This window comes from Budvicia aquatica DSM 5075 = ATCC 35567 (assembly GCF_000427805.1).
Classification (GTDB): Bacteria; Pseudomonadota; Gammaproteobacteria; order Enterobacterales; family Enterobacteriaceae; genus Budvicia; species Budvicia aquatica.
Genome location: NZ_ATYS01000033.1, coordinates 1 through 57,671 on the forward strand (window position 1 = coordinate 1; position 57,671 = coordinate 57,671).

52 protein-coding genes and 2 pseudogenes (1 of these 54 running past the window's edge) are annotated in these 57,671 nt (G+C 47.0%); 30 read left to right on the forward strand and 24 right to left on the reverse strand.

Annotated elements, in window-relative coordinates; all coding sequences use genetic code 11:
- The first annotated feature begins 121 nt into the window (after positions 1-121).
- Positions 122-451, forward strand: a complete 330-nt coding sequence (locus YWE_RS27325; RefSeq protein WP_051323343.1) for a TFIIB-type zinc ribbon-containing protein — start codon at positions 122-124, stop codon at positions 449-451.
- 52 nt (positions 452-503) lie between these two features.
- Here YWE_RS27325 and YWE_RS0113715 read toward each other — a convergent pair whose 3' ends face one another.
- Genes YWE_RS0113715 through acs form a run of 3 tightly spaced genes read right to left on the reverse strand, consistent with a single transcriptional unit; the run spans position 504 to position 4,480 of the window.
- Positions 504-2,159, reverse strand: coding sequence for a cation acetate symporter (locus YWE_RS0113715; RefSeq protein ID WP_029095058.1), 1,656 nt, complete (start codon positions 2,157-2,159; stop codon positions 504-506).
- Entirely contained in the window at positions 2,156-2,467 is a 312-nt protein-coding gene (locus YWE_RS0113720; RefSeq protein ID WP_029095059.1) for a DUF485 domain-containing protein, read from the reverse strand. The genes YWE_RS0113715 and YWE_RS0113720 overlap by 4 nt, the downstream gene beginning before the upstream one ends.
- A 54-nt stretch (positions 2,468-2,521) precedes the next feature.
- The gene (gene acs, locus YWE_RS0113725) at positions 2,522-4,480 is read right to left on the reverse strand and encodes an acetate--CoA ligase (protein ID WP_029095060.1); all 1,959 of its coding nucleotides are present in this window, start codon (positions 4,478-4,480) and stop codon (positions 2,522-2,524) included.
- A 938-nt stretch (positions 4,481-5,418) separates the two neighbouring features.
- Here acs and gltP point away from each other — a divergent pair.
- The 3 genes from gltP (at position 5,419) to YWE_RS0113740 (ending at position 8,919) form a co-directional block, all read left to right on the forward strand.
- The gene (gene gltP / locus YWE_RS0113730) at positions 5,419-6,720 is read left to right on the forward strand and encodes a glutamate/aspartate:proton symporter GltP (protein WP_029095061.1); all 1,302 of its coding nucleotides are present in this window, start codon (positions 5,419-5,421) and stop codon (positions 6,718-6,720) included.
- A 155-nt stretch (positions 6,721-6,875) separates the two neighbouring features.
- Entirely contained in the window at positions 6,876-7,484 is a 609-nt protein-coding gene (locus YWE_RS0113735; protein WP_029095062.1) for a TetR family transcriptional regulator, read from the forward strand.
- Between the two features lie 91 nt (positions 7,485-7,575).
- Positions 7,576-8,919: an MATE family efflux transporter gene (locus YWE_RS0113740; protein ID WP_029095063.1), complete on the forward strand. Its 1,344-nt coding sequence runs from the start codon at positions 7,576-7,578 to the stop codon at positions 8,917-8,919.
- Positions 8,920-8,935: 16 nt separating this feature from the next.
- Here YWE_RS0113740 and YWE_RS0113745 read toward each other — a convergent pair whose 3' ends face one another.
- The 4 genes from YWE_RS0113745 to YWE_RS0113760 all read right to left on the reverse strand — a co-directional run bounded on the left by YWE_RS0113745 (position 8,936) and on the right by YWE_RS0113760 (position 12,964).
- Entirely contained in the window at positions 8,936-10,828 is a 1,893-nt protein-coding gene (locus YWE_RS0113745; protein WP_029095064.1) for a diguanylate cyclase domain-containing protein, read from the reverse strand.
- A gap of 87 nt (positions 10,829-10,915) precedes the next feature.
- The gene (locus tag YWE_RS0113750; RefSeq protein WP_029095065.1) at positions 10,916-11,239 is read right to left on the reverse strand and encodes an AzlD domain-containing protein; all 324 of its coding nucleotides are present in this window, start codon (positions 11,237-11,239) and stop codon (positions 10,916-10,918) included.
- The gene (locus tag YWE_RS0113755; RefSeq protein WP_029095066.1) at positions 11,236-11,952 is read right to left on the reverse strand and encodes an AzlC family ABC transporter permease; all 717 of its coding nucleotides are present in this window, start codon (positions 11,950-11,952) and stop codon (positions 11,236-11,238) included. The genes YWE_RS0113750 and YWE_RS0113755 overlap by 4 nt, the downstream gene beginning before the upstream one ends.
- Positions 11,953-12,094: 142 nt before the next feature.
- Positions 12,095-12,964, reverse strand: a complete 870-nt coding sequence (locus tag YWE_RS0113760) for an AraC family transcriptional regulator (protein WP_051323345.1) — start codon at positions 12,962-12,964, stop codon at positions 12,095-12,097.
- Positions 12,965-13,182: 218 nt separating this feature from the next.
- Here YWE_RS0113760 and YWE_RS0113765 point away from each other — a divergent pair, with 218 nt between their 5' ends.
- The 4 genes from YWE_RS0113765 (at position 13,183) to YWE_RS0113780 (ending at position 16,486) form a co-directional block, all read left to right on the forward strand.
- Positions 13,183-13,764: an NAD(P)H-dependent oxidoreductase gene (locus YWE_RS0113765; protein WP_029095068.1), complete on the forward strand. Its 582-nt coding sequence runs from the start codon at positions 13,183-13,185 to the stop codon at positions 13,762-13,764.
- 127 nt (positions 13,765-13,891) lie between these two features.
- Entirely contained in the window at positions 13,892-14,731 is an 840-nt protein-coding gene (locus tag YWE_RS0113770) for a helix-turn-helix transcriptional regulator (protein ID WP_029095069.1), read from the forward strand.
- 52 nt (positions 14,732-14,783) lie between these two features.
- Positions 14,784-15,422 carry a LysE family translocator gene (locus tag YWE_RS0113775; protein WP_029095070.1) on the forward strand — a complete coding sequence of 213 codons (639 nt, stop codon included), beginning with the start codon at positions 14,784-14,786 and terminating at the stop codon, positions 15,420-15,422.
- A 71-nt stretch (positions 15,423-15,493) separates the two neighbouring features.
- Positions 15,494-16,486, forward strand: a complete 993-nt coding sequence (locus tag YWE_RS0113780; protein WP_029095071.1) for an alcohol dehydrogenase catalytic domain-containing protein — start codon at positions 15,494-15,496, stop codon at positions 16,484-16,486.
- Positions 16,487-16,548: 62 nt separating this feature from the next.
- Here YWE_RS0113780 and ycaC read toward each other — a convergent pair whose 3' ends face one another.
- Both ycaC and YWE_RS0113790 read right to left on the reverse strand, forming a co-directional pair.
- Positions 16,549-17,169: an isochorismate family cysteine hydrolase YcaC gene (ycaC, locus tag YWE_RS0113785; RefSeq protein WP_029095072.1), complete on the reverse strand. Its 621-nt coding sequence runs from the start codon at positions 17,167-17,169 to the stop codon at positions 16,549-16,551.
- 83 nt (positions 17,170-17,252) lie between these two features.
- Positions 17,253-18,119, reverse strand: a complete 867-nt coding sequence (locus tag YWE_RS0113790; RefSeq protein ID WP_029095073.1) for a pirin family protein — start codon at positions 18,117-18,119, stop codon at positions 17,253-17,255.
- 120 nt (positions 18,120-18,239) lie between these two features.
- On the opposite strand from YWE_RS0113790, the gene YWE_RS0113795 reads away from it, so the two are divergent.
- The 8 genes from YWE_RS0113795 to YWE_RS0113830 all read left to right on the forward strand — a co-directional run bounded on the left by YWE_RS0113795 (position 18,240) and on the right by YWE_RS0113830 (position 27,174).
- A complete protein-coding gene (locus tag YWE_RS0113795) occupies positions 18,240-19,169 on the forward strand; it encodes a LysR substrate-binding domain-containing protein (RefSeq protein ID WP_029095074.1) in 930 nt (309 codons plus the stop codon).
- 17 nt (positions 19,170-19,186) lie between these two features.
- Positions 19,187-20,101 carry a ribonuclease Z gene (rnz, locus tag YWE_RS0113800; protein ID WP_029095075.1) on the forward strand — a complete coding sequence of 305 codons (915 nt, stop codon included), beginning with the start codon at positions 19,187-19,189 and terminating at the stop codon, positions 20,099-20,101.
- Between the two features lie 162 nt (positions 20,102-20,263).
- Positions 20,264-21,055 carry a DNA-binding transcriptional regulator KdgR gene (gene kdgR / locus YWE_RS0113805; RefSeq protein ID WP_029095076.1) on the forward strand — a complete coding sequence of 264 codons (792 nt, stop codon included), beginning with the start codon at positions 20,264-20,266 and terminating at the stop codon, positions 21,053-21,055.
- A 260-nt stretch (positions 21,056-21,315) separates the two neighbouring features.
- Positions 21,316-21,801, forward strand: coding sequence for a (2Fe-2S)-binding protein (locus YWE_RS0113810; protein ID WP_029095077.1), 486 nt, complete (start codon positions 21,316-21,318; stop codon positions 21,799-21,801).
- On the forward strand, positions 21,798-24,062 hold the full coding sequence (locus YWE_RS0113815; protein WP_029095078.1) for a xanthine dehydrogenase family protein molybdopterin-binding subunit: 2,265 nt from the start codon (positions 21,798-21,800) through the stop codon (positions 24,060-24,062). The genes YWE_RS0113810 and YWE_RS0113815 overlap by 4 nt, the downstream gene beginning before the upstream one ends.
- 114 nt (positions 24,063-24,176) lie before the next feature.
- Entirely contained in the window at positions 24,177-25,496 is a 1,320-nt protein-coding gene (locus tag YWE_RS0113820) for a c-type cytochrome (protein ID WP_029095079.1), read from the forward strand.
- Between the two features lie 94 nt (positions 25,497-25,590).
- Positions 25,591-26,184 (forward strand): nucleotidyltransferase family protein, encoded by a 594-nt coding sequence (locus tag YWE_RS0113825; protein ID WP_029095080.1) that lies wholly within the window; start codon positions 25,591-25,593, stop codon positions 26,182-26,184.
- Positions 26,185-26,217: 33 nt separating this feature from the next.
- Positions 26,218-27,174, forward strand: coding sequence for an XdhC family protein (locus YWE_RS0113830; RefSeq protein ID WP_029095081.1), 957 nt, complete (start codon positions 26,218-26,220; stop codon positions 27,172-27,174).
- A 69-nt stretch (positions 27,175-27,243) separates the two neighbouring features.
- Here the strand turns inward: YWE_RS0113830 and YWE_RS0113835 are convergent, their stop codons facing one another.
- From YWE_RS0113835 to dsrO, 3 genes are read right to left on the reverse strand one after another with little or no spacing between them, the layout of a single operon-like run.
- On the reverse strand, positions 27,244-30,339 hold the full coding sequence (locus tag YWE_RS0113835; RefSeq protein WP_029095082.1) for a tetrathionate reductase subunit A: 3,096 nt from the start codon (positions 30,337-30,339) through the stop codon (positions 27,244-27,246).
- On the reverse strand, positions 30,332-31,435 hold the full coding sequence (gene nrfD, locus YWE_RS0113840; protein WP_029095083.1) for an NrfD/PsrC family molybdoenzyme membrane anchor subunit: 1,104 nt from the start codon (positions 31,433-31,435) through the stop codon (positions 30,332-30,334). Before nrfD ends, YWE_RS0113835 begins: the two co-directional genes overlap by 8 nt.
- On the reverse strand, positions 31,432-32,196 hold the full coding sequence (gene dsrO / locus YWE_RS0113845; RefSeq protein ID WP_029095084.1) for a sulfate reduction electron transfer complex DsrMKJOP subunit DsrO: 765 nt from the start codon (positions 32,194-32,196) through the stop codon (positions 31,432-31,434). Before dsrO ends, nrfD begins: the two co-directional genes overlap by 4 nt.
- A 208-nt stretch (positions 32,197-32,404) precedes the next feature.
- Here dsrO and YWE_RS27330 point away from each other — a divergent pair, with 208 nt between their 5' ends.
- The 4 genes from YWE_RS27330 (at position 32,405) to YWE_RS0113865 (ending at position 36,810) form a co-directional block, all read left to right on the forward strand.
- Positions 32,405-34,228: a sensor histidine kinase gene (locus YWE_RS27330; protein WP_051323344.1), complete on the forward strand. Its 1,824-nt coding sequence runs from the start codon at positions 32,405-32,407 to the stop codon at positions 34,226-34,228.
- Positions 34,229-34,237: 9 nt separating this feature from the next.
- Positions 34,238-34,837 carry a response regulator transcription factor gene (locus tag YWE_RS0113855; RefSeq protein ID WP_029095085.1) on the forward strand — a complete coding sequence of 200 codons (600 nt, stop codon included), beginning with the start codon at positions 34,238-34,240 and terminating at the stop codon, positions 34,835-34,837.
- Between the two features lie 326 nt (positions 34,838-35,163).
- Complete coding sequence (locus YWE_RS27335) at positions 35,164-35,493, forward strand: FaeA/PapI family transcriptional regulator (RefSeq protein WP_036016087.1); 330 nt, start codon at positions 35,164-35,166, stop codon at positions 35,491-35,493.
- Between the two features lie 270 nt (positions 35,494-35,763).
- A complete protein-coding gene (locus YWE_RS0113865; protein ID WP_029095086.1) occupies positions 35,764-36,810 on the forward strand; it encodes a ParB/Srx family N-terminal domain-containing protein in 1,047 nt (348 codons plus the stop codon).
- A gap of 155 nt (positions 36,811-36,965) precedes the next feature.
- Here YWE_RS0113865 and YWE_RS0113870 read toward each other — a convergent pair.
- From YWE_RS0113870 to YWE_RS0113890, 5 genes and pseudogenes are all read right to left on the reverse strand, one after another.
- Positions 36,966-37,610, reverse strand: a pseudogene (locus YWE_RS0113870) (ABC transporter ATP-binding protein); the annotation flags it as partial.
- A 166-nt stretch (positions 37,611-37,776) separates the two neighbouring features.
- Positions 37,777-38,394 (reverse strand): annotated as a pseudogene (locus tag YWE_RS31740) (energy-coupling factor ABC transporter ATP-binding protein); the annotation flags it as partial.
- Between the two features lie 47 nt (positions 38,395-38,441).
- Positions 38,442-39,146: an energy-coupling factor transporter transmembrane component T gene (locus YWE_RS0113880; RefSeq protein WP_029095089.1), complete on the reverse strand. Its 705-nt coding sequence runs from the start codon at positions 39,144-39,146 to the stop codon at positions 38,442-38,444.
- Between the two features lies 1 nt (position 39,147).
- On the reverse strand, positions 39,148-39,726 hold the full coding sequence (locus tag YWE_RS0113885) for an ECF transporter S component (protein ID WP_029095090.1): 579 nt from the start codon (positions 39,724-39,726) through the stop codon (positions 39,148-39,150).
- Positions 39,727-39,767: 41 nt separating this feature from the next.
- Positions 39,768-40,196: a PPC domain-containing DNA-binding protein gene (locus tag YWE_RS0113890; RefSeq protein ID WP_029095091.1), complete on the reverse strand. Its 429-nt coding sequence runs from the start codon at positions 40,194-40,196 to the stop codon at positions 39,768-39,770.
- Between the two features lie 194 nt (positions 40,197-40,390).
- On the opposite strand from YWE_RS0113890, the gene YWE_RS31665 reads away from it, so the two are divergent.
- The 3 genes from YWE_RS31665 (at position 40,391) to YWE_RS0113905 (ending at position 45,268) form a co-directional block, all read left to right on the forward strand.
- The gene (locus YWE_RS31665) at positions 40,391-40,519 is read left to right on the forward strand and encodes a hypothetical protein (RefSeq protein WP_255324342.1); all 129 of its coding nucleotides are present in this window, start codon (positions 40,391-40,393) and stop codon (positions 40,517-40,519) included.
- A gap of 339 nt (positions 40,520-40,858) precedes the next feature.
- Positions 40,859-44,032 carry an autotransporter family protein gene (locus YWE_RS0113900; protein WP_029095092.1) on the forward strand — a complete coding sequence of 1,058 codons (3,174 nt, stop codon included), beginning with the start codon at positions 40,859-40,861 and terminating at the stop codon, positions 44,030-44,032.
- A 297-nt stretch (positions 44,033-44,329) separates the two neighbouring features.
- On the forward strand, positions 44,330-45,268 hold the full coding sequence (locus tag YWE_RS0113905) for a DUF6708 domain-containing protein (protein WP_029095093.1): 939 nt from the start codon (positions 44,330-44,332) through the stop codon (positions 45,266-45,268).
- On the opposite strand, the gene YWE_RS0113910 is transcribed toward YWE_RS0113905, so the two are convergent.
- Both YWE_RS0113910 and YWE_RS0113920 read right to left on the reverse strand, forming a co-directional pair.
- Positions 45,269-45,655, reverse strand: a complete 387-nt coding sequence (locus tag YWE_RS0113910; protein ID WP_029095094.1) for a hypothetical protein — start codon at positions 45,653-45,655, stop codon at positions 45,269-45,271.
- Positions 45,656-45,977: 322 nt separating this feature from the next.
- Positions 45,978-46,322 carry a DUF4156 domain-containing protein gene (locus YWE_RS0113920; RefSeq protein WP_029095095.1) on the reverse strand — a complete coding sequence of 115 codons (345 nt, stop codon included), beginning with the start codon at positions 46,320-46,322 and terminating at the stop codon, positions 45,978-45,980.
- A 311-nt stretch (positions 46,323-46,633) separates the two neighbouring features.
- Between YWE_RS0113920 and YWE_RS0113925 the strand changes: the two genes are divergently transcribed.
- Together YWE_RS0113925 and tehB are read left to right on the forward strand one after the other, a co-directional pair.
- Positions 46,634-47,170: a hypothetical protein gene (locus YWE_RS0113925; protein ID WP_127526396.1), complete on the forward strand. Its 537-nt coding sequence runs from the start codon at positions 46,634-46,636 to the stop codon at positions 47,168-47,170.
- Between the two features lie 164 nt (positions 47,171-47,334).
- Positions 47,335-48,198 (forward strand): SAM-dependent methyltransferase TehB, encoded by an 864-nt coding sequence (gene tehB / locus YWE_RS0113930; protein ID WP_029095097.1) that lies wholly within the window; start codon positions 47,335-47,337, stop codon positions 48,196-48,198.
- Between the two features lie 55 nt (positions 48,199-48,253).
- Here the strand turns inward: tehB and YWE_RS0113935 are convergent, their stop codons facing one another.
- The 4 genes from YWE_RS0113935 to YWE_RS0113950 form a co-directional block, all read right to left on the reverse strand.
- Complete coding sequence (locus YWE_RS0113935; RefSeq protein ID WP_029095098.1) at positions 48,254-50,071, reverse strand: toxin-antitoxin system YwqK family antitoxin; 1,818 nt, start codon at positions 50,069-50,071, stop codon at positions 48,254-48,256.
- 145 nt (positions 50,072-50,216) lie between these two features.
- Entirely contained in the window at positions 50,217-50,369 is a 153-nt protein-coding gene (locus YWE_RS29640; protein WP_071605875.1) for a DUF2474 domain-containing protein, read from the reverse strand.
- Between the two features lie 42 nt (positions 50,370-50,411).
- Positions 50,412-51,419: a cytochrome d ubiquinol oxidase subunit II gene (gene cydB, locus YWE_RS0113945; protein ID WP_029095099.1), complete on the reverse strand. Its 1,008-nt coding sequence runs from the start codon at positions 51,417-51,419 to the stop codon at positions 50,412-50,414.
- A 1-nt stretch (position 51,420) separates the two neighbouring features.
- Complete coding sequence (locus YWE_RS0113950; RefSeq protein ID WP_029095100.1) at positions 51,421-52,845, reverse strand: cytochrome ubiquinol oxidase subunit I; 1,425 nt, start codon at positions 52,843-52,845, stop codon at positions 51,421-51,423.
- Positions 52,846-53,129: 284 nt separating this feature from the next.
- Here YWE_RS0113950 and YWE_RS0113955 point away from each other — a divergent pair, with 284 nt between their 5' ends.
- The 3 genes from YWE_RS0113955 (at position 53,130) to YWE_RS0113965 (ending at position 56,239) form a co-directional block, all read left to right on the forward strand.
- On the forward strand, positions 53,130-54,539 hold the full coding sequence (locus YWE_RS0113955; RefSeq protein ID WP_029095101.1) for an aminotransferase-like domain-containing protein: 1,410 nt from the start codon (positions 53,130-53,132) through the stop codon (positions 54,537-54,539).
- A 957-nt stretch (positions 54,540-55,496) separates the two neighbouring features.
- Positions 55,497-55,781, forward strand: a complete 285-nt coding sequence (locus YWE_RS0113960; protein ID WP_029095102.1) for a transposase-like zinc-binding domain-containing protein — start codon at positions 55,497-55,499, stop codon at positions 55,779-55,781.
- Positions 55,782-55,906: 125 nt separating this feature from the next.
- Complete coding sequence (locus YWE_RS0113965; protein WP_029095103.1) at positions 55,907-56,239, forward strand: hypothetical protein; 333 nt, start codon at positions 55,907-55,909, stop codon at positions 56,237-56,239.
- Positions 56,240-56,256: 17 nt separating this feature from the next.
- On the opposite strand, the gene YWE_RS0113970 is transcribed toward YWE_RS0113965, so the two are convergent.
- Entirely contained in the window at positions 56,257-56,805 is a 549-nt protein-coding gene (locus YWE_RS0113970; protein WP_029095104.1) for a MarR family winged helix-turn-helix transcriptional regulator, read from the reverse strand.
- Positions 56,806-56,918: 113 nt separating this feature from the next.
- On the opposite strand from YWE_RS0113970, the gene YWE_RS0113975 reads away from it, so the two are divergent.
- Both YWE_RS0113975 and idi read left to right on the forward strand, forming a co-directional pair.
- The gene (locus YWE_RS0113975) at positions 56,919-57,152 is read left to right on the forward strand and encodes a thioredoxin domain-containing protein (RefSeq protein WP_029095105.1); all 234 of its coding nucleotides are present in this window, start codon (positions 56,919-56,921) and stop codon (positions 57,150-57,152) included.
- A 132-nt stretch (positions 57,153-57,284) separates the two neighbouring features.
- On the forward strand, positions 57,285-57,671 hold the 5' portion of the coding sequence (gene idi, locus YWE_RS0113980) for an isopentenyl-diphosphate Delta-isomerase (RefSeq protein WP_029095106.1). 159 nt of this gene lie beyond the right edge of the window; 387 of the gene's 546 nt are visible here — the first part of the coding sequence; it begins with the start codon at positions 57,285-57,287; its stop codon lies beyond the right edge, outside the window.

Consider the following 57,671-nt stretch of genomic DNA (forward strand, 5'->3'; position numbering starts at 1 on the left):
GGAACACATTTGAACGTCGCTTGCGACGGCCCGAAGGGCGGCGGGCAGGAAGCCCGGCGTAAACTGCCAGGCTTTAATTAAAAGTAATAACCCTCAGCGTAAGCTGGGGGTTTTTGCTTTTATGGAATATGGAAAAATACCCTACTCGAGTACCCACCGTTTAGATCTGAGTCCTCGAATTAATGCTATTTGGCTGGACAAGGGCGAATGGGAGTTACTTAAAAAGGAAGGTATTTCAGATAAGCTTAATTCGATCTTTACTGATGTATGGCAGCGTAGGATTCGTGAGTCTTTAGCCCATAATCAATTCGATACTTTATATAGTACCGAGTTTGGGCAAGAGGATTATGAAAAAGTTAAGTGCATCCGAGCGTGGTTACTACAACATCCCCATAAAGATAAATTAACCGCTTTTCTGTTGGCCGATAATCCATGGTCAGCGCTTAAATAGTTAAGTGATAAAAATTAAAGGCGCCATCGGCGCCTTTAACATCGGTGTTTAATCAATGAGATGTGCTTTCTGAAGCACCATAACCGGTTTGTGAACGAACAAATTGTGGATAGAAACGAATACGCTCCTGCTGGGCATTCAGTGATGTATCGGTGATGGAGAAGAACCAAGTACCAATAAATGCGGCTGCCATGGAGAACAGTGCCGGGTACTCATAAGGATAAATTGCTTTTTCATGCCCCAAGATTTGTACCCAGATGGTCGGGCCAAGAATCATTAGAGTAACGGCAGAAATTAATCCCAGCCAGCCGCCAATCATTGCACCTCGGGTAGTTAATTTTGGCCAGTACATCGACAGAATGATGATGGGGAAGTTACAGCTGGCTGCAATAGAGAACGCCAGCCCGACCATAAATGCAATATTCTGCTTCTCAAACAAGATTCCGAGTCCGATGGCCACAACGCCGAGTGCCACGGTGGTAATTTTAGACACTTTGAGCTCATTGCGTTCCGTGGCTTTTCCAGATTTTATGACGTTGGCATAAAGGTCATGAGAAACGGCTGATGCCCCTGCTAACGTTAGCCCGGAAACAACCGCCAGGATAGTTGCAAAAGCGACCGCCGAGATAAATCCGAGGAAGAAGCTGCCGCCTACGGCATCAGCAAGGTGAACCGCTGCCATATTGTTTCCGCCTAATAGAACGCCGCTGGCATCTTTAAACATTGGATTTGAACCGACCAATAAAATGGCGCCGAATCCAATAATAAAAGTCAGAATGTAGAAGTAACCGATAAAACCCGTTGCGTAGAATACGCTTTTACGCGCTTCTTTTGCGTCACTGACGGTAAAGAAACGCATTAAAATGTGCGGTAATCCGGCAGTACCAAACATCAGGGCTAACCCTAATGATAATGCTGATATTGGATCTGAAACTAATCCTCCGGGGCTCATGATAGCCAGTCCCTTAGGATGTACTTTTGTTGCCTGTAGAAACAATTCATTGAAATTAAAGTTAACGGACTTCATTACCATAATCGCCATGAAGCTGGCGCCGGAAAGCAGTAAGACGGCCTTAATGATTTGTACCCACGTTGTTGCCAACATGCCGCCAAATAGCACATATAACACCATCAGTATGCCAACCAGTATCACTGCAACGTGATAATTGAGACCAAAAAGTAGTTGAATAAGTTTACCTGCGCCGACCATCTGAGCAATAAGGTATAAGGCGACAACAACTAATGAGCCGCAGGCAGATAAGGTCCTGATAGGCTTTTGTTTCAGTCGGTATGAGGCGACGTCGGCAAAGGTATATTTGCCTAAATTGCGCAGCCGTTCTGCAATAAGAAATAGGATGATTGGCCAGCCGATTAAGAAGCCGATGGAGTAAATTAGCCCGTCATAACCGGAGGTATATACCAGTGCCGATATACCGAGGAAGGAGGCCGCAGACATAAAGTCACCGGCAATAGCCAGACCGTTTTGAAAGCCGGTGATTTTGCCGCCGGCGGTATAATAATCAGAACGTGAACGGGTTCGTTTAGAGGCCCAATAGGTGATATATAACGTTAAGCATACAAACAGCACAAACATGATGATAGCTTCAACGTTTAAAGGCTGACGCTTCACTTCTCCTCCGATAGCATCAGCATAGGCCAGAGGTGATAAAGCGAGCAGAGATAGTGCAGCTAAAGATCGGATCTTCATTTTTTCGCCTCATCTAATATTTGGGCATTCATTTCATCGAATTCCCCGTTCGCCCGATAAACGTAAATACCGGTTAAGACGAATGAGATAACGATCAGTCCAACGCCAATTGGAATTCCCCTGGTTATACTCGAACCTTCAGATATCGGTGTTCCCAACCACTGTGGCGCAAAGGCGATTAAAAAGATAAACGCAACATAAAGCGCCAACGTAATCGATGAAAGCAACCAAGCGAAGCGTTCACGTTTTTGTACAAGTTCTTTGAAATGCGGGTTGTTTTCAATCCGTTGATAAATGGGGTCATTCATCAGAGCGTCTCCTGTGAGATAACGATTGAATATGGCCGCACGAAGCGGCGCTGATTATGAGGCTACTTTCATTAACTCTTTTTCCTGCAGAAGTTTTTCAACAACGCTAGGGTCCGCCAGCGTAGAAATGTCACCCAAGTTGCCTGTATCTCCATCGGCTATTTTTCGCAATATCCGGCGCATTATTTTTCCAGAACGTGTTTTCGGTAGGGTTTGGGTCCAGTGCAATATGTCTGGTGTAGCAATCGGCCCAATTTCTTTTCGCACCCACTTAATCACTTCATCATAGAGTTCATCGCTAGGCTCTTCGCCATAGTTGAGTGTGATGTAGGCATAAATAGCCTGCCCTTTAATGTAGTGAGGGATCCCGACAACGGCGGCCTCTGCAATTTTCGGATGGGAAACGAGAGCCGATTCAATTTCAGCCGTTCCCAGACGGTGTCCTGAAACATTCAGCACATCATCAACGCGTCCGGTTATCCAGTAATAGCCATCTTCATCTCTACGGGCACCGTCACCGCTGAAGTAACTACCTTTAAATGAGGCAAAGTAGGTCTGTTCAAAGCGGTCGTGATCGCCGTATAGCGTACGGGCCTGAGCGGGCCATGAATCAGTAATAATTAAATTGCCTTCGCTTGGGCCGTCCAGCAGTTTTCCGTCGTTATCAACCAGAGCCGGTTTCACACCAAAAAAAGGTAAGGTGGCCGAGCCCGCTTTAAGTTCGGTGGCGCCCGGTAGCGGCGTTAACATAAATCCGCCGGTTTCAGTCTGCCACCATGTATCGACGATCGGACATTTACTATTACCGATAGTGTTGTAATACCATTCCCACGCTTCAGGGTTGATAGGTTCACCTACGCTTCCCATAATACGAAGTGACGTGCGCTGAGTACCTGTGATGGCCAGATCTCCCTGAGCCATTAAGGAACGGATTGCCGTTGGTGCGGTATAAAGAATATTAACGTTATATTTATCCACTATCTGAGACATACGATTAGCTGCCGGGTAGGTTAATAAGCCTTCAAATAGCAGGGTGGTAGCCCCGTTACATAGCGGTCCGTATAACGCATAGCTATGTCCGGTAACCCAACCCATATCGGCAGTACACCAATAAATTTCACCTTCGTGATAATCAAAAACGTATTTGAACGTCAGGGCGGCATAAACCAGATAGCCCCCAGTGGTATGTAGTACGCCTTTTGGCTTACCGGTTGAACCCGAGGTATATAGAATGAATAACGGATTTTCTGCGCTAAGCTCGACCGGCGGACAATCATCAGAAGCAGTATCATTCAGCTCATGCCACCATAAATCATGACCTGTTTTCCAGTCGATATTATTACCGGTTCGCTTAAATACGATGGTATGTTCAACGCTGTTAACATTGGGATTGGCTAATGCGTCATCGACATTTTTCTTCAGCGGAATAGTTTTTCCTGCCCGCACGCCTTCATCAGCGGTAATGACCAACCGGGAATTCGAATCGATAATTCGGCCAGAAATGGCATCAGGTGAAAAACCACCAAAAATAACCGAATGGATTAATCCAAGGCGGGTACAGGCCAGCATCGCAATAGCCGTTTCGGGCACCATTGGCATATAAATGGCGACCACATCCCCTTGCTTTAGGCCTAATGACCGCAAGACATTGGCAAATTTACACACTCGCTGATGAAGTTGGCGATAGGTAATCTTTTGCGACTGTGATCCATCATCGCTTTCCCAAATAATCGCCACCTGCTCACCTCTGGTGGCTAAATGGCGATCTAAGCAGTTAGCTGAAAGATTGAGGGTACCGTCTTCAAACCAACGGATATCAATATTCCCCGGGGCAAATGAGGTATTTTTAACCTTAGTATAAGGTTTTATCCAATCCACAATTTTCCCCTGTTCAGCCCAAAACTGGTCAGGATCCTGTACTGATTGCTGATACATTGAGTCATATTGTGATTTATTGATCAGAGCGTTTTCTGCTATGGCAGCAGGAACAGGATGCTTATGAACGGTGCTCATTATTGTCCCCTTTAAATTTGTTAATATTATGTAATCTAGTTGTTAGATATAGTTTGCGCACTTTTTATGTTTGTTTTTTGCGCGTATGATCACGCTTCACTAGAGAGGATTGTGGCAATATTTTGAAAAATCAGCACATTACAAGAACAAACGCTCTGTTATTTAGTTTTTGTTGGTGTTTTATTTTGGTCTGTTAATTTTCTATTACCAATATGAATAGATATTGGCCCCCGAACCTCCTGTTAAGCGATTTATTTGTGTCATTTGTTGTTGTTGGTATTCTCATCAATCTGAATATCAAACGATGAAATATTGTCTGTTATTGGCTATTTCTCTCTCGCTTTTAGCACTTAGATTATAAAAATCCTACCTAAGGACCAATACTGCCATTTATTGGTTTTCAGTCACCCCTGAGTACTGAACGCCCGTTATAAATTATTTGATTAATTTATAACGTCTATTTTCACTTAACTTGTTGTTATTCATTTGAATATATAACTCTGATTGATTATGGAATAACGATAAATCATGCAGTTTAATACCCGCTTATATCGAATTATCGCTGAATAGCTGAATAGCTGAATAGCTGAATAGCTGAATAGCTGAATAGCTGAATAGCTGAATAGCTGAATAGCTGAATAGCTGAATAGCTGACTGCTATTGGCGTAGGTAAAATTGTTATCTTGTACGTTTTTTACCAGTTAATTCGTCTGAATTTCAGTATTTATGTAAAGAAAAATGTAATTTTCATGGATAAGATGCTAAAAAGAGCACTTATTAATTTTCAAGGCTGTTTTGATTGCTGTAAAGGGAGCACAAATTATCTGGCGGAGTAGATTGAAAATATTGATTCCCGCATAAATAAAATAAAAAAACCTTGTTTAAGGTGAGCTGTGAATTAACCGGCTTTTTCATGAAGATTGAAGGATTTCGTATATATGAAAGGTTTTAAAATTAGTTTAGCTTGGCAAATTCTGATTGCCCTTGTATTAGGGATTATCGTCGGTTCAATGATGCACGGCGGAGCATCTACAGAGTGGTTAGTGACTAACTTCTTTAAACCTGCCGGTGACATTTTTATTCGTTTAATCAAAATGATTGTTGTACCGATTGTGGTGTCAACCTTAGTGGTTGGTATTGCTGGCATCGGTGATGCGAAGAAGTTAGGCCGCATCGGATTGAAAACCATTATTTATTTTGAAATTATCACCACCATAGCTATCGTTGTGGGCTTAGTGGCGGCTAATGTTTTTCAACCCGGTCACGGTATCGATATGTCACAGCTGAATGCTGTTGATATTTCGCAGTATAAAGCGACAACCGCAGAAGTGCAGAGCGGGGCTCATAGCCTGGTTATCACTATCATGTCGCTTATTCCAACCAACATCTTTAAAGCGCTGGCGGCCGGCGATATGCTGCCGATTATCTTCTTCTCGGTACTGTTTGGCTTAGGCTTATCTTCACTGCCAAAAGAGACGCGTGCTCCGCTGCTCAACGTATTCAGATCAATGTCTGAAACCATGTTTAAAGTTACCCACATGATTATGCGCTATGCGCCTGTCGGGGTATTCGCCTTAATCTCGGTTACAGTGGCTAACTTTGGTTTCTCCTCCCTGATCCCGCTGGTTAAGCTGGTTGTTCTGGTTTATGCCGCCATTATTTTCTTTGCCTTAGTGGTGCTTGGTACGGTAGCCCGGATTTGTGGGCTGCGTATTTGGATCTTAATCCGTATTCTAAAAGATGAACTGATTCTGGCTTATTCCACCGCCAGTTCTGAAACGGTGTTGCCAAGAATTATTGAAAAAATGGAAGCCTACGGTGCTCCGAAAGCGATCACCGGCTTTGTCGTTCCTACGGGCTATTCATTTAATCTCGATGGTTCTACGCTGTATCAGAGCATCGCCGCCATCTTTATTGCTCAGCTATATGGGATTGAACTCAGCCTGATGCAGGAAATCACTCTGGTGCTGACGCTTATGGTGACTTCTAAAGGTATTGCCGGCGTTCCGGGCGTTTCGTTCGTGGTGCTGTTGGCAACCTTAGGAAGCGTCGGTATCCCATTAGACGGCCTGATGTTTATCGCTGGGGTTGACCGTATCATGGATATGGCCCGTACCGCGTTGAACGTTGTGGGTAACGCACTGGCCGTTCTGGTTATTGCCAAATGGGAAAGACAGTTCGATAAAGCTAAAGCCGTTGCATATGAAGCGGAAATGCTTGGTAAAGTAAAAAGTATCTAACCCTCAATTAGATACTTGAATTAACTTGCTCGATCAAAAGGCCACCGAAAGGTGGCTTTTTGATCGGCTTAATAAAGTGAATAATCAAATATGGACACATGTTCAAGTTGAACGTATGATCAATATTCGATTGGGTAATGAAGTCAGGTTTAGTCATGTCTTATATGGCGAAGGATGAGCGGCGCGCGGCGATACTTAACGCGGCAATTAAAGTAGCGCTTAGCGATGGTTTTATGAATATTACTACCCGTAAAGTCAGCGCTGAGCTGGGCGCGGCGACAGGGATTATTCATCACCATTTTTCGTCTACCGCTGAGTTAAGACGCGAGGTGTTCCGCCAGTTTACCCTACGGGATCATCAAGACGTCTGTAACCGAATTATCGGCATGACATTACCGGAGCAACTGTTTCATTTGCTCGACTATTCCAATACGTCACCTGAAGATCCTGCGTACAAATTATGGAACGATGCATGGGCCGAGGCGGTTCGAGATAAGGCGCTGAGTCAAATATACAGTGACTCATTAGTGATGCTCCATAAGACCGTTGTTGATGTGATAGAGCAAGGATGCCACCAGGGCTATTTCCACCCGGATACCCGAACCGAGAGTATTGCGACTAAAGCCTGGCGGTTAATGTCCATCAGCTTTGGTGCTATGTCGATATCTGATATTAATCCGGCGCTCTTGTTGCCGGTATCTTCTGCTGAGCTACTGAGAAACAGTATTCGTAGTGAGCTCGGACAAAAGTCTATTACTGACTGAGCAGATAAACCTGTTCTTTGGCCCTCAGCACCATGCTGTGATGCCTTTCTTATTTGATATGTTTTTAACTGATTAGATTTAGGATGTTGTTATGCAGACCCGAAAAATAGGTCCGCTTTTTGCTCGTTATACGATACCGGCCCTGATTGCTATGTTGGTCAGTGGCACCTATCAAATTATCGATGGAATATTTGTTGGTCGCTACATTGGCAGCGACGGTCTGGCTGCGATAAATCTGGCATGGCCAATGGTCGGCGTTTTGCTGGCCGTTGGCCTAATGATTGGTATCGGTATTGGTAGCCATATATCCCTTAACCGCGGGGCGGGTGATGATGAAAAAGCGTCGGCATTTTTAGGCCAATTGCCTCTATTGCTGATTGTACCGGGGATTATATTAAGCGTTATTCTGCTATTTACCGGTTATTTATTGCTGGATTTCCAAGGTGCAACCGGTAACGTTTTGCACTATGGCTATGACTATCTGAAGGTTATTGCCTTTTCTGCCCCCTTTGTGTTGGGTAGCATTGCCGTTCCTTATATTATGCGCAACCTTAATGCTCCGCGTTTAGCCACAACGTTTATGGTGGTCGGGGCATTAATGAACATCTGTCTGGACTATCTGTTTATCGTTCATTTAAAGCTGGAGTTGGTCGGTGCCGGGCTGGCTACGGTGATTTCAGAAACGACCGCGATGGTGCTGGCGTTAATCTATATTTTTAATAAACGCAGCCCTATGCGTATACGGCGTCGTCACTTTGCGCCACGTTTAGACCTAAGCTGGAAAATTTGTAAAAACGGGGCATCTAGCCTGTTTATGTACCTGTATATCGGTTTCACCATTGTTGCTCATAATTTTATGTTTATGAAATACGGTAACTCGGTATCCGTTGCAGCTTATGCCATTGCCGGCTATCTACTGACTTTTTACTATCTGCTGGTGGAAGGCGTTGCTCATGGGATGCAGCCGATTGTTAGTCGGTTCTATGGGGAAAGAAATATTGATGCTACTAAAAAGGTACTCGGGCTAGCCATGTATTACGGCATTGGCGGCGGCGCGATTTATACTGCGTCGTTGCTGATTTTTCCGGCATTTTTTGCCGGTTTCTTCGTCGGTGACAATGAAGAATTACGCATCATTGCGGTTCATGCTATTCGGATCTACATGTTTGCGCTGTTTGTTAGCGGATTTTTTGTGATTACCGAAGCATTTCTTCAGGCAATTGGTGAAGGTCATAAGGCATTGATTATCACCATTTGTAATATGCTGATTCAACTGCCTTTCCTGTTTATTATGCCACTGTTTTTGGGCATTGACGGCGTTTGGCTGGCGATGCCGGTATCTAGCATTGTGTTGCTAATACCGGTCAGTATTCTTTTGGTCAAACAAATTAAGAAGATTAACCGGATTAAAAAACCGATTCCGCTTAACGCATAATCTCTAAAAATAGCGCTTAATCAGACTCAATGGTGAAGGTTCCTTTGCCTTTGAGTTTGCTCTTGTACATTGCCTGATCGGCACAGGTCAACATATGCTCCGCGGAAAGGCCCTGAATATTTCTTTCAATGCAAATACCAATACTGAAGCTTAATTTTACCGGAATATTACATAGCTGATGCAGGCTAGCCAGGGTATCGAACAGGCGCTGGCATATAAGCATAGCTGCATCTTTAGGGCGCTCTGAGCGACTAAACAGAATGGTAAACTCGTCCCCCGCCAGGCGAGCGGCGAAGTCACCGGGTTCGAAAGAATCTCTGATAACGTCGGCTACGGCTTTGAGTACTATATCGCCAAACCCATGGCCGTAGTTGTCATTGAGTATTTTAAATCCGTCTAAATCCAAAAAGAATAGGGTAAGCCATGGATGGTCCTGCCGGTTATTAAGCATATTGTTAAGCGTCTCCATAAACGCTCGCCTGTTGGGTAATCCGGTCAGAAGGTCATGAGAAGCCTCAAAAATCAGGGTTTCTTGCAGCTGTTTTAGTTCCGATATATCGAGTGAAAGAATATAGAATTCATTAATATTCTTATCTTTGTTAGGGATAAGCGTGGTTTGTACATGTTTAACCCCTTCCAGCGTCGGAATTGTATTTTCAAATGCCACTTTATAACCAGACATCACCTGGTCGAGGTATTTTTCGGCTTTTTTGAAGCTTGCCTCACCGATAACATCAGGCATATACATTCCTAACATTCGGCTAGCTGAAATACCAAACCAGTCTTCATAGGCTCGGTTACTAAAGGTGTAGTGTAAATCGTGATTAACACAGCTAACCAGCGCCGGAACGTTATCAGTAATCTCTTTTAACCGCTCTTTTTCAATATTGAGCAACGACTGGGTTTCGATTCTTTGTTCTACTTCATCATTAACCAGCTTCAGCATTCTTTCTAACTGATCGGTTCTTTCTTTAACTCTTATCTCCAGTTTGTCCGTCATTTGTTTGAGCTGATTTTCGATGGCAATCTTTTCATTGATATCAACAATGATTGAAATGAAATGGTTGGGTTTATTGTCAGGCGTTCTGGCTAAGGAGACTGTGAGCAGTGCCCAGACAACTCTGCCCTGTTTATTAAAATAGCGCTTTTCTATCGAGTAAGTATCAATATGGCCGGAAACCAGCTCATAGAGCTGGCTCAGATCGGAGTCGAGATCGTCAGGGTGGGTAATTTCCTGAAAGGTCAGGTTTATCAGCTCTTGCTCGGTATAACCTAACATCTCACATAGCTTAGGGTTCACCCTTAGCCATTTCCCCATTAAGGAAACGTTAGCCATTCCTACTGCGGCCTGATTAAAGGTCTGCGCAAAGATTAGTTCAGCACTCACCAGATTATCTTCGACTCGTTTGGTGTAAGTAATTTCTTCTAAACGATGAAAATAGAGTTCAACAATATGAGTAAAATCCCTCAGATTATGAATATCGTTTTCGTTAAATGTGCGAGGCTGTGAATCAACAACGCACAGTGTTCCTAAGGCGACACCTTGAAGGGAATAGAAAGGGCACCCGGCGTAAAATACAACGTCAGTGGGACCAGAACCGGTAGCCAAGTCACTAAAGCGTGGGTCCAGGCGTGAATCGGGCACAATAAATATGGTTTTCTCTAATATGGCATAGCTGCAGAGAGAGATATCTCTGGATGTTTCAGTAACGGACAATCCGAAACGAGATTTAAACCATTGGCGTTCGGCATCAATTAATGTCACTAACGCAACAGGGACTTTAAAAAACTCAGCGGCCAGCCGGGTTACTCTGTCCAGCCGCTCTGAAGGGGGAGAGTCTAATTCATTCAGTTCTTTCAGCAGTTTTAAACGCTGTTTTTCATTATCGGGTAATCGTGCTGGAAGCATAGGAATACTCTCACAAATAAGTTCAACGTCTAAAGTATAGACGAATACCCTACGTATTCTGTGAGAGAGGCTACCTTTAATACCTTATCAGAAGTGAATAAGTATGAGATCTTTTAACGTAATGAATATCAATAGGCTGAGTATGACTGACACTAGCGTGTTTCGAATAAATAGGGCCAGAAAAATGGAGAATATCGCGCCCAGCAAATAAGGATTTAATAGTGAATCTCTGATTCCGCTGTTATCTAAAAATATAATTGGCCCACAAATAGCCGTTAATATTGCAGGAATAGAGAAGCCTAAGAGTTTTTTAATCGTCGGGCTCAATTTAATTGGTAAATTAGGCTCAAGAAAGACGTAGCGGTTAAAAAACACCACCAGAGCGGCACTGAATATAATGAACCAGATCATTCTTTATCTCCGGTGATTAATGAGGTGATTAACCCGGCGAACATGGCGCTAACGCCTGAAATGATTAGCGAGCTTGGTACGTGATAGTAGCCCAATACAACCGATAGAATGAGTGCTGTTAGCACGCAAACAATGGTCGGAAGGTTTTTAATCATTGGTACAACAATAACAATAAAGGTCGCGGCAATGGAGAAGTCCAGCCCGTAGCTGCCTAAATTTTCAATTTGTGTCGCGGCTAATATGCCCGCCAGCGTTGACAGCAGCCAGAATATGTAAAAGAACAATCCTACGCCGAGTGCATACCAACGGTTAAATTCCGCCGCAGAATGTTTGCCAATTAAAGCAAAAAGCTCATCGGTGAGTAGAAAACCTAAAATTAGTCGCCACCTTAACGGCAGTGGCGCGATTCGCTCTCGTAGCGTCAGCCCATAAAGCAGGTGTTGGGAAGCAATAAAAAAAGCGGAGATTAGAATCGACATCACGCCGGCACCGGCCTTAATCATGCCCATCACCGCCAACTGCGTTGCTCCGGCAAAGATAATTCCGGACATGCCCAAACCTTCGGCGGGCGTAAGCCCGGTTTCAATGGCCATTGAACCGGCTAAAATTCCCCACGGAAGAACGGCGATACTGAGAGGCAATATGGCCACTCCACCTTTTAAAAAGCTTACCCACCATTCTGAATGGTCGGGTTCTGATACTAAATCACTCATTGTTGTTTCATTGGTCCGTTATACGTTGAGGTAATGCGCTATTACCGAAGCCCGGTGAGAAAGAAAAGGATCGGTATACAATCAGGCTACGCCAGTACCGGAGGATATTATTGTACGCAATTGCTCTGATAGCAAAACCTGGCTAGAGGGTTTTTATATATTGTTTCGGGGTTACGCCCATCGATTTTTTGAAATGGCGATGGAAATGGCTTTGATCGTGGAATCCGAGCATCATGGCAGTGTCCGATATGCTGTGACCATATTTCAGCAGCGACCGGCTTTTACGCAGCCTGGCCTGAATTTGATAGGCATGAGGTGGAAACCCGGTTGCCTTCTGAAACTGGCGCACTAGGTAGTAGGGGCTGAGAGAAACCAGCGATGACAGTTCAAGCAAGGATACGTTCTCTTCCGGATAGTCATCTAAAAATGATTTTACGATTAAAATCTGGCTTTGAACTTTTAATAGCGGTGAGGCCTCAACTCGGGTTTTTCCGTGTCTCATCATCAGGATAGTTAAGGCTGAAAATAGAATGCTTTCTTTTAACAGCTTATTCTCTGAGGTTTTTAATAGTGTAAACGCCAGCCGGAGCTGAACGGCTAAATAGGGGTCGTTGATCACAGCATTGGGAAAATAGGGGGCTGAACCTGAGGGCGTTTTTAGATCTCTTGAGAGCGACATTAACAGGCTTTCGGAAGGGTACATCGCCTGATAAGACCAGCCGTTTTCAGAAGCCGCGCTGCCGGTGTGAATATCATCAGCATTCACCAGCGTAATCCAACCGCTTGGCGCTACGTGTTCACCGCCGGTGCGGTAAAAACTTTGAGCCCCTTCATCAATCAAACCAATACAGAAGTTTTCGTGGCTGTGGCGCGAGAACGTTTGGTGATGATAGTTCGCCTGAAGCACTTCCAGACCGCCAAGATCCCCGATATGGGTATATGTTACATTCTCTCTGCTCACCGTTATAGCTTCCTCTATCGCCTCTTTAATGCTATGGCGGTCTGATACCATAACACTCATTTAGCCCTCAGTTTTGTACAAAATTGCTCTCAACGTTTTGTTCGCAGAGAATCTTGTTATTATTGATTTTTAGTCAACTATATTGTGTTTTTATTGCGATTTTATTCAGGGATAGAGTCTGTAAAATAAGCTTTATGATTTATGGCGGTCAGCGACGCTGGTGAGTTCTGGCTGATGACAATACTAAGTTAATTAAGTGAAGTGAAACAATGAGTAACATTCTGATTATTAACGCAATGAAAAAATTTGCTCACTCAAATGGTGAGCTGAACTTAACGTTACATCACGCCGCGGCGGATTTTTTGCGTCAGGCCGGGCACCAAGTGAAAGAGACTATTGTTGACCAGGGTTATGACATCGAAGAAGAAATCGAAAAATACATGTGGGCTGACACTGTCATTTACCAGCAGCCGGGCTGGTGGATGGGAACACCTTGGATCCTGAAAAAGTATATCGACGAAATTTTTACTGAAGGCCACGGCCGCCTGTACCAAAGCGATGGCCGCAGTCGTTCAGACGCGTCTAAGAAATATGGTTCAGGTGGTTTAATTCAGGGCAAAACCTACATGCTGTCGGTTACCTGGAATGCTCCTCAGGAAGCTTTCGACGATCCAGCGCAGTTTTTTGAAGGCGTTGGCGTTGATGGTGTTTACTTACCGTTCCACAAAGCCAATCAGTTTTTAGGTATGACGCCGTTACCCACGTTCCTGTGTACCGATGTGATGAAGCAGCCCGACGTTGAAAACAACATCAAACGCTTACATCAACATCTGGCAGAGGTTTTTGCCTGAATTTAGCTATAACTTGGAAAACGGTCATCTAATGATGGCCGTTTTTTCATATATAGCGTTAAGATGTACAGTATCAGGCTTACATCGTACTGACAGTCAGAGTAGCGAGAGAGATAAAGAGGGAGTGATGGCAGCACAGAGCGTCCGGTCTGTTGAGCAAGAATATTGGCGTCATAACGACCTGCCTCATATTGAGCTGCGTTCAACCCGACAAAGTCGGATCGGCTATAAGGCCCATTTGCATCAGGCGCTTTCTATTGGCGCAATTGAGCAGGGCACGACCTGCGTCAACTATGGTGGTGCAGAGCGCTTGGCTCATGCCGGTGAACTGGTGCTTATCGATCCTGAGGCGGTACACAGCTGTAATCCTGTCGACGGACATTCACGTAGCTACCATATGCTCTATCTGGATAATACATGGTGCCTGAACCGGTTATCGGCCCTGTTTGGTCAGCCACTGTCCGGTTTTTGCTGCGACCGCTTTGCCATTAAAGATCCGCTTTTGTTTACCCAGTACTTGAGTCTGGTCGAATTACTTCATTCCGGTCAGCTTAATCAGGCAGAGACATTATTAGACGGATTGACCGTCACGCTGTTCAGCCGTTACTGTTCTCCGGCGTCGTCAGATATTGACCAACGGGAAATCACTCATTATATCCGCCTGCGTTTACTGGAAAATCTGGTTACGCCACCGTCGTTAACCGATTTAGCCGAAGAATTACACCTGCGGCCAGAAACGCTGATTCGAATTTTCTACAAAGACGTAGGGATAACCCCAAAAGCGTTTATTAATAATGTGCGAATTGAGCGGGCGAAGCTATTGCTGCGGCAGGGGGAAAGTATTGTTGATGCTGCCCAGCAAACCGGGTTCAGTGACCAGAGCCATTTTCATAAACTGTTTGTATTAAACAATGCGGCAACGCCAAGGCAATATCAGCTAAGCAGATCAATTTCTGACAATAATTAGCCGACGGCTGTCGCTAAAGTCTTCTCAATGATTCCTTGCTGAGAAGATTAATATGTTGTCGATAGGATACTGGCTGCCTGAAGCCTTTCCGCTGTTAGTGCTGGCCCACGGTGTCGCTTTACTGAGCCCCGGCCCTGATTTTTTCCTCTTAACCGGCTATGCCGTTCGCTATCGTTTAAGGGGGAGCGCATTTATTTGTTTGGGTATTGCTGTCGGTAACGGGGTTTATATTGCAGTTGCCATTGCCGGTTGGAGTGGATTACGCACCAACACATGGCTATTCAATACGATCGCCATTATTGGTGCTGTATATTTGTTGTTTTTGGGCGTGATGCTATTGCGAAGCCGGCCGCGACCGCTGGATATTAAAGTAACCCGTGCTGACTGCGTTTCACCTTACCGGCAATTTATATTGGGGATAAGCTCCGCACTGCTGAATCCGAAAAATGCACTGTTTTATATGAGCCTGATGACCGTTATTCTTGGCAGCCAGGTAACGCTGGTTCAGCAGATTAGCAGTGGCATTTGGATGTTTTTGGCGGTATTGCTCTGGGATTTATTGGTGGCGTCAGCGATTAGCTTTCCTCCCGTTCAGCAACGGCTAAGCCACTGGGTTCACTGGATAGAACGGGGGGCGGGCAGTATTTTACTCGCGATGGGATTTTGGCTATTGGTTCAGGTTATTTTATAGCGCTGAAATAGAACTGATTAACCATAGATTTACCGGGTGTGAAAGCCTGAAAAACGATAAGGACAGTATCAATGCAAAAACAGACCCTATCATGGTGCTGGAACCAGCCGGGTGAGCCGGCCGGTTTGGTACAAACTCATGTCGACCTTGCTGAATTAGAAAACCATCAAGTTCTGGTTGCCAATAAAGTGATTGGTCTGAATCCGGTTGACTGGAAAGTGATTAAACACCCTCCTGATGCGTGGAAACCCGGTCATATTCCCGGTGTTGATGCTATGGGCGTGGTGGTAGCCGTAGGGGCCAGAGTCAATCATTTACGGATTGGGACTCGGGTCTGTTACCACACAAATTTACGTACTCAGGGCAGCTTTAGCCATCATACCATTGTGTCTGCTAAGGCGCTGATTCCGGTACCGGATAGCGTCAGTGACCAAGCGGCAGCGGCATTACCTTGCCCCGGTCTAACGGCTTGGCAGGCAATCAAGAAACTACCGGAAATTAAAGGTAAACGGATATTAGTCAGCGGTGCCGGTGGTTCAGTCGGAACTATCCTCACTCAGTTACTGATAGCTCAAGGCGCACAGGTTTATGCTACAGCCAGTGCGGTGAACCATGCGCGCTTAAGCCATTGGGGCGTAATTCAGTCATTCGACTATAAAGACAGTGATTGGCGTCAGCAGATCAAACAACAGCTAGGGACTCAGTCGCTCTATGCGGCTTTTGATATGGTCAGTGGCGAACATGCGGCAACCCTTGCGCCGTTACTGGGGTATTATGGCCACTTAGTCTGCGTTCAGGATCGGATCGCTAAATCCCCGGTTGCGTCGTTCAGCACCTGTATTTCTCTGCATGAAATTGCCCTGGGTGCTATACATCAACATGGCGACGATCGGCAGTGGGCTGAACTGGTTAACGCCGGGCAATTTTTGCTGGCCGAGATCGCCCGTGGCGCAATTATTTTACCTAAATTTGAACTGACTGAATTTGATCGACTTCCGGAGAGTCTGGCGGAGCTGAAACTGAATAATAAAGCAGTGAAGTATCTGGTCAGGATCGGAGAATAATCGCTATTGTTTAGGGGACCGCTATCCCGACAACGCCGGGATAGCGGTGTAAGAAGCGAGGATTACTTAGTTTGTGCACTGAAGCTCTGAATCAGATTTGCGTAAGCTGGTAGGTGTTTGCCCAGAATACCGCCAAATCCTTCAATATCATTACGCCAGTCGCGGTGTAGTTCACATCCCACGCCAAACCATGACATTAACTGCGCCCCAGCTTGTGACATGCGATCCCATGCGGCATCGCGGGTAATCGGATTAAAAGTGCCGGATGCATCAGTAACAACAAACACCTCGAAGCCTTCTTCCAGAGCAGAAAGTGCCGGGAAGGCCACGCATACTTCGGTAACCACACCGGCAATCAGCAACTGCTTTTTACCGGTGGCTTTGACTGCCTTAACAAAGTCGGCATTATCCCATGCGTTAATTTGTCCCGGGCGTGCAAAATAAGGCGCGTCGGGGAACATCGCTTTGAGCTCCGGTACCAGCGGGCCGTTGGGACCATTTTCAAAACTGGTTGTCAGAATGGTCGGTAAGTTAAAAAACTTTGCGATATCGGCCAGAGCCAAGACGTTATTTTTAAATTCATCCGGAGTGAAATCCCGCACCAATGAGAGCAGGCCCGCCTGATGGTCGACAAACAAAACAGCAACATCATCTTTGTTTAAACGGTTATAAGTAAAAGACATAGTAGAACTCCCAATCGATTGTTTAGGGTTGCGAACGGGGCATAAGCTGCCACCGTTCGCTGTCAGTAAAAGGATAGGCTGAATTAACTTATCTGCCCCATTTCTCCGCGATTAAATTGTTCAATAGCCTGATGAATTTCATCGCGAGTATTCATTACAAAAGGCCCTTGTCCGACTACCGGCTCATCAATAGGCTCACCGCTTAATACTAAAAGAGTTGAGTCATTGTTAGATTCCAGACGTATTTCGCCGCCATGGGTATCAAAGCTGATTAAATCGGCTTCGCGGGCAACCTGCGCGTTGTTAACTAGCACCGTGCCTGAAAGTACAACCAACATCGCATTGTGACCGTCAGGTAAATTAAGCACCGCTTCGTTACCGGCTTTTAAGCTCATGTCCCAAACGTTAATATCGGTAAAGGTTTTAGCTGGCCCCTGATTCTGGTCAAATTGACCGGCAATCACCCGCAGGGTTCCTGCATCATCAGGCAGATTAACTACCGGAATCTGCTTATTGAGTATCGACTGATAACCCGCGGGTGCTGATTTATCTTTAGCCGGCAGATTGACCCATAGCTGGACCATGTGCAGCGTTCCGCCTGCTTTAGCAAAGGCTTCAGAGTGGAACTCCTGATGAACGATGCCCGCTCCGGCCGTCATCCATTGCACGTCGCCGGGGCCAATAACGCCGCCAGCTCCGGTTGAGTCCCGGTGCTCGACTTCGCCTTTATAAACCAGCGTAACGGTTTCAAATCCTTTATGAGGGTGCTGACCAACGCCTCTGCGGCCTTTCGTTGGTGTAAAATCTGCCGGGCCTGCATAGTCTAATAATAGGAACGGACTGATATTTTTCGCGCCCAGACTCTGGTAAGAAAACAGTGAACGAACGGGAAAACCATCACCGACCCAGTGTTGTCTTGGGGCACTGTATACGCCTGAAATTTTTCTCATGATGTTATTCCTCCAAATCTTTGCTGCCTCAGTGCAGCGGATGGAACAAGTATAGATATGTGATAATCCATCCGGTAGACTGAAAAAATGAACTCATCGTTCTTTAAATGGAACAATAGAATGTACGATCTCAACGACCTCTATTTTTATGTTCAGGTAGTTAAGCACGCTGGTTTTGCGCCAGCAGGCCGGGCATTGAATATGCCTAAGTCAAAGCTGAGCCGCCGTATCTCACAGTTGGAAGAGCGGATTGGCGTCCGGCTGATTAACCGATCTACCCGGCGTTTTGTGGTGACTGAGATCGGCCAAATCTATTATCAACACTGTGAAGCCATGCTGATGCAGGCCGAAGCGGCTCAGGATGCCATTGATATTACCCGCTCCGAGCCACAGGGTTCGGTGCGCCTTAGCTGCCCGACGGGAATGTTGAATTTTCAGGTCGCTCGGTTATTACCGGGATATATGAAAAAATACCCCAAGGTAAAGATTTATCTGGAAAGTACTGACCGGACGGTTGATGTACTGAAAGAAGGGTTTGATATGGCGATCCGCGTGCGTTTTCCTCCTCTGGAAGACAGCGACCTGGTGATGAAGGTATTATCATCCAGCCCGCAGCAGCTGGTGGCCAGTCCTGAGCTGGCGGCGAAATACGGTAACTGTATTTTACCGGGGGATTTACGTGGTATTCCCACCCTTGATTGGGGCTGGAGTCAGAACGAACATCAGTGGTGTCTGGAAGGGCCTGACGGAGCAACCGCTTTAATTCCTCATTCCCCCTGTTTAGTCACTGATGATATGGTGACATTAAGAGAGGCCGCGCTGGCGGGTATTGGGGTCGTACAATTACCGCTTCTGATTGTTCATCGAGACATTAGCGCCGGTACGCTGGTGCCGGTAGTGCCGAGCTGGCGGCCGAGAGCGGGGATTGTTCACGTGGTGTTTCCTTCACGCCGTGGCCTGTTGCCTTCCGTGAGAAGTTTTCTCGATTATTTATCAGAGAGCTTCGGTGAGCTGGACTTTACTGAACAAGACGCTCAATCGCATCACTAATAGAGAGTAACAACGTAATGGAACTGATTTTTTTAGGTACCGGTGCCGGTATGCCGAGTAAAGAACGTAACGTAACCTCGGTAGCGTTAAACCTGATGGCTGAACGCAACTCTTTTTGGCTGTTTGACTGCGGAGAAGCAACCCAACATCAGATTCTTCATACTCAGGTTAAATTAGGCCGGATTGAAAAGATCTTTATCACTCATTTACACGGCGATCATCTGTTTGGCCTGCCGGGGTTACTTGGTTCTCGTTCGATGAGCGGTTCCACCGAGCCGTTAACGTTGTACGGCCCGACAGGGATAAAAGCGTTTATTGAATCAGCGCTCAGCCTGAGTGGTTCTTATCTCACTTACCCGTTGGATATTGTAGAAATTCAACCGGGGCTGGTGTTTAAAGATGCGCAGATTGAAGTTAGCACGCTGCCATTGACCCACGGTATTGCCAGTTTTGGCTACCGTATTGAAGAGAGTGATAAACCCGGAACTCTGGATGCCGCGCGGCTGATTGCTGAGGGCATTACTCCGGGCCCGCTGTTCCAGCGCCTCAAGTCAGGAGAGTCTGTCACGCTGGATAACGGACAAATAATTAACGGACAGGACTATATTGGCCCGAATCAGAAGGGCAAATCGATAGCTATTTTTGGTGACACGACGCCGACAGAACTTGGTCCTCAGTTGGCCGCGGGAGTCGATGTGATGGTGCATGAGACTACGCTTGAAGCATCAATGGCCGAACAGGCCAATAGCCGCGGGCATTCAACAACCCATCAGGCCGCTGAACTGGCTAAACAGGCCGGGGTTAAGAAATTAATCATTACCCATTTTAGCGGCCGCTACGATCGGGATGAATGCCAACGCTTATTAGCGGAATGCCGGACCATTTTTCCGGCAACCGATGCGGCATACGATTTGGGCGTGTTTGAGATATAGGTCTTTTTTAGTCAGGGATGATATCAGGATTTTTTCTAATAAAAATAATGATATACATCAGCTAACATTAATCGCTGATTGTCACGGAACGCGCTTTTCCATTATACTAAAAACAGCGTTCCAATTTTAATGAAACAATCAAGGGATATAGGAATTAATACTATGAGTATGGATGATATTGATAAGCAGCCTGACTCGGTCTCGTCTGTACTGAAAGTATTTGGTATTTTGCGGGCGTTAGGTGAAGAGCAAGAAATTGGCATTTCTGAGCTGGCGCAACAGGTGATGATGTCGAAGAGTACGGTTTACCGTTTTCTACAAACCATGAAGACTCTGGGCTATGTTACGCAGGAAGGCGATTCTGATAAGTACTCCCTGACCATGAAGCTGTTTGAGCTGGGCTCTAAGTCATTGCAAAATGTGGATGTGATCCGCTATGCCAACATCCAAATGCGCGAAATATCCCGGCAGACTAAAGAGGCTATTCACCTGGGGGCGCTGGATGATGACTGTATTATCTATATTCATAAGATCGATTCGATGTATAACCTGCGGATGTACTCCCGCATTGGTCGTCGCAATCCGATTCATACCACTGCCATAGGTAAAGTGCTGTTGGCGTGGAGCGAACCTCAAGAATTGCAGGACGTTCTGTCAAAAATTACCTTTACCCGTAGTACCGATAAAACGATTACCAGCGTGGAAGACTTTATACCCGTGCTGGAAAAAGCCAAAGAGCAGGGATATGCGGAAGATATTGAAGAGCAGGAAGAGGGGCTGCGTTGTATCGCCGTTCCGGTGTTTGACCGTTTCGGCGTTGTCATTGTTGGCCTGAGCATTTCTTTCCCGACTATTCGTTTCTCTGAAGAGAATAAAGCCAATATCGTTAATATGTTACATGAAGCGGCGCGTAATATTTCATCCCAGATGGGATATCACGATTATCCGTTCTAAGTAAACAGTTTCAATCTGTGTTTATTCGCCGGGAGACAACCATTGTCTCCCGTTTTTTTGTTTATTTTTCGAAGAGATAACCAATAGATTCGCGGGTAGCATCACCCGTCATCTAATATCAGCATTTTTTGTACGGTCACCTTAGTTGTATTGCTCTGGACCCTTCGATAAACTATTAACGAATTGTTAATAAATTTCATCAATTAAGTAAATGGCAGTGTCGAATTAAGTCCGGTATCGGGCTTAGCAAGGAGAATATAATGGCTTCCAGCCGCGAAATAAAAGTAAACGGACAATGGATCCGTTTAGATAATACCCCCCCAACCACCCCTTTGTTATACGCCCTGCGCAACGACCTGATGCTTAATGGCCCAAAGTATGGCTGTGGGTTAGGCGAGTGTGGCGCCTGTACTGTTCTGATTAACGGCGTGGCAACCCGCTCATGTATTACTCCGGTATCGGCGGCCTATCAAAAAGAAATTACAACGCTTGAAGGTCTTGGTACTGAGCAAAACATGCATCCGGTTCAGCAGGCATTTGTTGAAGAGCAGGCGGCTCAGTGTGGCTATTGCACCAACGGGATGATTATGACGCTGGTTGCGCTGTTCGAGCGCAATCCAAAGGCCTCGGAAGACGAGATTAAACAAGAGTTGGCCTATAACCTGTGCCGTTGCGGTACCCATATGGAAATTCTCAGCGCGGCAGAAAAAGCCAAAGCGCTGCTGGCTGAGAGGGCTTCGGCATGAGTATGTTTGATATTACCCGCCGCCGGTTACTTCAGGCTGGCGGAATGCTGATGGTCAGCATGGCTATTCCCGCTCCGTTTAAGGCAATGGCTGCTGAAGCCGCTAAAGTGAATCCGAATGATATTCCTTTGGATCAGGTCGATAGCTTTATCGCTATTTCGGCCGACGGCCAGGTTACTGCGTTTTGTGGCCACGTTGATTTAGGCACCGGCCTTCGTACTTCTCTGGCTCAAATTATTGCCGACGAACTGTATGTTCCGTTTGAAAAAGTCACCATGATCTTGGGTGATACTTTGCGTACGCCGGATCAGGGGCCAACGATTGCCAGCGCCAGTATTCAGGTTACCGCGGTACCGCTGCGTAAAGCGGCTGCCGAAGTACGCCAGTTCCTGTTGAAACAGGCCTCGGTAGTGTTTTCTCAGCCGGTTGAAAGAATGGAAACCAGTCACGGCATGATTAACGTCATTGATAATCCTGAGCGTGAAATCAGCTACGGTGATTTGGTTAAAGGTCAGAACTTTAATATTACGCTGGGTAACGATATCGCCTTAAAGCCGACGGCTGAATACCAGTTTATCGGTAAGCCGATCGCCCGGGTGGATATCCCGGCTAAAGTCACCGGCGGTATGACCTTTGTGCATGATTTCCGCTTGCCCAATATGCTTCATGGCCGCGTTATTCTACCTCCCTATGGCGGTGCTGACAGTTCGGCCCCGTTGGGAGACAGCCTGCTGGAAGTGGATGAGTCTTCAATTGCGGATATGCCGGGCATCGTCAAGGTTGTCGTGATTAATGACTTTGTTGGCGTGGTTGCTGAACGGGAAGAGCAGGCTATCAATGCCGCTCGCAAGCTTAAAGTAAAATGGAAAGAGTGGGCCGGTTTACCTCCTCTGGCGCCGGATGACTTGTTGGAAACGCTGAAAGCTCATCCTAAAACAACCAGATTGCTGCAAGAAGATAACAACGTAGACGGTGCGCTGGATAAGCTGTCTAAAGTGGTTAATGCTGATTATATCTGGCCTTACCATATGCATGCGTCGATTGGTCCGTCTTGCGCAGTGGCTGACGTAGCCGACAATAAAGTCGAAGTCTGGTCAGGTACTCAAAATCCGCACGACTTACGTAACGATATTGTCACGTTGCTGGAGTGCAATCGAGAGAGCGTGAATATTCATCGTATGGAAGCCTCCGGCTGCTACGGACGTAACTGTGCGGATGACGTTGCCGGTAATGCCGCGCTGTTGTCCCGTGCGGTCGGTCGTCCGGTCAGAGTGCAGCTGATGCGCGAACAGGAAAATGCCTGGGAGCCTAAAGGAACGGCCCAGCTGATTCAAATTCGCGGTGGTCTGGATGCGGAAAATAACGTCGGGGCTTATGAGTTTAAGACCTGTTATCCGTCTAACGGTGCGACGCTGCTGCCTTCTATTCTGACCGGTATTATTGCCAATACGGCGATTACTCAGCAGATGGGCGACCGTACTGCAGTACCTCAGTACGAATATCCGAATATGCGAGTGGTGTCTGAAGATGCGGCTCCGATTGTGCGTGCCTCATGGATGCGCGGCGTGTCGGCGCTGCCTAACGTATTCGCTCATGAGTCATGGATTGATGAACTGGCTTATCTGGCGCAGCAGGATCCTATTGCTTACCGTTTACGCTATCTCAAAGATCCGCGGGCCATTGCGCTGATTGAAGCGCTGAAAAAACAGTCAGGCTGGACGGATGGTCCTTCATTTAAAAATAAAAATAGTCAGGATGATGTGGTTACCGGCAGAGGTTTTGCCTATGCCCGTTACTTCCACAGTAAATTCCCCGGTTACGGCGCAGCATGGGCTGCATGGGTGATTGATGTTGAAGTGAACCGTAAAAACGGCCATATCAAGGCCAAGAAGATTTATATTTCCCACGACTGCGGGCAAATCGTTAATCCGGCCGGAGTTCGCCATCAGATTCACGGCAATATTATTCAGTCAACCAGCCGGGTACTGAAAGAGTTCACGACCTTTGATCGGTCAGGCGTGACGTCTCTGGACTGGGGCGGTTATCCGATCCTGAGATTTGACGAACTGCCTGAGATTGATATTCATCTGATTGAGAATCAGGCGGAAGCCCCTATGGGGGTAGGTGAGTCGGCTTCGGTACCCAGTGCGGCAGCAATTGCGAATGCAGTATTTGATGCCACCGGTGTGCGCTTACGTCAGGTGCCATTTACCCCGGCACGGGTTAAGCAGGCGCTGGACAATGCCGCTGCGGGCAAGTGATTAGCCTAAGGCTGGTTTAAATACTGTGCCCGGCGGGCTGTTTCAGCCGCCGGTGCGATTTTACTTTTAGACTCTGAGCGTTGACCGATTAAACGCCAAAAGAATGGATAAATAATGATGAGGCTTAAACGCGTATTAGGCTGGTGTGTGGGGATTGTTGTGGTTGTCGGCGCTGCCGGCCTTTGGTACAGCAGTCATCCTGAAATCGAGCCCCTGAACGTTAAAAATCCGGCTAAGTTTTCTGAAAAACAAATTGCCCGCGGTAAGCTGCTGGCAGATACCGGCGACTGTGCGGTTTGTCATACCAGTAAAGACGGTGTGACCAACGCGGGTGGCTTAGCCATTGAGATTCCTTTTGGAACCATTTACACCACCAATATTACTCCTGATGTTGAAACCGGTATTGGTGACTGGAGCTTTGAAGCCTTTAAACGGGCAATGAGAGAAGGTATTGATCGAAAAGGGAATTATTTGTATCCGGCTTTTCCGTATACCGCCTTTACTAAAACAACGGATGCCGATCTGGAAGACTTATACGCCTATCTGATGTCTCAGACTGCGGTGAAAAGTGACAATCCGGTGACTGATTTATCGTTCCCGTTCAATATTCGTCGCGGAATTTCAGCGTGGAATTTACTGTTCTTATCTCCGGGAGCTTATCAACCGGATACCGCTCAAAGCGAGGAGTGGAACCGTGGCGCTTATCTGGTGGAAGGTTTAGGCCACTGTAGCGCTTGTCATACACCGCGTAACCTAATGTTTGCTGAGAAAACCGGTGACGACTATCTCGGCGGCGGTGTAGCCGAAGGCTGGATTGCTCCCGCATTGAACCGAAATACTCCGTCGCCGATGGGCTGGAATAAAGATGAGCTGGTTGAGTATATGCGCACCGGTTTCTCTGCTAATCATGGCGTTGCAGCAGGTCCGATGGCTCCGGTGGTGAAAGAAGGATTATCGGTGCAGTCCGATGCTGATTTAATGGCAATCGCAACTTACTTAGTATCGTTTCAGGATCCTAAAGGCAAAGTCGCCGATGGCGATCGGGCTAAAGCCGCCGCTGATATTAATCAGCAGGCATACAGTCGGGTTGAACCACTGACAACGCAGGGCGCGCGAATCTTCTCCGGTGCTTGTATGGCGTGCCATAACCAAAGCGGTGGCCCGGTGCTTAACGGCGTGAATCCGTCGATTGCCCTGAACAGTAATCTGTATGAGTCGGTGCCGGATAATATGATTCATATTGTGCTGAACGGCGTTCAGTCACCTGCAAGTGATAAGTTAGGCTATATGCCGGCTTTCCGTTACAACATGAATGACCAGCAGATTGTGGCATTGTTGAGCTATTTGCGGGAAGACTTTGCCAAACAGCCTGCATGGCCGGGGCTGGCGGAGCGGGTGAAGCAGATTAGGCTGGAAACAGAGAAGGACAACTAAGCTTACCCATTAACCTGTGTATTGCCATCCCGTTGAAAAACGGGATTCAGGTTTTGGCTAACCGACTTTATCCGGTAGAACAGCAGGAGTATTTATGACCGTAGGCATTGTCATTGTCGCTGCCGGTTTAGGGACGCGTTTTCGTCAACAGAGCGGAAACCCGCGGGCTAATAAGCTGATGGCGGGATGTGCGGTGGTTGGCGAATTAGTATTACCGGTTTTCACTCATGCTTTACGTCATGCCCTTCAGGCATCGGATAACGTGATGGTGGTTACTCGTCCTGATTATTATGAAATACAGCGGCAGTCCGAGCGTTCAGGCTGTCGCTGTATCTATCTTGATAGCGCCGGGTTGGGAGAGTCTATTGCTGCCGGGGTGCAAAATACGCCCGACTGGCAGGGCTGGCTGATTGCGTTGGCCGATATGCCATTTATTCAGCCGAAGACATTTACCACTGTGGCCAATTCGCTGGCATCGAATGTCATTGCCCGACCCGTTTATCAGCAGCAGGCCGGTCATCCGGTGGGATTTGGTGCCGATTTTCGTTCTGAATTGATGGCGCTTCAGGGCGATAACGGTGCCCGTAGCCTATTTCAACGCTGTACTCCGTTAATGATTCCGGTGAATGATGCCGGTGTGTTACGGGATATCGATAAACCCGACGATTTAATTGATCCTATTTTTTAGCCCGACTCTTAAACTTTTGACAGGCAGCTTGCTATGCAACATATGGAACTCGACGTTATCCAGCGAAGTATTGGCTGGATTGAACAACAGCAGCCGATATGGCTTTGTACCGTATTAAATACTTACGGTTCATCTCCTCGGGGGCCGGGTGCCATGATGTCCGCGATTTCTGGCGGTCAGTTTAGTGGCTCTCTATCGGGTGGCTGCGTTGAGGATGATTTTCTTGAGCGTATTGCTAACGGCGAGTTTACTCAGCCAAGCCAGATTGTGCGCTATGGTGCAGGCTCACCCCGAACTTCGGTCACTTTACCGTGCGGCGGGTCGATTGACGTGCTGGTTGAGTATTTGCTGCCGAACGAAGAGAGCCTAAATCATTTAAGACATATCGAAGGTGCCCTTCGGGGACAGGGACAGTGGGTTAAGCGGGTCATGGTGCCTCAAGCCAGCCAGTTACCTGAACCTTGCCAGCGCGGCTCTGGTCCGGTGGTTGAGCATCAAGGTGATAGCGTGACGATCTATTTGGGCGCAGTGACGCGGGTCATCATTGCCGGTCTTTCGAGCGTCGGCCAATATTGTGCTCAGTTTGCTGCGGCATTGGGTTTTGAAGTGGTTATTTGCGAACCTCGCCGCGAAGTGATTGATAACTTTGCCCATCTGGATATGCCGGTGCTTGAGATCTTTCCTGCCCGCTATATTGAACAGGGGGGTGTTCATACGAATACCGCGATTGTGGCGCTAACTCACGATCCGCGTATGGACGACTTAACCATGATGGAAGCAGTACGTACTCCGGCGTTTTATATTGGTGCCATGGGATCGGAAACAACCAGCGCCAAGCGCAGGCAGCGACTAACGGATATTGGTGAGCTAACGCTGACCGAGCTGGACCGCATCCATGCGCCGATAGGGTTGCCTATTGGTAGTAAAACTCCCGCCGAAATAGGAATTGCGGTGGTAGCCGATATTGTCAGAGTTAAAAACGGAATGTAACGATAAACGTGAATTCTTAAAGGAGGCGTTTCCGCCTCCTTATTATCAGGTACTGCCTGTCACTTTAAACTAGCCAACAAACTCTATCTTTGCCGGTAACGCCTGCCTTGCTGAGGATCCTACAACCCAGTCGAGTAAAATGCCTTCACCTTCTCGGGTAGGATCGCTAAGGCCTAAATCATTCAGGTTAACGCCCTGAATTGCATTTGCTGCTAACGGCTGAGTCTTGCCGCCAATGGTATGAGCACGAGCACCAAGTTCATGGTGACCAAAGCCGTGTTCGATAGCTAGCGTTCCCGGTTTCACACCATCAACAACCAGCGCGACAACCGCAAGGGTATTGCCCGGCGTGGTGATGTTAAATTGATCGCCGGTGGCGATGCCGAAACGCCGGGCATCATCCGGGTGGATATAGACCGGATTAACCCCTTTAATCGCGTTCAGTAACGGTGATAGATGGGAGACTCCGCTGTGAATATTCGATTTAAAGCTGGTCAGCATAAACGGCCAGTCATGTTCAGTGTAATACTGGCGCAGCGGTGTGCCATCGGCCAGACGTAATGGGTGCCACGTCGGGCAGCCGGTATATAACTGCCCGGACAGACTATTTCTGCTGGTGGCCAGCGTCTCATTCCAGATAGCCAGCGGCTTTTTCCAGCGGTGCTTCATCTTCTCGCCCTGATAACTTTCAGTGGCATCTTCAAAACGTCCGCCGCGACTGAGTACAAAAGCGACTTTACGTAGCTCATCCGGGGCCAGCACTCTTTCCATTTCCGGTAATAGATGCTCAAGTCCGGAAAGCTGAATATCTTCTGCGCTGGCATCGGGTACACCACCGTCAATAAATGCCAGATTGGCCGCCGCCCGAAGATAGTAATCTTCTGCGCTATGAATCGGGTGCCAGTTGCCCTGTGAGTCTTGCAGCGCTTTGTCACCGAATCCGCTTAGCTTCAATTCCTTAGCAATATCAATAATGAAATTTTCCATATTGATACTGCGGCCATCGCTGGTTTTTTCATTCAGCGAAGGGACAACCGGCCAGCGCGCAGTCGTGGCTTTTGTCGGAACACCGTGCCACGGAGAAGCCATTCCCCAGCTTTCATAAGTCATGCTGTCAGGAACGATATAGTCAGAAAGTGCGCCGGTCTCACTGATAAACGGATCTATCGTAATAATCAGAGGTAACTGCTTAGGATCCTTTAGCTTATCTCCGATCAGGCTGTTAAGTCCGGGAATGGCATACAGCGGGTTAGACATATGGTTAATCCACGCCTTGAGCCGGTAAGGATAACCATCGACGGCGGCCGTCAGTTGTTCAGTCATCAGTGGTTGAGAGAACGGATACCAAGGTGCTCGGCTTGGATATGGAGAGCGCCCGGCTGCCACTTTGCGTTTATATTCGCTGGTTTTTTCGTACTTAAACTTATTCCGCGAGATAAACACGCCCTTAGGGGCGAGCTTGCCGGGAAACTGGACGAAGTTGTACTTCGGTCCTTTTCCGTCAGTTGCGTAACGCCCGGCCTTCGCCATAACGCCACCTTTCAGGTTGATATTCCCGATCAGCGCGTTGAGCATCAGAATCGCGTAGGCAGTATAGAATCCGTTGGTATGCATAGTGCCGCCATGGGTATCGACAGCGGCATGCGTACCAAAACTGGTGAAACGATCGGCCAGTGACGCAATCTGCTCAGCATCAATGCCACATTCCTGACTATAAGTGGCTAAATCAAACCTAAAAGCCTCTTCTTTCAAGCGCTGGAGCGAAGACTTAACCTTTATCGGACCTGATGGCGTCTGAATCAAGGTATCAACAAATAACATTGCCGGGCCGGCTTGGCTATTCAGCCCCGGTTCACCGGTTAGCTGGTCAATAATAATATAGCCGTCATTGTCAGACAGCGGTTCACCGCTATAGGGTAAACCCATTTCAGAAGCACGCAGGAAAGCACCGTTTCGCGGGTGCTGCTCATCGCTAATCACCAAATGAGTTGCGTTACTCCAATGGGCATTTCCGCTGGCCGTCATTGCAGACTCACCGGGCTGAGATAAGAATCCGGCGTTATAACGCTGGTTATCGATAATCCAGCGAATCATCCCCATAACCAGTGCAGAGTCGGTTCCCGGTATGATGGGCAGCCAGTGGTTATTATTACCGGCAGACAGGCTTGAAGAGGCCGGAAGCGCAGGTGTAACCACCACATACTCAAAGTCAGGCCGGGTTCTGGCGCTGGCTAATTGACGCGCCTGGCGCTTGAACGGATTTCCGGCCTGCGCCGGTGACATGCCGATAAACAGGGCAAACTTAACGTTTTCCATATCGGGTTTAACGTGAGAATACTTATCCAGATCGTTCATTATTGCGCCGGAACCGGCTCTGAATGAAAAACCACAGTATGCTCCGTGATTACTAAAGTTACGGGTACCAAAACTGTTAAAGGTAAAACGCTTGATAATATCGTCCCGGCCTTCATCGCTGGCGTTGGTCACCAATAGCTGATTGGCCTTCGGGCCATATTCGGGATTATCAGCATCGAGCAGGGTTTCAACGTCGCGAATGGCGCGCAGGCCGTCGACGTGTCCTTCACCAAACAGATCGCCGCCTTCAATAATCTCTTCCATTAACTGCTGATAGCTGATGGGCTGCCATTGGCCTTCGCCACGTTTACCAACCCGCTTCAGTGGCTGTGTGATTCTATAGGGGCTGTTTCGGGCTTCCAGCATGCTGTTACCGCGAGCACAGGCCGTTGATCGCCCATCGGTGGCTCCGTGGTCGCCGGTTAAAGACAGGTAAGCCTGTTTTACCGTGGTCTGAAACGGAATCTGATGTTCCTGAGACAGCGGATGATAGGGGTTCCCTGAGATTCGCAATATCTTGTTAGTTTGGTTATCGATTCTGACCCGCACCCCGCACAACGTCCAGCAGCCGAGACACATCGACGGGCTGACTCGTTGGTTCGGATTAACAATTAGCTGACCGGAACCTTTAACCTGATATTCAGGCTCAAGGGAATTACCAAAATGGGCATGTTTAGGTTTCTCTCCGGATGAACCGGTAATCGCCCCTTCCAACAGATGCTTAGTGGTTGGCGCATAGCCGGCAACAAATGCAGAGGCTCCGCCAATAGCCAGACCCGCTTTTAATAACTGACGACGGTTTTTATTCATGATTTCCACCCTGACTTGCCTGAGTAAATGATGACGAGCTATTGGTCCTATCCGTTGGTGCTGCAATTTCTGACGTGACGGCGGCCATTGCCAGCCAGAGCCCGGCCATGCCCACAATACCCAACACTCCGGCAGAGCCCCAATCTAACGGGTTAGGATAAATTCCCGCGTCATAACGAGGGATAGTTTGAACGTCTAAAATAGTGACCCAGCGTAGGTACCAGCAGGCAGCAATGGAGAGCAGGCTCATAGCGGCCATTTGCCACAGTCCGCCGGAGAAGCGATAGTTGGCGAGCAGGCTGACGAGCAATAGCACCATGAGTAAACCGGTGCGCCATAGCCAAATGTCGTGATTTAACAGGCTCAGGCCCTGGCCGTTAACCAGCCAGAGCGGAAACAGCAGGCAGGCCAGCAGGGCGCTGAACGACAGGGTTTTACTGATAAAACGTATATCCTGTCGGGCCACGTTTTTGACCGGTAACAGCAACAGCAGTAACAGCGTTAAACCCCCGGTACCCAGAAAGGCCGAAACAAACCAAATCAGCGGAGAGGTGAACTGATTCCACAGCGGGCGGCTGCGGATCACCGCAACTTCAGAACCGGTATAAAGCGCAATGCTCAGCCCGGATAGCAGCGTCAGCAATGAAATGATTTTTAACGCACCGTTGGATATTTCCCAGTTGCCCAATGTCAGGCGGCTAAGTAAGCGAGCCAATGATGACGGACTGATGGCTAACCGACGCAGGTCCGAACGTAAATAGAGCCATGCGGTGACAACGGCAAGCATAGAAAACAGCGGCAGCAAAAGGGCTCCGCGTGACATCCACGACCAAGGGGTCAGGTAAGCAAAGAAATGCCATGCCCGGCCCGGTTGATGAAGCTCAGCGGTCAGGGCCAACGGGCCGACCATGGCTGAAATCGCCAATACCAAGGCCAGAGCGGTACGCAACTGATGGCTGGTACGGTGGTTGAAAAACAGTGCCAGCGCAAACAGTACGGCTGCTCCGTAAGCTGAACCGATATAGAAGAAATATTGAACGGCCCAAGGCAGCCACGCCACTTGCTGTGCGGGAACTAATACTTCAGTAATGGTCATATATTTTCTCCTAATACATCATAGACAACCGCATTGCCCTGAATTTTGGAGGTGAACTCCTCGGTCATACCGATATAAAACACCTGAGGCTTAGTTTTCGCTTCGGGCTTAAGTACGTTGATATCGCTGGCATTTTCTTTCAGCAGGCGGTTTATCTCACTGGCTGAATCATTGAGATCGCCAATCACTCTGGCGCCCCCGACGCAGGTTTCAACGCAGGCTGGCAAGAGCCCGGTTTCTAATCGGTGGGCGCAAAAAGTGCATTTATCTGCAGTCAGGGTTTGTTCATTGATAAAGCGGGCATCGTAAGGGCAAGCCTGAACGCAGTAAGCACAGCCGACACAGCGCTGATTATCGACCATCACAATGCCGTCTTCACGCTGATAGGTGGCTTGAACCGGGCATACCGGAATACAGGGGGCATCGTCACAGTGGTTACACAGCCGCGGTAGCATAAAAGCCTTAACCTCTGCGGGGGTGTCTGTGTTTTCATTGAGAGTGACCTGATACTGTTTGACGGTCGTTCTGAACTGGCCGAGCGGAGGCTGATTCTCAATGGCACAACCGACAGTACATGCCTGACAACCAACGCATTTTCGTAGATCGATGACCATGGCATAGCGCTTTCCGCTCATGCCCTGACGAGGGTTCCCAGTTGCTGAAGGTAAGGTTGTTGAAGCTGCCTGAACGCCGGGGAGCAGCGCTGCGCCGGCGGTGAGTAGCCCGATACCTGATAACAACCTGCGTTTATTTTTATCCATAATAGTGTCCGGTTAGCTTATCGTGAGCGTGATGGTTAGAATGAGCCCATTGTTATCAGGCCCTGATTTTTCGGCTATTGTGGTTTTCCACATGTCCCGGTCTTTATTGATCTAGAACAAAGGAAACGGGCGGAATTTTTTCAGTGATGTGAGGTGAAAGAGGTTAATCTGTCACCTGAAAACTAACGGTTTTGGCGATGGGGGCTGTGTGGCTGGTTATATCAAAAGTATTTGCTTGATACTGTTGCTGTATGGTGCAAATCCGGTATTTGCTGCAGAAGCAGATCCTGAACAGCCGTCCGATCGCCAAATTCAAATCGTAGACGTTGGCATTCTGGCGACCCGTGGTGAGATGGCCGCTATTGCTCGTTGGCAACCGCTAATGGATTGGCTGGATTCACGTATTCCTCAAACTCGCTTTCAACTTCATCCCTATTCGCTGGACCAAATGGCGACAGCGGTTAAAACCCAGTCGGTCGACTTTATTATTACTAACCCGGGGCAGTCAGTTCAGCTAGGGCGACAGTATTCCTTGTCATGGCTGGCGACGCTAAGAAGCCCGCATCAGGGGGGAACCGGATTGGCGATCGGTTCGGCTTTTGTGGTTCGGGCTACTTCACCTTATCAACATATTCAGGATCTTAAAGGACGCCCGGTAGCGGCGGTATCTGAAATGGCTTTCGGTGGTTATCTGACGCTAAAAAGAGAGATGCAACAGGCGGGTATCGATCCGACCGGCTTCTTTTCAGCGGTTGATTTTTCCGGCTTCCCGCTAGATGCCATTATTTATAAATTACGTGATGGCGGCGTTGAGGGCGCGATACTGCCGGTCTGCCAGCTTGAGGATATGGTCAGAGACGGCTTGATTGCGCAACAGGATTTTCGGGTGTTGAATAATCAGGCACCGCAAGGCTTTGGCTGCCAGACCTCCACCCGGCTGTATCCTAACTGGTCATTTGCCAAAACCGGCAAAGCGCCTGAAGCGTTAGCTAAACAGGTTTCCAGAGCTTTGCTTGCGCTACCTGAGGACCATCCGGCGGCTAAAGCGGCGGACTCACTCGGCTGGACTACGCCGATTAGTCAGCTAGTGATTGATAAGCTGTATCAGGATCTGGATTTGCACCCTTGGCAAAACCCATGGTGGAAAGAGGCGTTGGTGTGGCTAAAGGTCAATCAGCAATGGGGATGGCTGCTGGTTATTTTGATTGTGGTACTCAACGCTTATCACTTTTTACTGGAATATCGATTTAATCAAAATCAGAAGCGGCTGCTGAAAACGCAAAGTGAACTGAATGAAAAAATTGCCATGCTGGAGCATGCGCAGCGCGTGGCAATTGTCGGTGAGCTGGGGGCCAGTATTGCCCATGAAATAAGTCAGCCGCTGGCTGCCATTCAAAACTACAGTCACGGCGGTCTGGTACGTATCCAAAAAGGTCATTCTGCCGCAGATCTACAGCCGGTATTAGAGAATATAAAACATCAGGTTACCCGAGCGAGTGAGATTGTTCAGCGCTTGCGAGGGCTTATTAATAAGCGGGCAACGGTCAAAGTACTGAGTGATATTCCGGCAATCGTTAATGACACATTATTACTGCTAAAGCATGAGTCAGAGAGGCGGCGAGTCAAGATGGTCTTTTCCGTTGAGGGCCAGCCGCGGCTTATTCTGGTTGATCCCGTTGGTTTTCAGCAACTGATTCTGAATATCGTAAAAAATGGCATGGATGCCTGTACTGCTGAGAACGCAAGGCGACCACTTATTGAGATTCAGTTAGCCTTTAGGGCAAAAGATATTGTGGTTCGGGTGGCTGACAATGGGAAAGGGTTAGATGCACCGGCCGATACCTTACAAAGTGCCTTCTATTCGACCAAAGACGATGGCTTAGGGCTCGGGCTGGCAATTTGTACCGATGTGGTAAAAAGCCACCACGGCGTGCTGACCATGAATAACCGAGACACCGGTGGCTGCATAGTTGAAATATTATTGCCTGCGAATGACGCTGATGAACAGCGGGAACAGGGTAAAACGACCTAAGAGGCCGCGATGAAAGATATCCATATTCACGTTGTAGATGACGACGACTCGGTACGCAATTCCCTGCAGTTTATGCTGGAGAGCTATGATTTTCCGGTGGTGGTTTACCACAGCGGAGACGATTTTTTACAGCGTGCCGATATTTCTCAGGCGGGCTGCGTCATTCTGGACAGCAACATGCCGGGCCTAAGCGGCCAACAGGTTCATCTTATTCTGAATGAAAAGAATAGTCCGCTAAGCGTGGTGTATCTGACCGGCCAGGGAGATGTTCCTATGGCCGTTGATGCCTTTAAAAAAGGGGCGATCGACTTCTTCCAAAAGCCGGTTAATGGTGATGCATTGGCAGAGACGTTGAACGTCGCTTTACGCTTATCCGCTCAGCGAAAACAGTTGGTTGAATACCAGTTGCTGTACGCTCAACTGACCGACAGAGAGAAGTCTCTGTTTGCATTAGTGGCTGAGGGATATAAAAACCAACAAATCTCAGAAACTCTCCACATAGCGGTAAGAACGGTCGAGGTTCATCGCTCTAATTTGATGAGAAAATTGGGCGTAAAGTCATTGGCGGAATTAGTTTCGGCCTATGCGTTTCTGATTGAGAAAGTGTAGTGTTATCATTCAGGATGATAAGATGAATGTATATCACCGCATTGGATTCAGTTATTTGGGTATAGCCAGTGTAGATATATCCAATGTTAATTTGTTTATTCGTGCTAATAATATTTCGAATCTATAACACGGGTCAAAAAACATAAAGTCTCTTAAATTATCGATAGATGAAGATTTTATGACTAGTGTATACTCGGATAACGATATGCTTACTTTATATCCGACATACTTCAAGCGACAGGTGCGTTAGCTGTGTTCTCCCTTTTGGGCCTGAGCTGCACCTCGAATTATTTTGGGTATATATGATGTTTGGGAAGGAGGCTTAAATGACCAATAATAATGAAGTTGCTCAGCGTCAGAAAATGACAAAAGGCGGAGTTATTACTCAGGAAATATTAGATGCGTTAGCCGAACAGTGTGCGATGAAATATGCTGAGGTTAAAGATCAGGTCTCCATCAGCGATAATATTAGCGATGAAACGCTCCGTAAAATTGGACCGACAACAAATGATATCGCCGCGCTGTGTGTGATTAACGTTTATCAGGCTCGCTATTATTTGCTCAAGCTGATGGAAGAAGGATTAGTACTGAAAACCGGCGTTAAAAAAGGCTACCCGCTGCACTGGTGGCTGATTGGCGCTGAGAAAACTCAATAATTTCACCGTCGCTTGCTGAAACAGACCTTAATTCATAAGTTAGCTTTCTTTACGATCAGATGTTTATTTTGAGCGGCTTATGAATAGGTTTGTTTCCTGCATTAACTCCGTTCTGAAGCTAGGCTTACGTCTGTAGGTTTAAGTCACTGTAGTTCTGCTCTCCTGGCTTTATTCAATATGTTTTTATCCTTAGGCCGCGTCTGGTGTCTATAGTTAATGCATCTGCTGTACCATCCGGGAGTTACCGCTATGTCTGTTCAGGAGCTTACAATGTATTTAAACACCCTTGATATATATCAGACCGATCTGGCGCAAATCAGACCGGTGAGTCGATTAGTTTCAACGGCTGTTTTCCTGTTCTCCGGGCTAATGCTTTGCTCTGCTAACGCTTCTGCCGTTCAGCCGGTTACGCCAGATTACTCATCGGCTAAGCCCGGTGATGTTATTCAGATTAAACTCAGTGAGCTATATCCGACTCAAATGGCGGTGGGTAAACTTCAGATTGACGGTGATTTAGCCGATTATGCCAGCGATCCTGAAAGTTTATTTAATGACTTATGTAAAGTGCAGGGTGCAGGGAAATTGGCTAAAAGTGATGCAACATCAACGCCGAAAAATCCTGCGACCTATAGCTGTACTTTGGCCGTCGGCACTAAAAAAGCGGATATGAATACGGTCGATGTCGGTCCGGAAGGAAAGCTTTATTTAACCGATGGTCACCATGCTTTTAATAGCTTCTGGGAAGTGCCGGATGGTGGCGGTGATGTCACTTTAAGCGTATTGATTGGTGAGAACCTCAGCCGGGATAGCAGTGGAAAACCGCTGACCCAGTCGCAGTTTGAACAGAAAATGGCTGAGCTCAAGCACTTTTTACCCATTGATGCCAAGGGAAACCCGATTACATTTTCTCAACTGCCTGACTCCTTGGGGCTAAGCAAATTTCAAGACGATCCGTTGCGTTCAATGCTCTATTATCTGCGCGGAGTGTCGTATGACAAGTCAGATAAGAATCTCAATCCAGAAACCGGCAAGCCTTATCCGGAAGTGCCTTTTCTTGAGTTCTACTGGGGGCAGCTATTAAGTAGCAAGATGGATCTTACCGCCTATAACCTGCATCAACAGGATGATTATATTCGGGCGTTGAAAGATGCCGCCGCTCTGATGGTCGGCTTACCTAAGCAACAGTTGATTGGCAATTCTGGTCAAACCGCGGCTGCGCTTGGGCAGATGAGTCGCGTCGATAAAAAGCGTTTAAAGAAGCTGGCTAAGCCGGGCTCTAAGTTGGCTAAGGCGCTGGCGTATCAGGCCAGCCATTAAATTTACCTGCTTAGCCAGGCCTCACACCATCCTTCAACCGTTTGTGGATAATCTATTCCTAACGCATGATTAAGGGAGTTCAGCGTCGGAGCAGGCAGCGGCCCTGGTTCCTGAAGTTCAGTGGCCAGGAGAACGTGTGACGGGCTGCCGTCATGGGCAATAGCTCCGTTTTTGAGGTGAATTACCCGAGAAAAGTGACGGGCAACGAAGTCCAGATCGTGGCTGATGGTTAATATTGTCGTACCTTGAGAACGGGTCTCGTTCAGCCAGTGTTCAAACACGCTTAACCAGTGTGCATCAAAGTCTCTGCTGGGCTCATCCAGCAGCAGTAGCGGTGGCCTAAGTGCCGTCAGGCAGGCGACAGCGACCATTCTGCGCTGCCCGGCATGCAGATCGAGCGGGTGGCTGTCAGCCAGCTCAGTTAACTGACATAGATCCAGCGCCCGAGCGGTGCGCCGATCAATCTCTTCTTTACTCAGCCTTTGGCGTTTTAGCCCGAAGGTGATTTCATCTCTGACTTTAGTATGAAATATCTGTTTTTCGGCCTCCTGAAACAGGATACCGATATATTCGGCCCGCTGGGGGGCTTTCATTTCTGACAGATTATTACCTGCCAGCGTAATCAGACCTTTCTCAGCGTTGAGTAATCCTGCGGCTAAACGCAGTAAAGTCGATTTACCTGCACCATTGTCGCCAACCAGAGCAACCTGTTCACCGGCCTGCAGATGTAATGATAGCCGGTCTAAACAGTATGAATCTGTGCCCGGCCAACGAAATGACAGATTATCAAGGATTAGCATACTGCTCCTTAAATGCATTAATCAGCATTTGGTCATTCAACGGAATATCGTCGGGCCAGCGCTGAAAGGCGGCTAGCTGGTGGATAACCTGCCATGCATCAGGAGCATTGACCTGACTTATTGCGGTTTTTAATACTTCATTAATCTGACCTGCTGCCAGTTGCTTACCGTTTGAAAGCACCATCGCCTGAGTGCAATATTTAGCTGCGGGTAATAATGCGCGCTCAAACAATAGGATCTGACAGTGATAATCTGTTGCGTATTGACGTAGCTGAGTTAATAACTGCTCGGTGGCTTTGGGCGTTAATCTGCTAAAGGCTTCGTCCAACAATAATAGCCGAGGTTGCATAGCCAGCGCACAGGCCAGTACTACGCGCTGCGCTTCTCCGCCGGAAAGCGTCGCCGGGTGGCGCTGGCGTAAATATTCACTGTGGGTATAGCGCAGGGCTTGATCAATTCGCTGACCAATTTGGTCTTCCGGTAGAGCCAGATTTTCGGGGCCGAAGGCAATTTCTTCTTCTACGCTGAATGTACACCCGGAGAGCTGGAGTAGGGGAGATTGCTGAACTAACTGAATCCGAGTGGCCTGTTCAGTTAGCCGCTTACCTTCTAACGTCTCTTGCAACAGGGTGGCGCTGCCGCCAATCGTGCCCGCCAGTTGCTCCGGATACCAGCCTGCCAGCAGTTGGGCCAAAGTACTTTTTCCGCTGCCATTTCCGCCATACACCACAAAGAAACCGCTATCGCCGGGAAGGGCAAGGTTTAACGGGCCTAACAGTGGCAGGTCTGAGCCCTGAGGCGTGAAGGTGAACTCTTGCAGTTGTAATGAAGCTACCACCAGAAGTATACCCCCGTTTGAATTATCATCAGGGCTAACAGGCTATAACGTACCACCTTTTGCCATTGTGAGTCAGTGGGAGACCACAGGGTTGTTCTATGTCCATGCAGCCTGAAGGCCCGCATATCCAGCGCAGCACCACGAATAGCTAATTCATTCAGCGAATTATTAATTAATGGCATCAGTAATGCGGGTATTGAACCTAAGCGTTGGTACCAATTGCCATCCAGCGGAATCCCTCTGGCTAATTGAGCATCTCTGATAACGCTAAGCTGTTGGCGAAGCTGCTCAACAATCAGCAGCGGACCTGCCAGCACATAGGCAAAACTGATGGGTAACCTGCTGGCGAATAGCGCCCTGACAAATTGGCGGGTAGGGACTTTTTGCAACCAAATCTGAGCGCTGCTGATAATAGCCAGTAGCTTAAACCATAGGGCAATCGCCATAGGCAGTCGCTGTTGGTCCAATGGTACATCGCGTAGCCAAACTGCCAGCCAGCCGCTGTGTACCAGCCACAGGCCGAGGGCCATTGGAATCATAAACCACACCACATAACGCCAGCGCCAACGGGTATCCGGGAGGATTAGCAACAGGACAAACATACCGATGCTATATATCACCAGAGCATTACCCAGCGGCAGCAGCAGGCAGCTCAGAGCAAGCCACCCCCACAGCGCTAATGAGGTAAACGGGTGCATATTAGCGAACGGCCGCCATATTCGGGAAATTACGCTGGGTGCGTAGCGGTAAGCCTCTTACCAATAGCCAGGCAATAATCGCCGTTATAATTTTATCAACCAGATTGGCGCCAATAACCGTAATCGCTACGGATTCAACCAGATTTTGACCAACGGCATTAACGTAAGCCACCACGAAATCAATACCGCTGCCGGTTGCGCCACCGAACAGGTAAGTCCGGATAGGTACCGCAACAACGGTGAGTGCCAGCGTGATAACAATACCTGAACAGATGACTTTAGGCAGGGTTCTGAACCAGCCCGCTCTGGCCATCAGGCCACAGGATAAGCCAATGACCATAGCGACCGGAGCGAATGCTGCGGCTATCGGGCCGGAGAGCAATCCCCACAGCAGGTTAGTTAACAGACCGGTAAACAGTGCCGCCCATGGCCCGGCCAGTAATGCACATAACATGGTGCCGATAGAGTCAAAAAAGATTGGCAGCTTGAGCATTGATATCAGTTGCCCGCCAATCATATTAACGGCAATAGACATCACAATAAGAACCAGAGTACGGCTGGAAACAGCATTACTTGCCATAGAAACCTCAAAAATTGATCGAAATAAACAGGGGGATGTTGTTATTGGCGCTGGCTGATTACCAGCTCATCGTAACCGGAGAGTGAGCATTGCTGTCGATTAAAACTAAGATCGCTGAGTTCACCCAGCACCAGTTCTAACGTGGTTCTGACGGTACAACCGGGCATTAGGTGGCCGCCGGTCATTTTCCCTGTTTCATCAGATACGGATAAGTGAAGATGTTCTCCCTGCTGTTCAAGCGTGCCGATCAATGACACTACTTCGAATTTTCCATGTAGCAGAGTGGTTCCCGGCTGACCGGCAAAGCGTAACGCGACATCCGTCAGGCTACCGACACAGCCGGCAATAAACGCAGCTTGAAGCTGATTTTGGGTAATAAATTGTTGAAGTGAACTAAGCACTTCTTGGCCCGGATAAAGGCGTAAGGCAAAAAATCTGGCGGTGGAGGCATGATGTGATTGAACGACCATCGGGCAAATTCCTGATTTAATATTTATCAGCCATTGTGGATATAAACGAAAATCAATTTTAACGCCACACATCATAACCTGAATATTTAGAAATATACGAGATATCTGTAGTGAATTAAGATAAATCATCCGTCATTATCTTAATATTAGTCGTTTAGATTGCCTCGGGGCCTTTACGGACTGGGAGGCGATAGATGATTATCATCAGAGCTATTGTTGAGCATCATGGTCTGACCGCGTTATTCGCTGCGGCTTTTCGTTCCGATGGCAGTCAGGAATCATTCAGCGCTGAGCTTGATGGTGCCTTTAACATTTTCGATTAAACGCATAGCGGGAAATAAACATTATCCATTTTGGCCGGGTAATATAACTAATATAAATTACCCGCGATGATTTTTATATTTATCATTAAAGACAAAATAATATCAGCGTAAATAGGCTTAGGCTGATAAAGGCGCCTGTTTAGTTAGCTAACTTAATAATAATCAAGATTACTGAGATAAATTCAGATTTATTAAGAGTCTTAAAGACTTGTTTTTTAACTGGTATTTACCTTGTCATTTATTATGGTGAGTAATGTTTTAGGTTGGTTGTTTTCTAAGCCAATTTGAAATGGTCCTCTCTTATTCACTTAATATTTATCCATTCAATGGAATGACAAAATGCATAAACATCACAGATTCTCTGTCAGTAAAATATCTGAATTTAAAAAGCGTTATTTGCTTATTCTTATCGGCACTGTTTTATTCAGTAGTGGCCCGGTATCGGCCGCTCAGCTTATTGCTGATAAAGATAATGGTTCAAAATTGGGCATTAACGGCGGAGAGTATGTTAACTCTGGTATTACGCTGGCTGATGCTGCACTGATAGCAAGCGGAAGCGGCTATCGAATCGGAGCCAATGGATTGAATATTAAGGTATCAGATGCCATGGCTTCTTCTATTCTTGCTTCCGTTTATCTTTCTCAGGGGGCGGGCATTACGCTCAGTAATTCAGTCCTAACGAATGGGCGTGTGATTGCAACCGGGGCCGATAGTACGCTGATATTTAACACGGTTTCAGTTATGACACCTGATGCCGGTAATGCGATTGCGGTTCAGAACGGCGCAGAAGCTGAGCTTAATAGCGTTACCGTTGGCGGCGGTAATTATCTGGCAGTGTTTGCCACCAATGGTTCTAACGTCAGGATAAATAATCTTAATGCCGCTTCCGGCGTTTATTTTTCTGCCAGCGCGGGAAATATCAGAAACAGTCGGATTGAAACGACCTCCGCAGTGGGCGTTGGCGTAGTGAATGACCAATCCGATCTGTTTATTGAAGATTCAGATATCTTCGGTAAAGCAGCCGGTATCACTGTGACTAATCATGGGGCGGTTAATTTCAGTCGGGGAACTCTGGCATCTGATGGTAATGCCCTGGTGGTTAATCAGAGTGGCCATTTTATCGGTAATAATCTTAACATTCAGTCAGGTAATCGGGCGATTCAGGCATTAGCCGGCGGCTCGGTGACTTTGAGCGGCTTCTCTCAAATTCAGGGCGTTAGCGGAATTTATGCTGACGGTGCCAAGCTGGATTTAACCGATTTGCAGATTAATTCGACCGGTGCAAGCCTTGGGCATGGCATCTGGTTAGAGAATCTGGATGGGTTATGCGCTTCGGGCTGTGAAGCCGCGAGCCTTAATAGAGTCAATATTGATACCCTTGGCACCACATCTCACGGGCTCTATCTTTCCGTTGGCGCAAAGGCAAATGTACTGGACTCCAATATTACTACTCATGGCAATAGCGCGATCGGCGTCTATGTTCCCGGTTCGAGTTCCAGCTATTCCCCTTCTTTACTCCGTCTGACGGACACCAATGTGACCACCGACGGCGTGAAATCGCGAGGAATTATGCTGAGAAACCATACCGATAGTGGACGGGTTACCGGCGCCTTAGATGGGGTTAACGTATTAACTAAAGGGGAAAACGCAGCGGCTTTAGTGGTATGGGAAGGCGCAAAACTGACCGGCTCACAGGTTACGGCCCAGACTATCGGACTCAACAGCGCCGCTCTTGACGTTGGCGGCGGTAGTGCGGCTAAGCGCAATACGGTAACGCTTAATGGCGGCGGCTTAACCAGCGCTCAGGGTATCGGAATTACCGTTGATGGATTCAGCGATATTAGCCTCAGCAATATGAACGTTTCAGGTTTTTCCGGGCTAGCTACCGCCGGAACTCTGGCTGACGCTACTTTGTCGCTGAGTCAGGTTAATGCTTATGGTGACGCATCGGTACTTAGCGGCGGAACTCTGGCTATGACGCTGGATAACGGATCCTATATAAGAGGCATGATTAACGGTGCTTCAGTGACACTGACCGACATTGCCAGTACTTGGGATATAACCAGTGATTCAGCGGTCAACGGTCTGAAAAATAGCGGTAGCCTGCGCTTTACCGATCCCGGCAATGTTACTTTTTCCGGAAGAACCTTAACGGTAAACGGTGATTATGTCGGTAATAACGGTACGTTGACGCTCTATTCACAGTTGGGTGATGATGCCTCTGCCACCGATCGCATGGTGGTTACAGGAAATACGATGGGCCATACATATTTAGGTATTAACAACGCAGGCGGCCTAGGCGGCGAAACGGTTGATGGTATTCGGGTTATTAGCATTGGCGGTCAGTCTGACGGGCAGTTTACCCTTAACGGGCGCGTAGGCTATGGCGGTTACGAGTATTTCCTTTATCAGGGCGATCGTTCGGGCAACGGCGGTGACTGGTATCTGCGTTCTGAATATACTCCGCCGAACCCAAACCCAAACCCAAATCCGACACCAACGCCGAACCCAAGTCCGAGTGGCAAAGGGGCGGTTATTGAACCCGAGGTAGCTATTTACGCGGGTAATCAGGCGGTAGCGAATACCCTGTTTAACCTGCGTTTACATGACCGTATGGGCGAGCCTCAGTTCACATCACAACGTCAGAATAGCGCTGAGTTCGCCGAGTCTATGTGGCTGCGGGTTGTTGGTTCACATCAAAAGAGTCAGCTAGCTGACGGCAGACTCAAGTTAAAAACCAATGCCAGTGTGGTTCAACTGGGCGGTGATATTGCCCGTTGGAGTCATAATGGTCAGGATCGGGTCCATCTGGGAGCGATGGCCGGATACGGTAATGCTCAGCTCAGGTCAGGATCTCAGCAGAGTGGTTATTCCGCTAAAGGCGAAGTCGATGGTTATAACGTTGGCCTATATGCCACTTGGTACGGGAATAAAGACTTACAGCAAAACGGTTTGTATGTTGATAGCTGGGTGCAGCATAACTGGTTCAGTAACGATGTGAACGGAGATCGACGCTCAACGATTAGCTATGATTCCAAAGGGTTCAGCGCCTCTGTTGAGGCCGGTTATAGCCAAAAAATCGGCGAATTTCAGGACGGAAGATGGTTTGTTCAACCGCAGGCACAGATTATCTGGTCTGGTGTTCATGCTGATAGCGTAAATGATGGCCGTGGCAGCGTGATCGACAGTAATAATCAGGATTACTGGCAAAGCCGAATTGGCCTGCGTACTTATCTGCAAGGAACATCACCCGCCAACCGGGCTCAGATCTTCCAACCCTTTATTGAGGCTAGCTGGCTGCATAATAGCCGGAATTATGGCACCGATTACCGAATGGCTCAGGGAACGCGTCATTATGAAAGTGATACATCTAAAGATATGGCCGAAGTAAAAGCCGGTCTGGAAGGTAAAGTATCAGAGTCTCTGACCGTATGGGGTAATGTCGGCCACCAGTTTGATGCCCAGCATTATCAGAGAACTGAAGGAATGCTGGGGATTAAATATCAGTTTTGATGAGCAGATATTTATTCTTTCTAAAGTTAAGCAAGGGGAGAGCGTTATTTGCTCCCCTGTCTTTACTCAACCTTGTTCTTTTTCCGCAGGATAATCATCATATTCTGACACTATTTATGCAGACGAGATTTTCGCTAAAATCAAATTTGGTTACTTTATTTGCGGTTTGATATTGAGGCATTATCCAGCCATGAAAAGATATATTTTACTTTTCCTTGCATGATTTTCTATCGTTAGCTACAAAACTACACCTAGTCCATATAAGATAGTTTAACGTTGGAAAAATCAGGGATTATTATGAGTAAGGGAAGATCTCAGAGAAGGAAGCTGGAACGAGATGAGGAATTAAAACAGGCCGCAATTGCTGAAGCCAACGATCCTCTAAGATTAAGGAATGACATCGTTTTTGTTGATGATAATTATTGTGAAATAATTCGAACTCTTCCGATGTCAATTCTGGTTGCCTTAGTTTTTGGTGCGTTATTATTAGTTTCTATCATGTTAAGTTTTTTTCTTTTAACCTCCTCTACGCATATATACATTTCTTACAATATGTATGTGATTACTTGGGGAGTGATTGTTGTTCTTGCCTATACCAGCCTCTATTTTTTACGCGTGGTATTTACCCATCCTGAAATGTTATCACTAAGGCTTAATCGTCATCGCCAGCGAGCTTACATAGTTGAGCCGCGCCGGAGTTTTAATATTTTTGCCCGTTGGCCTGTTGAGGTAGTGGTTTGTAACTGGAATCAGATTAAATACCATGTAGGTTGGAGAGGTAATGAGATTTTTCTTTATCGTTGGGACATCTTTCCGGTGAAAAGTCATTCATCTGCATCTCCAATGCGTAAAATAGTTATTCGCTCCGAGCACTATCCCCCGGCTTCTGCTACTGAGATATCAGAACGGGTTATGCGCTATATCAAACACTGGACATGGTGTCATGAATATATTTATTTGGGGTTAAGAAATACACCAGAGCTGGTAGTACTGAAGCAAATGAGTAGTTTTAAACATAGTGTTGCTTTTATTATCAATCAACATTTTTTTCCAGTATCGGATGACAGCAGTTGGTCTAATATTATTCAGCGTCATCATCCATTTAAATTTTTGATATTATTGCTTATTTCTCCATTGTGTTTATTGTGTTCTGCACTTCACTATTTAAGAATGCGTACTGCAACGGTATTCAAATGGCCTGATGATTTAGATTTGGAATCTCGTACGGCTCCATAATTACCATATATCTACTGCCAGCTTCAGGCTGCGATCGTAGCCGATTAGTGCATGAAAAGGGTCGGCATTGACCGTATTTTGTCGATCGTCAGCCGGCAAAAGTTCAGCTAAGGTTTTGACTTCCAGCGGGCCGTCACCGTTAAAGGTGGTATTGAGCAGTTTTTCAGCCACGGCCCGATGCAGGAATAGCACCGGACGAGATTTAATCTTAATCACCAGTCTTTCTGTGCATAGCTGATTTAGCTCTTTACTCACAGAGTTACGCGCCAGGCCGAGATTAAATCCGATGGTTTCGGCATCAAAGCCGGCAGAATCAGTTAAGGTTTCACGTTGTAGGGCGAGGGTGAGTCTCTCCAATTCCTGACAAACTGCATCTTTACGTTTCATGTGTATCCGTTTTTATTTTTTGATCGTTGAATGCACTGGCGCTGCTGGTTTTTACTAAATCATCTTTAGTCTTGCCTGTAAGCCTCCGCGACGGCGATATTAGCCATATCCTAACAGAGAGTAGCCTATTCCATAATTGCTAACCAGACGTAAATAACACATCGGGATCGGTAGGGGGCTTTTTTAAAATGGGGGCTTCTGGCCGTTGGGAAGATAAAAAAGTGCAGGTTGAAACTCTAACGTATTTTTACATAATGCAAGCTGACACATGCCGTCATCCCGTTGAAAAACGGGATGACGAGAGGGAAGCAGAAGAGGCTAATTAGTTAGCGCACTTATAAACTTGGCCGCTGACTTTGGTATCCAGAGGCGCAAATCCTGACCAGAACGTTTCACCGACTCCGGTGGCACCATAAATTACGTTGCCTCCCATCGCGGCTGCTTTGTTGCGTAAATCATTGGTTGCGCCGTCTCTGGAGCTGGAGGTTTCACTGCTGGATAACCAATTGCTTTGGCTTCCGGTGATCTCACCCAGAAACTGACATTGTGCATCCGGCTTGGTATCAACAATTCTGACTTGCTGCCCTGTTCCGTTTAACTGATTGGTGGTGCTACAGCCCGCCAATAAAGCCACGGTAGCAAGGCACAATAACGCTTTCATTCGCATCTTATTCTCCGACAGGTATCTGGAAAGTGATCGCTAAATAGTAGCAGAGGTGTGTGGTATATCTTAGGTAAATATGGCCCAACTGCCAATGTTGTCACGATAAATTTGGCAAACCCGCCCTGTTTTAGCATCATTTGTGCCAGTATTTAATCGCTTCAGCCGGAAATCATTGAAGTGGAACACAAGACTGGCAGTGCTTTTCCCTATCACCCCCATAATCGGTTAGTATAGCGGTTCGAACTATGGAAGGAAGGAGCAATGCCTGCTTCTACATAATATTGATTAGAGATATCAATGAGGAAAGGATCAGCTTGAGAAGACTAGCATTTATTCTGATGATGTATCCGTTTATCGGCTTCGCACAGCCAACACAGGCTCCGGAAGAGTCTGCAATGTTGAGTTGTTTATTGGCTAAGAGTTCCGGCGAAGATACCCGGTATAAAAACATTAGCGTCCGTAACGTACGCATTCGCGGAGATAACTCTTCTAACGGCATGTCTTATAGCTTCCCTTATGGGGAAAAAATGCTGGGTTACTTTGAGAAGTTTGGCAAAGGTGACGTGCTGTTTAACGAAAAAAATTATTCAGTGCAGCAGAGTTTACCGCTGACCCTGCTTGATACCCTTGCGGCAGCGCCATTAGGCAAATTTGATTTTTCAATGGTCGGTTGGGCTGAAGTTGATATCGGCGAGCGGCAATATCTGTGCATTAACTTTCCGTTTGGCAGTGCGGGTCTGGGTAATGGCGAACGAGATCTGACCTATGCCTTTATTCTGGATATTACCGAAGGGCAAACGCCGGTGCTTTATTCGTGGGCGGGAGACCTTAGAGCCTTGACCGCGAAATAATCTGGTTATTTATCCCTCTCCAGTTAGTGCTCACTAACTGGCTAATCTGTTTTGGCCCAATATAAAGTTTGATTTATTTAAACATGCATATAATATGCATGTATTGAGTTATCTTTCCGCCAGCCTGTTGCAGGCGCGCCAAATCTGAAAATAAGGAATCTGATATGCAAGATCTTATTTGCTACAAACAAATGCCCCTATGGACCAGCGAAACTTTACCGGCCATGTTTCGTGAAAAACATAATACTCAGTCAGGAACCTGGGCAAAGCTGGTGGTTATTAAGGGCAGCATGACATTTTCGATGCTAGAGGAGAATGGCGATCTGATTGAGACCTATACCTTTACGCCGGATAACCAGCCGCCGTTTATTGAGCCACAGGCGTGGCACAAGATTGATTCATGTTCGCCGGATCTTGAGTGCCAGTTAGCGTTTTATTGTCGCCCTGAAGATTACACCAATAAAAAATACGATATGACCAAAACTCACTCTGAAGTGGTGAATGCGGTGAGTTATTTATCGCCTTGCAAGGCGTTGGACTTAGGCTGTGGCTCCGGTCGTAACTCGCTGTATCTCAACAAGCTGGGTTTTGACGTCACGGCTTATGATAAGAACTCACAGGGCATTGCCAATATTAATGAGATTATCCGGTCTGATAATCTGCAAGGTATTACTGCCCGCGAATTCAATATTAATCAGCAGGCTATTGAAGGCCAGTACGGTTTTATCTTATCGACCGTTGTGCTGATGTTCTTAGAGGCAGGGCGTATTCCTTCACTGATTGAGAATATGCAGCAGTGTACCGAGATTGGCGGTTATAACCTGATTGTTTCAGCCATGTCGACTGACGACTTCCCTTGTACCGTACCTTTCTCCTTCACCTTTAAGCATGATGAGTTGAAAAATTACTATGCCGGTTGGGAGATAGTTAAGTACAACCAAGAGGTTGGTGAGCTGCATAAAACCGATGAAAACGGTAACCGGATTAAGTTAAGGTTTGCGACGATACTGGCAAAAAAAGTGGCGTAGTCAATATGTTATAACAGGCAGAGGAATAGTTTTTAATTCCTCTGCCTGAGTGGGTTTATTCAATCAGCGGGTTATGTATCATCATAAATTCCCACGTATTGTTCATCACCAGCGGGAATCCTTGGGTGAAGAATGAAGCTGATACTTCACGGGCATATTGAGGGGGAGGCATTTGCTGATTGTCCTGCGGCTGAGGCCCAAAATAGGTTAATTCAGACACCAGGCTATTGGCACTTTGTCGCATTTCCTGACCTCCACTTGACACTAGCTGAGGCGCACCGCTGATAGCCACCGCTTTTAATACACCGCGGCCAATCGACGGGGCATACCACAGAACCTCTTTGGTATAGCCGCTGACCTTACAATCTTTAGTCGCGCAGGTCATTTCTGTCATTGGTTTACCGTTGTGATGAGGATTTGATTTAGTCCAGTGGATAAATCGTTCAATGACTAACGTATCAAAGGTTCCTCCGGCTACGGTGACTTTTTCTATGCCGGAGATATAAGAGTTGGCTTCTGCACTGTAGGTGTACTCCCACTCGGCGTTTTCACCCCAAGAGTTTTTGACCTGTTTCTGATAGCTATCTTTCCACTGTTTCCCCAAAGTTAGCGGGAAGGATAAAATTTTTCGGCTGGATTCAGGGGTTGAAACCGGGGTGTAATCCTTCAGGTATTCCTGAATATCATGGTCGCCTGACCGATAGCTGACGATATTGTCTTTGACTGAAACCAGTTGTATCTGACGGTGGTTTTTACCATTAGAGCTGTAGGCCCAGACTGTACCGGGATCCGGCATTTTTCGGGTTTCAGCATTAAACGGTAAGGTTACTACCGGCATGCCTTTGTCATCATAGTGAATATAGTTCAGATCGATACTGTAGATTGTTTTGATTTCTCCGTCAGAATCGTATTGATAGAAATTGATACGATTTTCTGCGAATGAGTCCAACCGAAATCCGTCACCGACGGGTTTATCATCTTTATAATGACCATAGCTGATGACTTTCCCATCCTGAACGGTTTTATCTTCCCCTTGCTGTATGCCCTTTGTATACAGTGAGTAAGCCGTTTTTCCACTATAGGACTGTATCTGTTGACCATCGTTTTTAAAGCCACCGTCGAGAGTGACATATTGAGTTAAATCGGTGAGCTGGCCCCGATCGTTGTAGCGTTCTTTTTTGTAACGTTCCTGAGCCACTAGCGTGGTGGTTTTCTCCAGTATTGTTCCGGCGGCGTTATAGGTGATTTCAAGCATCGGATCATCGCCATATTTCTCCGTGTAGCGCTCTATCTTTCCTGTCCGATCGTAATAATCGCTGATCTCTTTGACGATTCGGCCTTGGGTTTTCTTATACTGTTTTTCTTTTAGCTTCCCGTCGGGGTAATAAAACTGGGTCTCTTTAAACTCTTTACCGTCGTAGCCGGTGCTTTCAGAGCTTAGTTGACCATCTTCATAGTAACTTTTCTCAGTGACATACCAGCCGCTGCCAACATAGCGGATAACCTGCTTAGGAAAACCGAGCTCACTGTATTCGGTCTCTAATCCGATTGGCGTGCCGGCTTTATCCCAGGTTCCTTCTCTCTTTAGCTTGCCGTTAGGATGGTAGTAACGGTATTTTCCGACCATATTATCTTTGGCAAACAGCGCTTTTTTATGGGTATCTTTAATAGTGGCTTGCAGAAATAACGAGCCGTCTGAACGGCGTAGGGTAAATTCAGCACCGCCTTTGGTTGGGTGTAAAGGCCAGTCGAGCTGAAATTCAGCGGCCTGATTATCATTGGTAAACTCCCAGTCGCTGGTTAAATAGCGGGTTTCAGCCCATGCCGTATTGACCAATGCGATAGTAAGTACTAACCAAAGCGTCCGCTTCATTCTGATTTCCTGTCCGTTATGTTGTGCATTTGATGGTAAGCGGGATAAATATCGCTTTGTTCAGCGTAAATTGCACGCCGAATAAAGCAATATTTTGTATCCGCCGGTTAAGACGGGTAAAGAGAAATAAGGTTATTGTTATCCATTAGCGGGGCCCCAACCCTGCGGCCGCCATCAATAGCTTGAACAGCTTTGCAACTACCGTTAAGGCTAATACGCTGGCAGTCCAAAGCGCTATCAGCCAGAAAAGCCGACGCCAAAGTGGGGTTTTAGCCTGCTGCTGTACTGAGGTACTCATATGCTGTTTCCTCTTATATTCGCTATTCGGTGGTAAAAAAACTTAGTGATAACCTTGTCCCGGGGTAACTTTTCCCCTGAATACGTAATAGCTCCAGGCGGTATAGGTCAGAATGACCGGAATGATCAGCAGTGCGCCAACCAGCATAAATCCTTGGCTTTGCGGTGGTGCTGAAGCTGCCCAAATATCGATATTAGGTGGAATAATGTTTGGCCAAATACTAATGCCTAAGCCGCTGAATCCAAGGAACATCAGCATCAGCGTCATAACAAAAGGCGAATAGTGGCTACCGCGTTTGATTCCCCGCAGAATAATTCCGGCTGAAAGCAGTACCAGTATCGGCACCGGCAAAAAATAGATCAGATTAGGCAGAGAGAACCAGCGCTGGGCGATGGCCGGGTAACTTAGCGGCGTCCAGATACTGATGATGACAATAATCAGCAATAAGGTCAGTAATAGCGGTTTAGCAATCTGATACATATGTTGCTGTAAGCGGCGTTCGGTTTTCATTATCAGCCAGGTACAGCCCAGTAATGAGTAAGCGATAACCAGCCCCACGCCGCAGAACAGGCTAAACGGAGTCAGCCAGTCAAACGCAGAACCGGCAAAGGTACGATCGACGACCGGGAAGCCATTGATAAAGGCTCCTACCACTACGCCCTGACAAAATGTGCTAATCAATGAACCTAAAATAAAGGATTTATTCCAGAACGGGCGGTGAGACAGCGTCGCCTGGGAGCGGAATTCAAAGGCTACACCGCGGAAAATCAGCGCTACCAGCATCAGGGTGAGAGGAATAGTCAGCGCATCAATAATGACGGCATAGGCCAGAGGGAATGCGCCAAACAGCGCGGCTCCGCCGAGTACCATCCAGGTTTCGTTTCCGTCCCAGACCGGCGCAACGGTATTGACCATCATGTCACGCTCTTCGGGATCTTTAATTAGCGCAAGGAGCATACCGATGCCTAAATCAAAGCCATCCATAACGATATACATCAGAGTGGCAAACACGATGATAATGAACCACATTAGCGGAAGATCGATACCCACGTTATTTTCCCCCTTCAGCATTATTGAGCGAGCGGTGTCCGGCAGAGATTGGAATGGTTGGCATATCCCGTTCACTTTCGGCGGTTTGATTTTCCGGATTGCCTTCCCCCTGATGAGGGCCTTTACGAATCAGGCGCATCATATAGCTGTACCCAATACCAAAGACCGAGAAATAGACCACGATAAAGGCAATCAGGCTGATGTTCATATGTAACTCTCCGTGGCCAGAAACGGCATCGCGGGTGCGTAACAGATTTTGAACAATCCACGGTTGCCGGCCTACTTCAGTGGTAAACCATCCGGCCAGAATCGCGATCACTCCCGACGGCCCCATCAGCAGAACAAAGCGCAGGAACCCGCGTGACTGATAAAGACGATTTTTAAGCCGCAGCCACAGGCCGATCGCTCCCAGTAAAATCATCAGCATTCCCAGTCCGGCCATAATGCGGAAAGACCAGAAAACAATGGTTGAATTAGGGCGATCGGCTTTAGGAAAGTCGGTCAGGGCCGGAACCTGTTTGTCTAAACTGTGTGTCAGGATCAGGCTGCCTAATGCCGGAATCTCCAGAGCATAGTGGGTTGTTTCCTGTTCCATATCAGGAATACCAAACAGGATTAAAGGCGTCGGTTCACCCGGAGGGTTGCGCCAATGGCCCTCAATAGCCGCAATTTTGGCAGGTTGATATTTCAGGGTGTTCAGGCCATGCATATCGCCGATGAGTGCCTGTATTGGCGATACAATCAGCGCCATCCACATTGCCATGGAGAGCATTTTGCGAATTGCCGGAGTGTCATTTTTGCGTAACAGATGCCAGGCGGCAGAGGCGGCAATAAAGAAAGCACTGGCCAAAAAAGCGGCGGTAGTCATATGTAACAGGCGATATGGGAATGACGGATTAAAGATCACCGCAAACCAGTCGACGGGTACCACTTGGCCGTTATGAATTTCGTAGCCCTGCGGTGTGTGCATCCAGCTATTGGAGGCCAGAATCCAAAAGGTCGACATAATGGTGCCCAGTGCAACCATGCAAGTGGCAAAGAAATGTAGACCATTACCGACCCGATTCCAGCCAAATAGCATTACGCCGAGGAACCCGGCTTCAAGGAAAAAGGCGGTTAATACTTCATATGTCAGCAGCGGGCCGGTGATACTGCCGGCAAACTGAGAAAAACCGCTCCAGTTGGTACCAAACTGATAGGCCATAACTAGCCCTGAAACGACGCCCATACCAAAGTTAACGGCGAATATTTTCGACCAAAAATGGTAGAGATCGCGGTAATCATTATTCCGGGTTTTAAGCCATAACCCTTCCAGCACGGCAAGATAACTGGCCATACCGATAGTGATTGCGGGAAAAATAATATGAAAGGATACGGTAAATGCGAATTGGATCCTCGCAAGATTAAATGCATCTAATTCGAACATGGTATGCCTCGGGCTAACATATGCTTCTCTGATAAATCTCTTAAGGTGTTCCGGCTGATAGTGGTGGTGAGCGTCGGGCTCGGAGGATGCTTTTGAACGATTTAGCCGGGGAATTGATAATAGAATGTAAAAAAATCAGTTAGTAGCAACAGAAAGGCAGATTAAAAGCATAACAGTTGGCGAAGCAATAGGGCATTATTGAGCTTAATTGTATGAAAATAAATATGAAATTGCGGAAGCAATCGTTATGATTGCGTCGTTAATACTCAACGCTGGTAATGACTGTGGCTAAATATGAAGTACTTGCCCGACGTATTCGAGAGCAGATAACGGCAAATATCTGGCAGTCTGACGACAAGCTGCCTTCTCTGCGTGAGCAGGCTGCCGCTTCAGGCATGAGTTTAATGACGGTAATGCACGCTTATCAGATTCTGGAAAGCCAGGGTTGGATAATCTCTCGCCCCCAGTCCGGATACTATGTGGCACCCAAGGCCGGATTTTTAACATCACCGGCCGGGCATCAAAAACTGGAACTGGCTGAGCAGATTGATATTAACTCATTTATTTTCGACGTATTACAGGCCAGTCGTTCTCCATCCATCATGCCCTTTGGCTCCTCTTATCCTGACCCCGGGCTGTTCCCTCGCCAGCAACTGACGCATTCCCTGAAAACCGTTGCTCGGACCATGGGCTCGCTAAGTGCAACTGATAACCTACCGCCGGGAAATGAAGACCTGCGTAAAACCATCGCCCAGCGTTACGCATTACAGGGCATGCAAATTTCACCGGATGAAATAGTTATTACTGCCGGCGCTCTGGAATCGTTAAACCTAAGCCTACAGGCTACGACTGAACCCGGGGATTGGGTGATTATTGAGAACCCGTGCTTCTATGGCGCACTACAGGCACTTGAACGGTTAAAGCTAAAGGCATTAGCCATTGCCAGTCATCCTCAATGGGGGATAGACCTCAATGCGCTTGAAGAGGCATTGAAAACCTACCCGGTTAAGGCCTGCTGGATGATGACGAACATCCAGAACCCGCTAGGCGTAACGTCATCTAATGAAAAGAAGCAGCAAGTCGTTGCGCTGCTACAGCGTTACAATGTGCACTTAGTTGAAGATGATGTTTATAGTGAGCTCTATTCCGGCAGTGATAAGCCGTTACCGGCAAAAGCGTTTGATGAAAAAGGTATGGCCATGCTGTGCTCTTCTTTTTCAAAAAGCCTGGTGGCAGGTTTTAGAATTGGCTGGGTTGCCGCCGGTCATATGGCGAGTAAAATCCAACGGCTGCAGCTGATGAGCACCTTATCCACCAGTGCGCCAATGCAACTGGCTTTAGCAAACTACCTTGCGACAAAAAGTTATGACAGCCATTTGCGTAAACTACGGCGAACGCTGGCGCAGCGTAAAGACATTGCTCTACAGTCATTGCATACCCATTTACCTAAACAGGTCAAAATTCATTATGCCCAAGGTGGCTATTTTCTGTGGATTGAGCTGCCTGCTCACCTTAATGCGACCGATCTTTACTACCGGGCGCTGGAGCACAAGATCAGCATAGCTCCGGGAAAAATGTTTTCAGCCAGTACTCAGTACAATAACTATTTCCGCTTTAATACCTCTTATGAATGGACTGACAAGAGCGAACAAGGCGTGATAACGCTGGCGGGGATCATTCGGGAGCTGCTCTAGCTCTCGATTCATTATCTGATAATAGCACCGGCAGAAGGGGAATATATGACCTCCCGCTTTATCCTTTTCTTCTGTTTTGTCGCGATATATTAACCCATTAGGGTGACAATATTATTACGGACAATCCTTTTTACACTCCCTGTCTATATTCATGTTATTCACTACGAGCTGCCAGCGTTCACATTGACTTGTTAAAGCGTGTTGTTAATTTATTTAAATAATTAACTTTGTGTTGTTGATTTATTCTTTCTTATTTTTGGTTTAATAAATTTACCTATTTTTACTTTAAGTTTTTAAAATTATCCACTCATTATAATGCGAACGCTAATCTATCGAAATAGATTGGTAAATATGAGTATGGAAATGAATTATATTGTTGATATTTATTGATTTTATGTTTTCGTGTAATGATTTTAATTTTCATTTTGATCGCTACTGACGATCGATTTGTTTTTTATGATAGCTTTTTGCTATTTTATTGTGATATTTTAAGGTTCCAATGTATCCATCTAAAGAGTTGTCGTTTATTATCTCTTTATTAAATTGGTGAGTGTGTTTTTTACAGATTTAAATAACATTGTTATCATGCTATTTATTCAATTTTAAATAAAACTTAAGCGTGTTTAGTTTTTATTTTCTGGGTTGAAAGTCATGAGCAAGGTTTATCATATTGTCTGGAGTAGTGTGCAAGAGGTGGGTTGCAACTTCCGATTTAGGGCGTGTAACAAACAAAAAGTAAAAATAATAATGCTCTTGTACATGTATCCGGGCCAGACCTGCTTATGGTCACATTATTGAATACATATTGTCGTCAGCCTTAGCTGTGGTTGGCGAAGACGGCTATAGCGGTTGTTACTGAACGATGAGTACTACAGTGTAATTTTAATCAACCAAAACGAGCGCGTAGGGCTGGATTTCTGCACGTTTTATTATAGGTCATATAGGGAAGGGATTGAGATGAAGATATGGCGACCACTCTGCCACCACTGTGGTGTGCAAGGGCATGCAAAGAAGAACGGTCTGGCACTGTCGGGGCTACAACGCTATTTTTGTACCGCTTGTAAAAAGACGTTTCAGACACAATACATTTATGCGGGAAATACTCAGGAGATTGAGCGCCAGGTGCAAAGGCTCTCTAACGAAGGACACCCGCCTGAATATATTGCACGTTTACTGAAAGTGGGTATTAAGATGGTCAATAAGTGCTTAACGCCGGATGAAGCTATGGCCGAGAGCAAGTAAGGTCAATGTCTGGTGGTTTTTAGCATGAGTGAAAAAGAGTTCAGGGACGGTATCCTATACTGCATATGAGGGGGTAATATTGTTGTTGGCAAACCTGCAAGGCAACACGATAACCGGATCTGAACATGACGATTTCACTGATTACTTATATCAAGGCTATTCATCATCAGCAAACCAGCGTCTCGATCAGCGACAGAGAGTCTTATACCCGCCACTACACTGACGGTGAGGCTGAAATAACCACGATTGAAGAAGTATTCCGTTTTAATAACGGGGTGGTTATCCGCTATGCCATTGAACGGGACAATGTTCCCTCGGGCCCAGAGGTGATGTGTGAAGAGTGTTGGATAAGCTATGAAGTAGCCGATGCTGGCGCGCTGGAGATTCGGCCTGTGCGTAAAGTATTTAGTCATCGCTGTCAGGAATTGTTTTGGCTGAAGATTCAGGCAGGCAGTTGACGGGCTTATCGCTCACTTTATTGTGGCTCAAACTCCCGACATATCAGGGTGATGCTTTCCGGTGGTAATAACGCTTGGGTTAAACCACAGAAAGGTTGTCCTTGCTGATGTTGATGAAAACGACAAAACTGGCATTCACCGAAAAGGCGTACGCCTTCTTGCTGCTGAACCTGCCGTAATAATCCCATAAGCTGTAACTTAAGCTTTTCACCACCGTAGGGTAATTCAGACTGTATTTTAGCGATGTTATCTTGTGATAGCGCTCCTTCAACGGCCTGTCTGGCTTTATCTGTCAGAAAAAGCAGGACCTTACGTTTATCTCCGGGGTAGGGTTGTCGATAAATTAGCGCTTTTTCTTCCAGCTTTCTTAAAGATTGAGAAACCGTTCCTTTCGTCAGGCCTAAATATTCGGTAACGGATCCGGGCGTGTTCGAATAATGGTTACAGCGCAGTAAATAATAAAGTGCATTAACCTGCACCGACGGAAGATCTGCTAACAAAGCATTACGACGAAAACCGCTCTGCTGTAGGTTTGCCAGCCTTTCTAGTATGTCAAATAGCGTCATGTTTCCCCCTGATTTTGGTTAATGGTATCGATTCGAAACCATATTGACAAGTAGGTAATGGTTACGTACCGTTAAGTCGTGTCGATTCGATACTAAAAGTAGAGGGATTAATCATGACTAAAGTCGCTACGTTCTATCATGCGGGTTGTCCGGTGTGTATCAGTGCAGAACACACCCTTGTGGATTTATTGGATAAAAGCATTAAGGTTGATATTGTACACCTTGGAGAACATCCGGATCGGATAGCGGTAGCTGAAGTTGCCGGAGTAAAAAGCGTTCCGGCGCTGGTCATTAATGGCCTGCCTTTGCATATTAATTTTGGTGCCAGTCTGAACGATCTGAAATAGGGCTTCAGGCAGTTTGAGCCTTGGGGCATATGTGTAAAATCCTCTTCTCTTGGGCGGAGGATTTTTTGTATTGAATTTGAATAGTCGGCACTGAGTTTAGGGATCGCTATCTGTTCAGGAGGGATAATGACAATACGGGAAGAGCGAGTTGTGCTGCTGGATGATAATCTTGAAGCCTGCGGCACAATGGATAAGGCACTGGTACATACGGCGGATACACCGCTGCATTTGGCTTTCTCCTGTTACATCTTTAATGCAAAAAATGAGTTGCTGGTTACCCGTCGGGCACTGAGCAAAAAGGCCTGGCCGGGCATCTGGACAAACTCGGTATGCGGCCACCCGATGCCCGATGAGTCTATTGACGATGCGGTAAAGCGTCGTTGTCTTTATGAGATGGGGCTGGTGATTAACACCGTAGATCTTATCGATCGGCAGTTTAGCTATCGGGCGACCGATGCCAGCGGGATTGTTGAAAATGAGCACTGCCCGGTGTTTTTGGGCTATACAACAGATATGCCT

Bases quoted from the DNA above. Each gene is read 5' to 3' on its own strand.
- YWE_RS0113810 (WP_029095077.1), top strand. From the start codon at position 21,316: ATGGCTTCCAGCCGCGAAATAAAAGTAAACGGACAATGGATCCGTTTA.
- YWE_RS29640 (WP_071605875.1), bottom strand. From the start codon at position 50,369: ATGAGTACCTCAGTACAGCAGCAGGCTAAAACCCCACTTTGGCGTCGG.
- YWE_RS0113825 (WP_029095080.1), top strand. From the start codon at position 25,591: ATGACCGTAGGCATTGTCATTGTCGCTGCCGGTTTAGGGACGCGTTTT.
- YWE_RS0113760 (WP_051323345.1), bottom strand. From the start codon at position 12,964: ATGGTATCAGACCGCCATAGCATTAAAGAGGCGATAGAGGAAGCTATA.
- kdgR (WP_029095076.1), top strand. From the start codon at position 20,264: ATGAGTATGGATGATATTGATAAGCAGCCTGACTCGGTCTCGTCTGTA.
- YWE_RS0113750 (WP_029095065.1), bottom strand. From the start codon at position 11,239: ATGATCTGGTTCATTATATTCAGTGCCGCTCTGGTGGTGTTTTTTAAC.
- YWE_RS0113970 (WP_029095104.1), bottom strand. From the start codon at position 56,805: ATGACGCTATTTGACATACTAGAAAGGCTGGCAAACCTACAGCAGAGC.
- YWE_RS0113720 (WP_029095059.1), bottom strand. From the start codon at position 2,467: ATGAATGACCCCATTTATCAACGGATTGAAAACAACCCGCATTTCAAA.
- YWE_RS0113835 (WP_029095082.1), bottom strand. From the start codon at position 30,339: ATGAATAAAAACCGTCGTCAGTTATTAAAAGCGGGTCTGGCTATTGGC.
- YWE_RS0113820 (WP_029095079.1), top strand. From the start codon at position 24,177: ATGATGAGGCTTAAACGCGTATTAGGCTGGTGTGTGGGGATTGTTGTG.
- YWE_RS0113920 (WP_029095095.1), bottom strand. From the start codon at position 46,322: ATGCGAATGAAAGCGTTATTGTGCCTTGCTACCGTGGCTTTATTGGCG.
- YWE_RS0113780 (WP_029095071.1), top strand. From the start codon at position 15,494: ATGCAAAAACAGACCCTATCATGGTGCTGGAACCAGCCGGGTGAGCCG.
- YWE_RS31665 (WP_255324342.1), top strand. From the start codon at position 40,391: ATGATTATCATCAGAGCTATTGTTGAGCATCATGGTCTGACCGCGTTA.
- YWE_RS0113830 (WP_029095081.1), top strand. From the start codon at position 26,218: ATGCAACATATGGAACTCGACGTTATCCAGCGAAGTATTGGCTGGATT.
- YWE_RS0113770 (WP_029095069.1), top strand. From the start codon at position 13,892: ATGGCAGCACAGAGCGTCCGGTCTGTTGAGCAAGAATATTGGCGTCAT.
- YWE_RS0113745 (WP_029095064.1), bottom strand. From the start codon at position 10,828: ATGCTTCCAGCACGATTACCCGATAATGAAAAACAGCGTTTAAAACTG.
- tehB (WP_029095097.1), top strand. From the start codon at position 47,335: ATGCAAGATCTTATTTGCTACAAACAAATGCCCCTATGGACCAGCGAA.
- YWE_RS0113815 (WP_029095078.1), top strand. From the start codon at position 21,798: ATGAGTATGTTTGATATTACCCGCCGCCGGTTACTTCAGGCTGGCGGA.
- YWE_RS0113790 (WP_029095073.1), bottom strand. From the start codon at position 18,119: ATGAGAAAAATTTCAGGCGTATACAGTGCCCCAAGACAACACTGGGTC.
- dsrO (WP_029095084.1), bottom strand. From the start codon at position 32,196: ATGGATAAAAATAAACGCAGGTTGTTATCAGGTATCGGGCTACTCACC.
- YWE_RS0113890 (WP_029095091.1), bottom strand. From the start codon at position 40,196: ATGGTCGTTCAATCACATCATGCCTCCACCGCCAGATTTTTTGCCTTA.
- YWE_RS27325 (WP_051323343.1), top strand. From the start codon at position 122: ATGGAATATGGAAAAATACCCTACTCGAGTACCCACCGTTTAGATCTG.
- YWE_RS0113900 (WP_029095092.1), top strand. From the start codon at position 40,859: ATGCATAAACATCACAGATTCTCTGTCAGTAAAATATCTGAATTTAAA.
- YWE_RS0113775 (WP_029095070.1), top strand. From the start codon at position 14,784: ATGTTGTCGATAGGATACTGGCTGCCTGAAGCCTTTCCGCTGTTAGTG.
- YWE_RS0113885 (WP_029095090.1), bottom strand. From the start codon at position 39,726: ATGGCAAGTAATGCTGTTTCCAGCCGTACTCTGGTTCTTATTGTGATG.
- ycaC (WP_029095072.1), bottom strand. From the start codon at position 17,169: ATGTCTTTTACTTATAACCGTTTAAACAAAGATGATGTTGCTGTTTTG.
- YWE_RS0113960 (WP_029095102.1), top strand. From the start codon at position 55,497: ATGAAGATATGGCGACCACTCTGCCACCACTGTGGTGTGCAAGGGCAT.
- YWE_RS0113965 (WP_029095103.1), top strand. From the start codon at position 55,907: ATGACGATTTCACTGATTACTTATATCAAGGCTATTCATCATCAGCAA.
- YWE_RS0113905 (WP_029095093.1), top strand. From the start codon at position 44,330: ATGAGTAAGGGAAGATCTCAGAGAAGGAAGCTGGAACGAGATGAGGAA.
- YWE_RS0113795 (WP_029095074.1), top strand. From the start codon at position 18,240: ATGTACGATCTCAACGACCTCTATTTTTATGTTCAGGTAGTTAAGCAC.
- YWE_RS0113935 (WP_029095098.1), bottom strand. From the start codon at position 50,071: ATGAAGCGGACGCTTTGGTTAGTACTTACTATCGCATTGGTCAATACG.
- YWE_RS0113755 (WP_029095066.1), bottom strand. From the start codon at position 11,952: ATGAGTGATTTAGTATCAGAACCCGACCATTCAGAATGGTGGGTAAGC.
- YWE_RS0113740 (WP_029095063.1), top strand. From the start codon at position 7,576: ATGCAGACCCGAAAAATAGGTCCGCTTTTTGCTCGTTATACGATACCG.
- YWE_RS0113735 (WP_029095062.1), top strand. From the start codon at position 6,876: ATGTCTTATATGGCGAAGGATGAGCGGCGCGCGGCGATACTTAACGCG.
- YWE_RS0113855 (WP_029095085.1), top strand. From the start codon at position 34,238: ATGAAAGATATCCATATTCACGTTGTAGATGACGACGACTCGGTACGC.
- YWE_RS0113910 (WP_029095094.1), bottom strand. From the start codon at position 45,655: ATGAAACGTAAAGATGCAGTTTGTCAGGAATTGGAGAGACTCACCCTC.
- YWE_RS0113765 (WP_029095068.1), top strand. From the start codon at position 13,183: ATGAGTAACATTCTGATTATTAACGCAATGAAAAAATTTGCTCACTCA.
- YWE_RS0113880 (WP_029095089.1), bottom strand. From the start codon at position 39,146: ATGCACCCGTTTACCTCATTAGCGCTGTGGGGGTGGCTTGCTCTGAGC.
- YWE_RS0113975 (WP_029095105.1), top strand. From the start codon at position 56,919: ATGACTAAAGTCGCTACGTTCTATCATGCGGGTTGTCCGGTGTGTATC.
- acs (WP_029095060.1), bottom strand. From the start codon at position 4,480: ATGAGCACCGTTCATAAGCATCCTGTTCCTGCTGCCATAGCAGAAAAC.
- YWE_RS27335 (WP_036016087.1), top strand. From the start codon at position 35,164: ATGACCAATAATAATGAAGTTGCTCAGCGTCAGAAAATGACAAAAGGC.
- rnz (WP_029095075.1), top strand. From the start codon at position 19,187: ATGGAACTGATTTTTTTAGGTACCGGTGCCGGTATGCCGAGTAAAGAA.
- YWE_RS0113865 (WP_029095086.1), top strand. From the start codon at position 35,764: ATGTATTTAAACACCCTTGATATATATCAGACCGATCTGGCGCAAATC.
- gltP (WP_029095061.1), top strand. From the start codon at position 5,419: ATGAAAGGTTTTAAAATTAGTTTAGCTTGGCAAATTCTGATTGCCCTT.
- YWE_RS0113715 (WP_029095058.1), bottom strand. From the start codon at position 2,159: ATGAAGATCCGATCTTTAGCTGCACTATCTCTGCTCGCTTTATCACCT.
- nrfD (WP_029095083.1), bottom strand. From the start codon at position 31,435: ATGACCATTACTGAAGTATTAGTTCCCGCACAGCAAGTGGCGTGGCTG.
- YWE_RS0113950 (WP_029095100.1), bottom strand. From the start codon at position 52,845: ATGTTCGAATTAGATGCATTTAATCTTGCGAGGATCCAATTCGCATTT.